Origin of the sequence: Symmachiella macrocystis, from assembly GCF_007860075.1 — a bacterium.
In the GTDB taxonomy this organism is placed as follows: domain Bacteria; phylum Planctomycetota; class Planctomycetia; order Planctomycetales; family Planctomycetaceae; genus Symmachiella; species Symmachiella macrocystis.
The window spans coordinates 230,686-288,356 of the sequence record NZ_SJPP01000004.1; the positions used below are offsets into that span (position 1 = coordinate 230,686).

General features: G+C 55.4%; 29 protein-coding genes (2 of these 29 only partly in view). 13 read left to right on the forward strand and 16 right to left on the reverse strand.

What is annotated here, in order from left to right:
* A protein-coding gene (locus tag CA54_RS28215; protein ID WP_146374365.1) for a family 16 glycoside hydrolase crosses the window boundary here: on the forward strand, positions 1-3,746 show its 3' portion. Its footprint begins 2,944 nt before the window's first position; the window shows 3,746 of its 6,690 coding nt (coding positions 2,945-6,690); its start codon lies off the left edge, out of view; its stop codon occupies positions 3,744-3,746.
* 434 nt (positions 3,747-4,180) lie between these two features.
* The gene (galE, locus tag CA54_RS28220; protein ID WP_146374366.1) at positions 4,181-5,179 is read left to right on the forward strand and encodes a UDP-glucose 4-epimerase GalE; all 999 of its coding nucleotides are present in this window, start codon (positions 4,181-4,183) and stop codon (positions 5,177-5,179) included.
* Positions 5,180-5,215: 36 nt separating this feature from the next.
* Here the strand turns inward: galE and CA54_RS28225 are convergent, their stop codons facing one another.
* Positions 5,216-8,842, reverse strand: coding sequence for a calcium-binding protein (locus tag CA54_RS28225; RefSeq protein WP_146374367.1), 3,627 nt, complete (start codon positions 8,840-8,842; stop codon positions 5,216-5,218).
* A 366-nt stretch (positions 8,843-9,208) separates the two neighbouring features.
* Entirely contained in the window at positions 9,209-10,873 is a 1,665-nt protein-coding gene (locus tag CA54_RS28230; protein ID WP_146374368.1) for an FAD-dependent oxidoreductase, read from the reverse strand.
* Between the two features lie 343 nt (positions 10,874-11,216).
* Between CA54_RS28230 and CA54_RS28235 the strand changes: the two genes are divergently transcribed.
* The 5 genes from CA54_RS28235 to CA54_RS28255 all read left to right on the forward strand — a co-directional run bounded on the left by CA54_RS28235 (position 11,217) and on the right by CA54_RS28255 (position 22,205).
* Positions 11,217-13,679, forward strand: coding sequence for a multiheme c-type cytochrome (locus CA54_RS28235; protein ID WP_146374369.1), 2,463 nt, complete (start codon positions 11,217-11,219; stop codon positions 13,677-13,679).
* Positions 13,680-13,814: 135 nt separating this feature from the next.
* Positions 13,815-15,287, forward strand: coding sequence for a hypothetical protein (locus tag CA54_RS28240; RefSeq protein ID WP_146374370.1), 1,473 nt, complete (start codon positions 13,815-13,817; stop codon positions 15,285-15,287).
* A gap of 179 nt (positions 15,288-15,466) precedes the next feature.
* A complete protein-coding gene (locus tag CA54_RS28245) occupies positions 15,467-16,672 on the forward strand; it encodes a sialidase family protein (RefSeq protein WP_146374371.1) in 1,206 nt (401 codons plus the stop codon).
* Between the two features lie 403 nt (positions 16,673-17,075).
* Positions 17,076-18,353 carry an efflux RND transporter periplasmic adaptor subunit gene (locus CA54_RS28250; protein WP_231963232.1) on the forward strand — a complete coding sequence of 426 codons (1,278 nt, stop codon included), beginning with the start codon at positions 17,076-17,078 and terminating at the stop codon, positions 18,351-18,353.
* 174 nt (positions 18,354-18,527) lie between these two features.
* Positions 18,528-22,205, forward strand: coding sequence for an efflux RND transporter permease subunit (locus tag CA54_RS28255; RefSeq protein ID WP_146374372.1), 3,678 nt, complete (start codon positions 18,528-18,530; stop codon positions 22,203-22,205).
* Between the two features lie 19 nt (positions 22,206-22,224).
* Here the strand turns inward: CA54_RS28255 and CA54_RS28260 are convergent, their stop codons facing one another.
* The 5 genes from CA54_RS28260 to CA54_RS28280 all read right to left on the reverse strand — a co-directional run bounded on the left by CA54_RS28260 (position 22,225) and on the right by CA54_RS28280 (position 26,493).
* Positions 22,225-22,623 carry a hypothetical protein gene (locus CA54_RS28260; protein WP_146374373.1) on the reverse strand — a complete coding sequence of 133 codons (399 nt, stop codon included), beginning with the start codon at positions 22,621-22,623 and terminating at the stop codon, positions 22,225-22,227.
* Between the two features lie 35 nt (positions 22,624-22,658).
* Entirely contained in the window at positions 22,659-22,922 is a 264-nt protein-coding gene (locus CA54_RS28265) for a GlsB/YeaQ/YmgE family stress response membrane protein (protein ID WP_146374374.1), read from the reverse strand.
* A gap of 423 nt (positions 22,923-23,345) precedes the next feature.
* Positions 23,346-24,200: a KPN_02809 family neutral zinc metallopeptidase gene (gene ypfJ / locus CA54_RS28270; protein ID WP_146374375.1), complete on the reverse strand. Its 855-nt coding sequence runs from the start codon at positions 24,198-24,200 to the stop codon at positions 23,346-23,348.
* A 112-nt stretch (positions 24,201-24,312) separates the two neighbouring features.
* A complete protein-coding gene (locus tag CA54_RS28275; protein WP_146374376.1) occupies positions 24,313-25,698 on the reverse strand; it encodes a mechanosensitive ion channel family protein in 1,386 nt (461 codons plus the stop codon).
* A gap of 147 nt (positions 25,699-25,845) precedes the next feature.
* The gene (locus CA54_RS28280) at positions 25,846-26,493 is read right to left on the reverse strand and encodes a hypothetical protein (protein ID WP_146374377.1); all 648 of its coding nucleotides are present in this window, start codon (positions 26,491-26,493) and stop codon (positions 25,846-25,848) included.
* Between the two features lie 348 nt (positions 26,494-26,841).
* On the opposite strand from CA54_RS28280, the gene CA54_RS28285 reads away from it, so the two are divergent.
* The 3 genes from CA54_RS28285 to CA54_RS28295 are packed head-to-tail and all read left to right on the forward strand — an operon-like array spanning position 26,842 to position 36,711.
* On the forward strand, positions 26,842-29,112 hold the full coding sequence (locus tag CA54_RS28285) for a PKD domain-containing protein (RefSeq protein WP_146374378.1): 2,271 nt from the start codon (positions 26,842-26,844) through the stop codon (positions 29,110-29,112).
* Positions 29,113-29,141: 29 nt separating this feature from the next.
* Positions 29,142-34,745, forward strand: coding sequence for a protein kinase domain-containing protein (locus CA54_RS28290; RefSeq protein WP_146374379.1), 5,604 nt, complete (start codon positions 29,142-29,144; stop codon positions 34,743-34,745).
* Complete coding sequence (locus CA54_RS28295; protein ID WP_146374380.1) at positions 34,654-36,711, forward strand: preprotein translocase subunit SecA; 2,058 nt, start codon at positions 34,654-34,656, stop codon at positions 36,709-36,711. The genes CA54_RS28290 and CA54_RS28295 overlap by 92 nt, the downstream gene beginning before the upstream one ends.
* 119 nt (positions 36,712-36,830) lie before the next feature.
* Here CA54_RS28295 and CA54_RS28300 read toward each other — a convergent pair whose 3' ends face one another.
* Complete coding sequence (locus CA54_RS28300) at positions 36,831-38,894, reverse strand: TolC family protein (protein WP_197532924.1); 2,064 nt, start codon at positions 38,892-38,894, stop codon at positions 36,831-36,833.
* 483 nt (positions 38,895-39,377) lie between these two features.
* Between CA54_RS28300 and CA54_RS28305 the strand changes: the two genes are divergently transcribed.
* Genes CA54_RS28305 through CA54_RS28315 form a run of 3 tightly spaced genes read left to right on the forward strand, consistent with a single transcriptional unit; the run spans position 39,378 to position 44,570 of the window.
* Entirely contained in the window at positions 39,378-41,393 is a 2,016-nt protein-coding gene (locus CA54_RS28305) for an HlyD family efflux transporter periplasmic adaptor subunit (RefSeq protein ID WP_146374382.1), read from the forward strand.
* A gap of 13 nt (positions 41,394-41,406) precedes the next feature.
* The gene (locus tag CA54_RS28310) at positions 41,407-42,336 is read left to right on the forward strand and encodes an efflux RND transporter periplasmic adaptor subunit (protein WP_197532925.1); all 930 of its coding nucleotides are present in this window, start codon (positions 41,407-41,409) and stop codon (positions 42,334-42,336) included.
* Between the two features lie 56 nt (positions 42,337-42,392).
* Positions 42,393-44,570, forward strand: coding sequence for a hypothetical protein (locus CA54_RS28315; protein ID WP_146374384.1), 2,178 nt, complete (start codon positions 42,393-42,395; stop codon positions 44,568-44,570).
* A gap of 19 nt (positions 44,571-44,589) precedes the next feature.
* Here CA54_RS28315 and CA54_RS28320 read toward each other — a convergent pair whose 3' ends face one another.
* From CA54_RS28320 to CA54_RS28355, 8 genes are all read right to left on the reverse strand, one after another.
* Positions 44,590-45,234: a hypothetical protein gene (locus CA54_RS28320; RefSeq protein ID WP_146374385.1), complete on the reverse strand. Its 645-nt coding sequence runs from the start codon at positions 45,232-45,234 to the stop codon at positions 44,590-44,592.
* A 256-nt stretch (positions 45,235-45,490) separates the two neighbouring features.
* Entirely contained in the window at positions 45,491-46,936 is a 1,446-nt protein-coding gene (locus CA54_RS28325) for a DUF1501 domain-containing protein (protein ID WP_146374386.1), read from the reverse strand.
* Positions 46,937-46,956: 20 nt separating this feature from the next.
* Complete coding sequence (locus CA54_RS28330) at positions 46,957-50,136, reverse strand: PSD1 and planctomycete cytochrome C domain-containing protein (protein ID WP_146374387.1); 3,180 nt, start codon at positions 50,134-50,136, stop codon at positions 46,957-46,959.
* Between the two features lie 308 nt (positions 50,137-50,444).
* Entirely contained in the window at positions 50,445-51,773 is a 1,329-nt protein-coding gene (locus CA54_RS28335; protein ID WP_146374388.1) for a DUF1501 domain-containing protein, read from the reverse strand.
* A 24-nt stretch (positions 51,774-51,797) separates the two neighbouring features.
* Positions 51,798-53,990 (reverse strand): DUF1549 domain-containing protein, encoded by a 2,193-nt coding sequence (locus tag CA54_RS28340; RefSeq protein ID WP_197532926.1) that lies wholly within the window; start codon positions 53,988-53,990, stop codon positions 51,798-51,800.
* An 82-nt stretch (positions 53,991-54,072) separates the two neighbouring features.
* On the reverse strand, positions 54,073-56,577 hold the full coding sequence (locus CA54_RS28345) for a hypothetical protein (protein WP_146374390.1): 2,505 nt from the start codon (positions 56,575-56,577) through the stop codon (positions 54,073-54,075).
* A gap of 244 nt (positions 56,578-56,821) precedes the next feature.
* Complete coding sequence (locus CA54_RS28350) at positions 56,822-57,556, reverse strand: hypothetical protein (RefSeq protein ID WP_146374391.1); 735 nt, start codon at positions 57,554-57,556, stop codon at positions 56,822-56,824.
* 48 nt (positions 57,557-57,604) lie between these two features.
* Positions 57,605-57,671 carry the end of a type II secretion system F family protein gene (locus CA54_RS28355; protein ID WP_146374392.1) on the reverse strand. The gene runs 887 nt beyond the window's last position, so the window shows 67 of its 954 coding nt (coding positions 888-954); the start codon falls outside the window, past its right edge — the gene reads right to left on this strand; the stop codon is at positions 57,605-57,607.

The following is a 57,671-nucleotide window of genomic DNA, read 5'->3' on the forward strand; positions in this document are numbered from 1 at the left end:
ATATGGAAACCTCCGCCAAGATAATCGAAGAAAGCCACACTTCGACTACAGCCGGCGTTGCGCTATTGGATATTTCACTGCCAATGAATGGCGAGGTCTTGGCCGCCTCGTTGTTGGCACAAGATAATATGTTGTTGCTTCGGGACAGTCATCAAAACATCTTGACGACGGTCTCCATGAATACGACGGACCGTGTCCACACTTATCGCCTCGAACTTGCCGAGGGCACATTCTGGCTATTCGTCGACGGGGAGCTAAAAGAGTTCGCATCAGCGCCGCAATTAGTGCGACCAAATACAGGGATGAACGGGATTTCGCAACCCACCGCAAGATTTGGAGACACCTTCGCAGCAACTTCGAGTTCTCGGGTGGAATATCAACATGTCTTCTATGGCGAATTGGCTGACGAGGGTGGACCGACTGTGCTTCGGGAGATCAATAATTTTGAGAACCCGCGTTATCCGGCAAATATGAACCCGCTGGTCACGGTCTATGACGCCGGTCAAAATGAATTGCCTAGAGCTGCTGGATGGATTTACAACAGCGAAGCAGGCGCGGCCGAAGCGGAGATACGTGAGGGCGTCTTGTTCCACAATTCTTCCAAAGTCACGCGTAGTTTTTGGATTACATCGCTGCGAGCCGACAGCGCGCCGGTCGAAGCTGGGGTTTTCATGGAACGAACCCTCAAGGTCAATGATGAACAACATACCAACCCCCGCCGTGGCATCAACGTGGTGGAAATCAATGAAGTCACTCCCCAATCTGTTGGAGGAGCGACTGTCTATGCTTGGCAGGACCGCGTATTCGTGATGGATCATGACGATCGAAAAATCATCGGTGACATCAAATTCGACACAACGGACGGGTTTCACACGTATCGTCTGGAAGTGCACCGTGATCGGTTTTGGCTGTACATCGACGAACAATTGAAAATTGAGGGGACCGGACTACTCACCAAGACTCCGAAAAACGTAGAAAGCTTGATCCCAACTACGGATAAGTCCGTGCCGCGGTTGGTGGGAAAATTCGGAAACGGCAGCTCAAGTTCGCAATCTGTGACCGAAACCAAATCGATCGTGTTCGGTTCGCTGACCGCTTTAGGCGGCTCGACCGCAATGCGCAAGCCGACTGAATATGGTGCATTAATGACCGGCTATTGGCAACAGATTCCATTCCCCGCGACAGGAGGCAAGTTAACAAAGCCAGGAGGCGTGCCCACGTTTCGCCCCCAAAGCAACGTGCGCCTCGGCAGTCGGCCCTATCGCGATGTGATCATCCGTGCTGAGATCAAGAAAACCAGCGGATGGCATCCCACGATGTCTTTGCGGTCGAACTTAAAAGGGGCCTACACCGCGTACTTAGACAAATTCAAACGCTTTGGCCTGGGCAAAAACGTCTCAGGAGAGCGTTGGAAAGACCTGAAAGTCCAATTCACTGAACAAGACCATCGCGACTATTTTCAATGGACACTCGCAGCCATTGGTGACCGCTTATTGGTCTATGTCGATGGTGAAATAATCATCGATCACCGCGATTCTATTCATGCGGTCGGATTTCCTCAAATCGGGGTGACGAAGTCCATGGCCGACTTTCGAAACCTGCAGATCATGGATCTGACAAACGGGCCTTCCCGTCCACAAGGATCCGTCAAGCAAACGGTCACTGCGCATGTGGCAACGCCCATCGGGCAACCTGCCGATGTGGACGAGTCGCAATTTCAACAGCTGTTCAATGGCAAAAACCTCGATGGATGGGTAGGGGATGAGGCGGGCTTCGAGGTGCAAAACGGGAATCTGGTCTGTCTCCCCAATGAGAAAGGCAACTTGTACACCGCGCAAGAATACGCTGACTTTACATTGAGATTTGAATTCCAACTCACAGCGCAAGCCAACAATGGAATTGGCTTGCGAACGCCCTTGACCGGAGACCCAGCCTATGACGGCCTTGAAGTCCAGATCCTCGACAATTCGGCGAAACGATTCCAACAGATTACGGCCGAAAGTCGCCATGGTTCCCTTTATGGCGTTGCAGCGGCCAAACAGGGGCATTTAAAGCCTGTGGGAGAATGGAATTCACAGGAAATCGTCTGCATCGGCAATCAGCTAAGAGTCAAACTGAATGGGGTCACGATCCTCAATACAAAACTCGACCAAACGGGGACCGTGATCACGCCCGACGGCAAGGCTCATCCGGGCCTTCAGCGACGCAGCGGGCATATCGCACTGATGGGCCAGAAATCGCGAGTCTTATTTCGAAATCTGCGAATTCTAGAAGGCGGGCAATTTGCTTCAACGACGGCCAAGGAACATTCCGCCCCGACAAGCGAGTGGCTCGAATTATTCAATGGCAAAAACCTAGACGGCTGGACGCCTAGCAACACGAAACAGTGGAAGGTTCTAGATGGGGCAATCCAGGGCGATGCGCCGGCGGGCGGGAAGAGTTGGTCCGCTCTCACATCCGATCACGACTACGATGATTACGAGTTCTCATTCCAATACCGTTTGGCCAAGGGAAGCCGGGCACGGGTCCTATTACGTTCCAATCGTGGACTCCCCGGCGATCCCCACGACGAAGGTGCTCAAATTCAATTGATTGACGACAACGCCCAGTTCTATTTCGGCAAAAGAACGCGACGGGTCCCGCCACAACGGAAAAACGGAGCCTTATTGACCATGACTCCGCCGGAACATTCTGCGGGGATGGCGATCTGGAATCGAAACGGCATTCCGGCCGGGAAATGGAACGAGATGACCATCCGAGCCGAAGGGCTGCATGTGACCGTCACGCTCAACGGTAAACGAATCGTCAATAGGCAGATCGACCAGACGTCCAAGTACAAAAAATTCCAGAACAAACCGAAGTCCAACCAATTTGATCTCCTGAACAATACGTCCGGCGCGATCAGATTCTGTGTGCTCGACAACACGATCGAAATCCGCAAACTGCAAATTCGGGAACTCGGCCAAAAGGCAGCAGCCAAATCGAAACCAGTACAACCACAAACACAACCACTGCCAAGAGCCCTGTCCGCACGAGCCGCTGCACAATGGGTTCTCGACAACGGTGGCGAGCTGCACGTTCGTGGCGAAGGGGGTTGGAACCAGAACCTCGATAACTCCACCAAACTTCCACAGCGTCCGTTTCGTGTCACCAACGTAAACTTGTCGAACAATGGAATGTTTCAGCCCAACGACTTATTTCGCCTTGAGAAATTGACGCAGATTGTGCAATTGAATCTCAACGACGTCCAGCTGAAAGATAAAAGTATGCAGGTCTTGGCAAAGATGCCTGATATACAGCGTTTGTACCTGAGCCGGACAGGCCTTGGGGACGGTTGCTTCGAGGGCATCGCTACCCTCACGAAGTTACATCAACTGCACCTCCCGACCACTAACATCACCGATGCCGGATTGGCGAAACTGAGGCACCTCAAAAAACTGCACCTCCTTTGGATTTTGGGGACAAAAACGACTGATGAGGGGCTAGGTTACATCAGCCAACTCACGACGTTAGACGACCTGAATTTTGAAGGTACCAATATCAGCGACAATGGTTTGGTGCATCTGAAAGAATTGACCAAATTAAAGCACCTACGAATCGGTAGGACACGCATCACCGACGACGGCCTGAAACATCTCTACTCTTTAAAAACGCTCCGCACATTGAACTTGAAGGACACCGCTGTCACGGCCAACGGTATTGCCGCACTACAAGCCGCACTCCCCGACTGTACGATCGAGGAGTGATGGTCAGTAGTCGCCAAGCGTAAGGGACAGACATCCCTGCCCTTCATCTGCTACGAGGAATGTGAAGAATGTTAAAAATCTGTTGTCCTGGCTGCGGAGTGAAATTAAAAATTCGCCCGCGAATGCTCAATCGCAAAGGCAAATGCCCGCGATGCGAGCAACGACTGCGCATCGAGCCACAAAATTATGTCGTGCACGCCGTGCTTCGTGCGGTTCCCAAACCCTAATCGATGCTTACCTTTCGCGGCTAGAACTCGCGTCCACAGCGCTATGGCGTTTCACGAACGGGCGCTATTTCCACTTTTCATTCGCCTCGTTCTAAAAAGCCGACGCTGTCTATTCTATTTAGCGTTGTTCGCCGGTGAGTTCCTTGTCATACTTCCCGCAAGTTTTCGTTGGGAACTACCGTTTTTACAACAATGGATAGGCGGGCCATGACAGTTTTGGTGACGGGCGGCGCAGGGTATATTGGATCGCATGCGGTGCGTAAATTGATTCACAATGACCACCGCGTTGTTGTTGTTGACAATCTTTTCCGCGGTCACCGTGCCGCTGTTCATCCCGACGCATCGTTTGTAGAACTCGATTTGGCGGGAACCGACGAGTTGTCCCGGATCATGCGCGAGAATGAAGTGACAGCCGTCTTGCACTTCGCAGCATTGGCCTATGTCGGCGAATCAGTCACGTCTCCGCTGCAATACTATCGCAACAACACCGCCGGGACGTTGAGTCTGTTAGAGGCCATGCAAGCGGCCGACGTGCACCGCTTGATATTCAGTTCGACCTGCGCGACGTACGGCGTGCCGGAACAGTTACCGCTGAACGAATCGACACGGCAGACCCCCATCAATCCCTACGGTTGGTCAAAACTGTTTGTCGAACAGATTCTCAAAGACAAGGCGGCGGCCGACGCTGAGTTTGCGTGCATCGGGTTACGGTATTTTAATGTCGCCGGTTGCGCCGATGATGGCAGCCTCGGCGAAGACCACACCCCCGAAACACACCTGATGCCGCTCTTGCTACAAACGGCGCTGGGGCAGCGCGAATCGATCACAGTCTTTGGGAACGACTATCCCACGCCGGACGGAACCTGCATTCGCGACTATGTGCATGTGGATGACCTCGCCGACGCGCATCTGCTGGCACTCCAGCACCTGCAACCAGGACGCGCCGATTTTCTCAACGTGGGCATCGGCCGCGGACATTCGGTGCGCGAGACGATTGATGCCGTGATCCGTGTCACTGGACGCGAGGTACCGCTCGAGTACGGTGCCCGTCGTCCGGGAGATCCGCCGGAACTGTGGGCCAATGGTGATCGTATTCGTCAAGAATTCGGCTGGGAACCGAAATTCGCCAATCTGGAGGACAATGTGGCCACAGCGTGGGAATGGTTTCGACGCCACCCGGATGGTTACGGGACAGCGACACCTTGATTCGCCGACCAGCCAGTCTCATCGTCGCCCCTTCGATTAGCGGGAGCGGGCCAAAAGAGTGAACAGATCGTCGTCGTCATCCAGCAGACGGAACTGGCCGAAAACAAAATCGTCTCCCGAACCGGAGTCGATAAAGCTGCTGCCGAACGCAATGATGAAATCATTCCCGGCGAAGGTGTAGATGGTATTGAATCCGCCATCGTCGCGGATATTATCATCCTGCGCACCGCCGAGAATCGTGTCGTTGCCAATGCCGGTGCGAACGACGTTGCTGCCGTCTCCCACCTCGATATAGTTGTGGCCCCCCAGGTCGTTGACTTGATCCTGGCCCGAGCCAGTGATGATCACGTCGTTCCCTTTGCGGACATCAATATCGTTGTCTCCATCGCCGGCATCGATCATGTTGTTGCCGCCGAAGTCAATGATCGTATCATCACCACTACCTGATTTGACGTAATCGTCGCCGATATTGGTTTTGATCACGTTGTTGCCGTCGCCCACCGAGACGTAGTTGTCCCCACCGTAGTCGTAAACGCGGTCCCGGCCGTCCCGACCGAGAATCGTGTCGTTGCCGTAGTAGGTATAGGAAACATTATTGCCGCGACCGCCATCGAAGTAGACATCATAGTTTCCATGATCGCCTCGGAACCAATCGTCGCCTCCCATGCCCATGGCATAGATCGTGCCGGGCACCGTATGCACGCCCAGCGAAATCCGGTTGCGGAAGATTTCCACACGATCGGAACCGGCAAGCGTCACCACGCGAAATTCGTCTCGGGCGTTTGTGCCGGAAACGGCGAAGTCATCCCCTTGCTGTTGCACCGTACCGATACGAATGCGGCGCGAATAGGATGTATTCAAGCCGGTCTCGTTGTTCACCGCCGTGGCACTGATTGTGAAGGTCCCGGGTTTGTTGTAGATCTTGCTGATCGACAATCCAGAGATTCCGGTGACCACCCGCGGCTTGCTGCCATCGCCCCAATCGACTGTATAAGTGTATTGGCCGTCCGTTACGGTTCTGCCGTAGAGTTTGAGCGAAACCACTCGCCGCTGCCCGACAACACCATCGTAATCGCCGCGAATCCGCAGCACAGCAGTATCCTCGCCAAACACGCGGACAACGTTGGATCGGGAGGCGCCTTCATCGTCAACCACCTTCAATCGCACGACGATATTGCTTTTCCCGTTTAAGTCGGCAGCAGTGATGTAGGGGCGAACTCCCACGGCATCGTAGGTGCCGTCGTTGCCGTAATCCCAAAGATAGGTCAGCGTGTTAGCGGGTTGATCCACATCGAAGCTACCGCTGCCATCGAGTTGGATCCGATCACGATTGCCCAACACATACGGCCCTCCGGCATCGGCAACAGGGCGAGTGTTGACGAAGGGGATGACGTTGATCACCAAACTCACGGTGGCATCGGGGGTCGTGCCGACAGTTACATCGTCTACGGTGACCGTCACGCTTAAAACTGGATTCGAGTCGCTATCGAGAACAGCGCCGGCCTTCAGAAATAATTCGGTCCCGAGAATCTCAAACAGATTGGCGTCCGCTCCGGTGAGCGCGAGTTCGTTGTCACCCAACGTATCATCGGTGACCACGATGTCCGCCACTTTGGTGCGGAACGTCGTATCGATTCTCTCCGGTAAACTGTCGACCGTGTTATCTAACGTGACCATCGGTGGATCGTTCACGTCGACGATAAAAATGGAAAGCGGCACACTGTCGTCGGGCGTGCTCCCCACCGACGCGTCATCAACATTGACGACGACGTCTAAAATGGGATTGCTGTCGTAATTTAAGATCGTGCCGGCCTTGAGGAACAGTTCATCACCAATAATCTCGAAGAGATTCGCGTCCGCTCCAGTGAGATAAAGAACATTCACTCCCAGCCCATCGTCGCTCACTGCGATGTCAGCGACTTTGAGGCGGAATGTCGTATCGGTATTTTCCAGGAGACTGGTGATCGCATTGCCTAACCCCACGATCGGCGGGTCGTTGACATCAGCGATTTGAATTGCCAAAGCCGCGCTATCGTCCGGTGTGGTACCGACTGCGTCATCATCGACATCAACAATGACGTCCAAAACGGGATTCGAACCGATATCAAGAACCGTGCCGGCCTTCAGGAATAGCTCATCGCCGACGATCTCAAACAGGCCCGCGTCCGCTCCGGACAGCGAAAGCACGTTCGTGCCCAACGCATCATCGGTGACGACAATATCGGCTACTTTGACGCGCGACGTTGTATCGGTGTCCTCTGGTAGGATCGTGACCGTATTGTCCAATGCGACCATGGGCGGGTCGTTGACATCGTCATTGACGGTGATCATCATCGCCGCACTGTCATCAGGCGTGCTGCCCACCGTACCATCGTCGACATTGACCGTGACGTCCAGAACCGGGTTGGAACTGCTGTCGAGAACCGTGCCAGCCTTCAGGAACAACTCATCACCAATGATCTCGAAGAGATCCGCATCCGCTCCGGTGAGCGTCAACTCGTTCACTCCCTCAGCGTCGTCGGTAATGACGATGTCAGCCACTTTCACGCGGGAGGTGGTATCGGTCCCGTCGAACAAATCGGTGACCCTGTTCTCCAACTCGACCATCGGCGTCGCATTGTAGAACATCGAATAACCGACAATCGGATCACCTGTATCGGACGCCCACTCTCCATTAGGATTCTGCGGCGTCCCGTTGGCCAACTCCCCGCTCGCTTCCAAAGAAAACGAGAGATTAAGAATGCTGTCCGCACTAATTATCGGATTGCCATCTGGATCGACCAAGAAGCCCTTGAGTGGGACCTTCATCTCCAATTCGTGCCCGTCCGGCGAACGCATTTGGGTGATGATGCTTTCATAAACCGGCCCTTTGTCTTGAACGAGTATGATCTGATCTTTGACGCCTCCTCCTTCCAGCGGGACTTCTTGATAAACCCATTGCGTATAATGCTCGTAAACGCCGGGCCGTACATCCACAAATCCAGGCGTATAGGGACCAACGACATCTTCAGGGAGTTCACCAGTGATGTCTTCGATGTCTCCAGTGAATTCACCCGATGTCTGGTCCAGAAACGCCTGATACAGCTCTTCTTCGTCAAGTGCGCCGTGACTCAGATAATGCCCCGTATTGAACTCGCCATCGTAAAATTCAATCTCGGCATTCATGTCGTAGCCGGAGGTTGTGGGATAATACCCACCTTCATGCAACGGATATCCCGTATTTACATCGTTGTCGACATCGATGGTCACGATCACATAGTACCGCCCCGCCCGCTCGCCACCCGAAGAATCCTGTGTCCGACCAATTTCCCCCGCAGCACGAAAATAGAAGTAGAGATTCTCAGCATCATGCGTGACGCGGTATTCCAAAAGGTCGACATCGGGATGATCGACCAGCGCGGGAACATCATTTTCACCAGTGTGGTCCGTGTCATGGGGATCGCCGGCTGGGTCAACACCGCCAGCATAGTCCGCCGTATCCCAATCGTCGAAATTGCCATCAATAATGATCGGTGGTGCCGCGGAAAGAACCAGTCGATCTTCGAGATTTTCGATCACCAGAGTCCGACTGAAGGGATTGCCTCGCCCGCTGGATGAAAGTGCGGACGAACGATTCGTTACAGATAAACGTCGTGCAGCTTTATTGTTGGCCCGTTTGGTCATTTACCAATCCCTCTTGGAGACGCCTTAGCGTGTTGCGGATTCCAGTGCTTAGTTCACGTTTCTCATAGATTTGCGCAAACTGCGCACAACAATCAGCAAATTAAATGACGTGGGAACGATTGCAAATCGCCCACGAAAAGCTAGCGCATCTTACCAATGCTACCGGACCGCTAGGGCCGATTCAATCGTTTTGTGCTCGATTGATGTCTTTTCCGACCGCTTAACGCGCTGCAGACACCTGCTCCAAGACGTCTCAAACAGGCTCGTTCGTCCGCATCGGGGCCGCAAACCAATCTAAAGCGTAGCCAACAGCGCGCAATCACGATTTGGGGAAAATGCGCTGCCGACGCATTGCCGTGTCGCCGATTATTTCTCGGCGAATTCTTCTGCCGGATGAAAAAGTCGGAACGTTTTGTAGCCGCCGCTGACATTCACAACATCATATCCGGCTTGCATAAGCACCCGCGTCGCCAAGTACCCCCGCTGCCCCACTTGGCAATAAGTGGCAATCCGTCGATCGGTTGGCAATTCCTCCAGCCGCGATCGCAATTCATCAATCGGTATATTCACCGCATCCGGGAAATGCCCAGCTGCATACTCCTCCGCTGTGCGGACATCCAACAGCAGCGGACGTTCTGCAGGCGACTGCTCCAGGAGCGTTACAACATCAATCTGGGGATGCTCACCGCGCAACAGTCCCGCAGCCACAAATCCCGCCATATTCACCGGGTCTTTGGCGGAACCGTATTGTGGTGCGTAGGCGAGTTCCACTTCTTCGAGGTCATAAACAGTCATGCCCGCTTGAATCGCGATCGCCAACACGTCGATGCGTTTATCCACACCTGCGCCGCCAATGCCCTGCGCACCCAGAATCCGTCCCGATTCGGGATCGAATAGCAACTTGAGCGTCATCTGTTCGGCGCCGGGATAGTATCCGGCGTGGTTCGCCGGATGAACATAGATCATCCGAAACGCAATCCCGCTTCTTTGCAGCGACTTTTCCGATGCACCGGTCATGGCCGCCGTATGATCGAACAGCCCCAGAATAGCCGTCCCCTGTGTTCCGCGGTAACGCACCTCTCTGCCGAAGACATTGTCAGCGGCTATGCGCCCTTGCCGATTCGCCGGGCCGGCCAGCGGGATTTGTGTTGGTTCGCCGGACATATAATCCTTGACCTCAATCGCGTCACCGACAGCGTAGATATCCGGATCACTGGTTTGCAGGGAATCGTTCACTCGAATTCCACCACGCGGCCCCACCTCCAAACCGGCGTCAACGGCCAGCTTGTTTTCCGGTCGTACCCCAATTCCCAAGGCAACCAGCTGCGCCGGCAATGCGCGGCCGGATTTGGTATGGACGACGACTCCCGTCTCCGTCGTTTCAAAACGGTCGGCCGATTCTCCCAGAAGCAGTTTGACTCCCCGGCGCGTGAGCAGTTCGGCGAGCGGCGTCGACATCTCCTTGTCAAACGGCGGCAACACCTGATCCTGCAATTCGACAATTGTGGTGTCGATGCCAAGTTGCAATAGATTCTCGACCAATTCCAGTCCAATAAACCCCGCTCCCACCACGACCGCCTGCTGGACGTTGTTATCAAGCATGGCTTTGATGCGGTCGGTGTCCTGGAGATTGCGCAGCGTGAATACACCGGGCGAGTCGATCCCCGGAATCGGTGGCCGCAACGGCGCAGCTCCCGGCGCCAGGATCAATTTGTCATAGGCTTCGTCGTAAATTCGACCTGATTCCAGATCATGAATACTTACGGTCTTGGCTTGGCGGTCAATCGATTCGACAGAGGAACGGACCCGCACATCCAACCGCATGCGGGCCTCCAAGCGCTCTGGCGTCACGACCAACAGTTTCTGCCGATCAGTAATGGTCCCGCCCAGGTAATAGGGCAGACCGCAGTTGGCAAAGGAGACATCCGGGCCTCGTTCCACAAGCACGATCTCGGAATCCTCCGAAAGCCGTCGAGCACGTGCAGCCGCTGAAGCCCCTCCAGCCACGCCTCCTACGATAACAATCTTCATTGGGATAGGTCCTCAGTCTCAATTATCTCATTCCGTGAAACTTGGGCGCACGCTATTCGTGCTCCGATCAATTCGTGTCGCGGTATTCTTGCTGCCAACACACTCCCGCTGCAATAGTCCGGAAACGCCACATCGTAAAACATTTACTGGTTTAGGTGACTCAAGCATTTGTCTACCTGCAAAGTAATGGGTGAATTCGTTGGGTCGCTGTCGAACCTTGTCTCGTCAGCGTGATTCAGCTAACGTCCGGAGACCATTTCAGCTCAAGGAGTCCTCCGGCTGGCGAGTTATCGCTTTTCAGTCTATTTCCGATCTAGGAAACCAACGACGAATTGCCACAACCATGGATGTTGTACTCCGCCTCTTTCAAAGCACGCTCATAGTCGGCGCGCTTTGGGCATTGCCAGGTTCTGTGACTGCCGCTGATCCGATCACAGAACATTTCCCCGAAGCGGTAAATTCCGGCTGTATGAAATGCCACGCGGGCATTGAGTTGATCCGAGAACCCGACTCGGAAATGATGCAGCAGATTATGCAGCGCGGCACCGAGCAAGGGGACCCCGCCGGCTGTATTATTTGCCACGGCGGCGACCCGACGGAGACAACCGATAAAATCAAAGCGCACGGCGGCGAACAGCCGCAGACATTCTACCCCGCACCCGCAAGCTCTTGGGTCAATCAGAAAACGTGTGGACAATGCCATCCGGATCAGGTCAAGACTCAGTGGACCAGCCTGATGATGACCGAAGCGGGGAAAATCCAAGGCGTCTGTTGGGCGTTCGGTTCCATGACCGGCTACAATCACCTTTGGGCTAATTATGCCGTGAAAAACCCAGCAGATCCCGGCGATCGCCTGGGTACGATAACGTACCGTCAATACATGGAGAGGCTCAAACGTATTGAACCGAACGTCTTCGTCGACGCTCATGAACCGTTGCCTGAAGCTCTGAAAGTCGACGAATTGTATCGTTTGCGAACAGAGCCGACACAAGCAGCGTTCACCTACATTCGTGAGGAATGTCAACGCTGCCACCATGCGGTCAAAGGCAGGCAAACACGGGGGGATTTTCGCGGCATTGGCTGTGCTTCGTGTCACACCCCCTACAGCAACGATGGACACTATGAAGGGGGTGACCCGTCAATCGACAAACAAGCAACCGGACACATGCTCGTACATTCCATTCAAGGCACGCGCGATGCGAAGGTCACCGTGCATGAGAAAACTTATAGCGGCATCCCCGTCGAAACCTGCACCACCTGTCACGCCCGGGGGAAACGGATCGGCGTATCGTTTCAAGGGCTAATGGAGACCCCCTACCATTCTCCATTTGCCAAAGATGGTGGACCGCAGCCTGCGCTGCATACGAAGCACTATATCGCGATGGAGCAAGACGTTCATTACCTAAAAGGTATGACCTGCCAGGATTGCCACACGACGACGGACGTCCATAGCGACGGTTTTTTGGCTGCTGCCAATCTGGCATCGGTGCAAATTGAATGCGCCGATTGCCACGGCACGCCCGACAGATACCCTTGGGATTTACCTCTCGGATTCATGGACGAATTTGCCATGACACCCGCGACCGGAAAACCCCGTGGCGTGACCACTGAACCATTAGAACAGACACGACAGGGAACTGTGCACGAGCCGCTCGACGGGTATTTGATCACCGCACGAGGCAACCCGTATGAAAACGTAGTCCGCGACGGGAACGAAATCATCGTCCACACCGCAGCCGGCAAAGACATACGCATGCAACCACTCAAGAAATTATTTGCGGAAAAGAAGGTCAGCCAGAAGGGTGTTGTGGCCATGCAAGGTGTTGCGGGACACCTAGAACGCATGGAATGCTACACCTGCCATAGCAGTTGGACGCCCCAATGCTATGGCTGCCACATCAAGATCGACTATTCGCAAAAAGACAAATGCCCGGAATGCAAAGACTCGAAGCAAGGATTTGACTGGGTGGCGGCCGGCCGTAAGCACCAAGATGACCCAGCCCACCGGACAGATCGCGGTGAAACGGATTTCGACACGATGATTCCTGGAGAAGTCTCGGAACAACGCTCCTATTTGCGATGGGAGGAACCCATGCTCGGGATAAACGGCGAGGGACGCGTGACACCACTTGCGCCAGGTTGTCAGCCCTCGGTGACGCTCATCGGCGAGGACGGCAAGCCGATTTTGTTAAATCATATTTTCAAGACCGATCCAGGCTTGGAACAAGGAGGCGAAGAAGGACAACTGGCCATCGACATGAGTCCCACTCAGCCGCATACGACGACCAAAGACGTACGGAGTTGCGAATCGTGCCATGCCTCCCGCAAGGCGCTCGGTTTAGGAATCGACTCGGTCCGTGCCTGGGACAAAGAGCATGTTGTCGATCTAGAAACCGTAGACGGGGAAATCCTGCCCAATCAGTTTAAAGTACAGATGGAGCCGATCAAAAACTTAGATCACGATTGGTCAACAATCGTCGATGAAGCAGGCAAGCAAGTCGCCACGGTTGGGCATCATTTCCAGCTCTCGCGGGCATTCAATAAAGAAGAGCAACTGCACATCAGCCGTGAAGGGACCTGCGTCGCCTGCCATAAGGAAATCCCCGAGGAATCCTTGGCAGTTAGCTTCCTGCACCACGTTGCGAAATATTCGGGCCAATTGCCAAAAGAGAATCAGGAACATGGGGTGCTCGTCAACAAGATCGTGCTGATGAGCGCTTGGCTGCAATTCACACTTGCGCTAGGACTGCCGATCGGAATCGGGTTCGTCGCATGGCGTTGGCGTCGGCGAAACAAACTGGCATAATGGTCAATACGTCGTTGTCAGTGGGATTGGACAGATTCTCAGTACATCCAAATGATGGAGCGTATAGAGACATTGAGAATCCAGACCGATATTGCATGCAATCGTTGCACACAGTTACTCCCAGAAATGCAAAAAATGCTCCAAGTGCCCAGCGTGAATAACATATCGCTGCGACTGATATTGGCGAGTCTGTTCGCCTTGGTTGGACAGATTCTGTTCGTCACAATTGAGGCCCATGCGGCGGAGAATCCGCCGTCCGGTTTCCAAGTCCCGGTCGGCCAGCGACAGTTGTTCCTCGACGATCACGGGATCGCTCAGCAAAACAATCTGCGTCGCCAGATGCATCAGCCAGAAAAACGGGGGACGGTAATCCGTAGTCCGCAGCCGACGAAATCCATTCAAACACGCACAGCGCCGGTCTGGGACGAGAAGGCGGGGCTTTACAAGACGTGGGTCATCACCGTCGACGACAATCTGTGGCAAAGCCAGGATGGTCTGAACTGGACGCCCGGCCCCAAGACCAACATGCCGATCATGCTAGCGGTTTACGATCCGCTTGATCCCGATCCCGCGCGGCGTTTCAAAGCGCCGCTATTAAACCGCGGCTTCGCCGTCTCGCCCGACGGAATTACCTGGAAGCAACTTGATCTCAAGGCGATCCCCAGTTCTGACGAAGGGAATTTCAGCTTTGATGCCGAAAACGGCCTGTTCATACATACCGTCAAACGGGGCGGTCAACTCGGCCGTGCGGTGGCTCTGGCCACTAGCAAGGATTTCAAGACTTGGGACGATCACGGTATCGTGTTCCAGACCGATGAACTGGACCAAGAACGCGGCAAGCAACACATCGCGAATCGTTTGGCCGATGCCACTTTGCAGCAACCGCGATACAACGACCCCAGTGTCTATAATGTCGATGTCTACAACATGGGGGTGTTTCGCTACGAGGGTTTGTATATCGGCCTGCCGGCCCTGTATCACGCGGTCGGGTCCGTTCCGAACTATCCAAACACCGACGGATTTCAGTTGATTCAACTCGCTTGCAGCCGCGACCTGAAAAACTGGCAACGGCTGGGAGAGCGGGAAACGTTCATCGGCCCGTCACACATCGACTCCGGTGCTTATGACCTCACACAACTGCTGCCCCCCTCCGCTCCGATTGTTCACGACGATGAATTGTGGTTCTACTACACCGGCCTGAAGTGGCGCAGCACTTTCAATTACATCGGAACCTACCCCAACGGTCGGACTGAACTGATTCCCGGACGCGATCGCGATGGTGGCGGAATCTGTTTGGCTGTACTCCGGCGTGACGGCTTTATCTCGCTCGATGCGGGGGACGCGGAAGGCCAAATCGTGACCCCACCGTTTAAATTGTCCGGCCAAAACCTGATGATCAACGCCGACGCTCGCAATGGTCAAGTGCGAGTTGAAGTCTTGAACCCGCAAGGCGAAATCGTTGCTGCCGCGAAAACCGTCGCCGAGGACTCCCCCCGTAAACAATTGCAATGGAAACAGGGTGACCTGAGTGCACTGAAGGACCAGACCGTGTCGCTCCGCTTCACACTCCGCAATGCCAGCCTTTTCTCCTACTGGCTGACGGATTAGCATCTGGGGCATCCGACAAGCGCAGTCTCAAGCAACGGTTGACGGCAGCTCAGCATAGGATTGCTGATTCATCCTATCCCCCCCCTCCGTATCATACTGTACATTGAGAATCGAAGATTGAATCATCAGCCGTTCATTGCTCGCCTAAACGGTAACGACCTAAGCAAAAAGAGGACACCATGAGAAATATGCTTTCACGCAGTGCTGTCGCTATCGCCTTCGTATGTATATCCATCCTCCCCGCCGCCGCAGCCGAATATTCACCGGTGACCGTTTTTCAAAATGGCCAGGATGGCTACAAGATATTTCGTATCCCGGCCATCATCCAAGCAGCCAACGGCGATCTCTTGGCGTTTTGCGAGGCCCGGGAAGGGGGAGACGCGAGTCGGATTGATTTAGTGTCGAAACGCTCCAACGACGGCGGGGCGACATGGCAAAAACTTCAAGTTGTGCAAAACAACAAAGATTTTCGCGATTTGTACAAGGACGATCCTCGGCCAATCACCGTCGGCAATCCTGCACCGGTTGTCGATTTGCTGGACGAAAAACACCCCGGCCGGATCTGGTTGCCGTTTAACGTCGAAAACGACCTCGTGTTTGTGACCTACAGCGACGATCACGGCCGGAATTGGGCGCCGCGCCACAACATCACCGCGGATGTGAAACCAAAGGAGTGGGGCTGGTATGCGACCGGTCCGGTCCATTCAATCCAACTGCAACATGGCAAACATCGCGGCCGGTTAGTCATCCCTGCGGATCACCGCCTCGGCGACGACGGCGCGGACCGCGGTAGCAATGGCGCGCAGGCCATTCTCAGCGACGATCATGGAAAAACGTGGCGACTGGGGGCGGTCGACACTACCTACGAGGATGGATTGAATTCCAATGAAACCACCGTTGTGGAACTGAACGATGGACGGTTGTATTTCAATACCCGTGATCAAAACGGCAAAGCTCAGGGGACGCGCGGCGGCGCTTATAGCAGCGACGGCGGCGAAACGTTTGATCCTTCAAATGAGACTGCCTACAAATGGTTCGCACCGGAAGTCGCTGTCCTTGATCCTTCTGTCGTTCAATGTGCCTTACTCCGCGGACTTTCGACGAAACTCGGCGACAGCTCGGATTTGATTCTCTTCTCCGGCCCCGATGAAAATGGTCCTTCGGGGAAAGGACGCAGCGATCTACGGATTCGCTATTCGACCGACGAAACCGCCACGTGGCACGATGGGCCGTTGATTCACACCGGCCCAGCTGCCTACAGCGACATGGTGCGGCTGCAGCCGGGTGAATTCGGTGTGCTGTTCGAAGCGGGCGATGCGGGGCAAAAGCGTTATGACCGGATCGTTTTCGTGCGGTTTAATGCCCTTCCATTTTCGCAGGAATAGTTACTGTCCCACATGCAAATCACACTTTGATAACCTCGCATCAACGGTAGCAGCATAAAGGCTTGGGATACCACGCCCGCTCATTCACAGAGCGCTCTAAGTCAGGCCGGATCCCCTTTGATAGCAAGCGTTAACCTCGCCCCCATTGGACTTCCTCGCCGTATGTTGTCAGAACGAGGTATCCAAAGGTTGAGAGGCATGTTACTCTCATTAGCTAGCTAACGAACCAAAGCTCAAATCCACAGCGGGCATCAAGCGAATGGAGTTGAGTGTTTGGGCGGGAGATTGCCCGCAATCACCGCGAAACGAAACGTCCTAAGAGATTGTTTCGCATCACGAAAACAAAAGCGTCGATCTGGTCGGGCGGAGAGTATCGTCGATCAGAGTGTTCTGGGAGTACATAATGAGCTCGTCACATGTGATAAAACTTGCTTTAACCGCCTTGTTGCTTTTGGCCGGTGATCGCATGGCACATGCCCAAAAGCGGCCCCCCGCGCGTGTTGTTGTCCAAAAAGTTGTTGCCAAAGAGATGGCGGCTGGTCAATCCTTTGTCGCCACGGTCCTACCAATCAAACGCGCCATCGTCGGCAGCGCCGTTGATGGACGAGTCGTCAAGATTTTGGCCCGTGACGGCCAACGCGTCACAAAGATGCAACCGCTGGTCCAACTTCTCACCGAAACGATCGAACTGAAATTGGTGGCCGCCGAAGCCGAGTTGGAATTGCGACGACAGGAGCTCTTGGAGTTGGAAAACGGGACGCGGAAACAAGACATCGCGCAGGCGCAAGCCAAAATGCTGGGGGCCAAGGCCAACATGGCCTATACCACCACGCGCCGCAACCGACTGCAAAACCTGCGCGATGCGCGGGCGGCGACACAGGAGTTGATTGAAGAGGCCGAAGCAGCGGCAACGCATGCTGAGCAGGATTATTATGAGTTCAAGTCCGCCTATGAGTTGGCCGTTGAAGGTCCGCGGCCGGAAAAAATTGCGCAAGCCCGCGCCAAAGCCGCCATCCAACAAGCGTCTGTCGACGAGCTCAAATTACGCATCAAAAAGCATACGATGATTTCACGATTTGATGGTTACGTCATCGGTAAAAAAACAGAAGAGGGAGCCTGGGTCTCGTCGGGCGATCCCGTGATGGAATTGGTCGCACTGGATTATGTCGAAGTACAAGCATTTGTGACTGAAAATCACGCCGCATTTGTGAAACCCGACATGACAGTCCGCGTGGAAATCCCTGCATTACCCGACCGACTTTTTACCGGATTTGTCAGTGCCATTATTCCGCAGGCCGATGCGCGGGCCAGAACCGTTCCGATTCGCGTCCGGGTGAAGAACGAAATTAGCGAAGCGGGTCCGCTGTTGAAATGGGGCATGTATGCACGGGTCGAATTGCCAACCGGCCCATTGCAAAAAGCCGTCATGGTCCCCAAAGACGCGTTGGTCCTCGGTGGTCCCAAACCGTTGGTCTATATTGTCGCAGTGGGAAAGGATCAATCCGGCACGGTCAAGGCAGTCCCGGTGGAACTGGGGGTCGCCACACCCAATTTGATTCAAGTCAAAGGACCGATTCAGGTGGGGGAATCAGTTGTAGTCGAAGGGAACGAGCGTCTGCGGCCCGGTCAAAACGTTGTGATTGTCAACAACATCCCGCCAACGGCCGCGGCAAAGAACTAGCCGAGAAGCATTACTGTGCAGTTTCACTTTCTCCGAGAACGGAAAAGTGAAATACAAAACACCCCACCCCGAATGTGCATGAGAATGACCCCACAACGCGAGAATCGGTCACGATCCATCCGCGGGGATGAAATCCAGTCGCACGCTAAACCGCAGCTTTGATGGTACCCAGTCATGCAGCTCATAGAATCGTTCGTTCGCAATCCCGTCAAAGTCAGCGTCGGCGCACTCTTGGTCGCCCTCTTTGGACTGGTTGCCTTAACGCGAATGCCGATGCAACTCACACCGGAAGTGCAGACTCCCACGATCACCATCGAAACGCTCTGGCCGGGAGCCAGTCCGCAAGAAGTCGAACAGGAAATCGTGTTGGAGCAAGAGGAGCAGCTCAAAAGCGTCGAAGGGATCACCAAGATGACCTCCGAAAGCGCGGACTCCAAGGGAACCATCACGCTGGAATTCCAAGTCGGCATCGATATGGGGGAATCGCTGCTCAAGGTCAATAGCCGCTTGCAACAGGTCCGCGAATACCCCGAAGATGCGGACGAACCGGTCATCTCGACTGCGAACTCTTCCGACCGGCCGATTGCCTGGTTTATTCTCAGTTCGCGCGCTCCGTCTATTGAGCAATACGACGCATTCGAGGCCAAGTATCCCCAATTGGTCGAATTGATCGCTCCAGCGCGGCGGGCCAATAATGTCGGTTTGGGAATGCTGCGACTCCGCTTGCTGTCCAAAGACCATCCAGAGCTCAAGGAGTTGTTACCTCCGGAGGATCTAGATGTGACCAAGATGCGGCGTTTTGCTGAGGATGAAATCGAGGCTCGCTTTGAACGCGTCTCAGGTGTATCGCAATCGAATGTGCTTGGCGGACTCGAAGACGAACTGCAGGTCGTCGTCGATCCGGAAAGACTCGCCGCACGGCAATTGACTCTCACCGACGTTCGTAACGTCCTTCAGGCCCAAAACTCCGACACGTCAGCCGGAGACTTCTGGGAAGGCAAACGGCGCTGGGTCGTCCGTGCTCTGGGACAGTTTCGTGATCCAAAGCAAGTCGAAGATCAACCGTTGGCCGTTGTGGACGGCGCGCCGGTTTTTGTACGAGACGTGGCAGAGGTCCGGTTGGGATACAAAAAGCCAGACGGCTTAGTGCGGCGGTTCGGCGAATCTAGCATCGCCATCAACTGCCTGCGTGAAACCGGAGCCAATGTGTTGGATGTGATGGATGGTCTGCGCGCCGCAGTGGCCGAGGTGGATGAGGATATTCTCAAGCCCCGTGGTCTGCAATTGGTGCAAGTCTACGACGAAACGGACTATATCAATTCTTCCATCAATCTCGTGCAACAAAACATCTTCATCGGTGGTGCGCTGACCATGATCGTGTTGATGTTGTTCTTGCATCTGGGGGTCCGCACTTTGTTGGCTGTACCGTTGATTGTGGCCAGCGCCTGGGCAGCCGCCTACATCTCCCCGATTTATTTTGTCGTCTGTGTCGCAGTCATCGTCGCTTCGGGATTTTGGTTTGCCCGTGGTGCATTGGTCGTCGCGTTGGCGATTCCCACGAGTCTGATCGCTTCGTTCCTCGTCATGGGGATCCTCGGACGATCATTAAATGTCATTAGCTTAGCCGGATTGGCATTCGCCGTGGGGATGCTGGTCGATAACGCCGTCGTTGTTTTGGAAAATATCTATCGCCGTCACGATCTGGGCGAAGGTCCGTTTGAGGCCGCCGTCCGTGGGACACAGGAAGTTTTAGGAGCCGTCGCTGCTTCGACCATAACGACAGTCGCCGTGTTCCTCCCGGTGGTCTTTGTTCAAGAAGAAGCAGGCCAGTTATTCCGTGATATCGCACTGGCGATTAGCGCTGCTGTTGCATTGTCGCTGGTCGTCTCGATGACCGTGATCCCCACCGCCGCATCCCGATTGTTTCACTCCGACGAAGAAGACGCGACTCCCCGGAAGCCATCAGTCTTGCACCGCTTGTTCCACCGTTCCGGTGGAAGGAATGGTGCGCAACAAAATCAATCCGCACCGCAACCGACGCCGGCCCCAAGTTCACGTTTGGGGAAATTCGCACAAATCATCGTCGCACCATTGACCATATTGGGCAACTTATTTGTCTCGGCGATCGTCGGGTTCAACCGTTGGATTCAACGCGGACTGTTGCGTCGTCTCGCCGTCGTCATAGCTCTGTTCGGCATGGCGGTCGGAGTCAGTTGGGCACTCTGGCCCAAAATTGAATACCTGCCAACCGGAAACCGCAACTTGGTCTTCGGAATTGTGCTACCGCCGCCGGGCTATAATCTTGACCAGATGACGAAATTGGGACAAATCGTTGAAACGGAACTGCGTCCCTATTGGGACGTCGATATCGACAGCCCCGAGGCCCGAGCGCTGGACTACCCGGTGATTAACGACTTCTTCTTCGTGGCCCGCGGCCGGCAAGTCTTTATGGGTATTCGCGCGTATGACGGGCAACGTGTGGGAGAACTCGTGCCATTGGTGCAACAGGTCGGTTCCCAAATCCCCGGCGCATTCGCCATCGCAAAACAATCGAGTCTGTTCGAACAAGGCTTATCAGCGGGCCGGACGATTGAGATTGAAATCACCGGTCCGGACTTGAAGAAACTCGTGGCATTGGGCGGACAGATTTTGGGGCAAGTCACACAGATCATGCCCGAAGCCCAAGCACGTCCCGTTCCCAGTCTCGACTTGTCTACCCCTGAATTACACATCGACCCCAAACTCGTCCAAGCAGCCGAGATGGAAGTCAGCAGCCGCGACTTAGGATTTGCAGCGAACTCCTTAATCGACGGTGCTTACGCCGGCGACTATTACTTGGATGGGAAGAAAATCGACTTGTCGATCGTCGGCCAAGAAAACTACGCCGACACGACGCATGAAATCGAGGCGTTGCCCGTGGCGACCCCCAGTGGACAGCTTGTCCCGCTGTCGTCGTTGGCTCATGTGACCATGTCCAGCGGGCCGGAACAAGTCAATCACCGCGAACGGGTCCGGGCCATCACCATCGAAGTTTCGCCCCCGCAGGGGACCGCCTTAGAAGATGCGATGATTCAAATCAAAGAGAGTATCGTCGGACCGATCATGCAAAGCGGGCAATTGGATGGAGGCTATCAAATCAACCTTGCAGGGACTGCCGATAAACTCAGCAAAATGCAAGACACCTTTTTCGGCCGGTGGACTGGTTGGAACGTGGACAGTCTCACCAGCGTTTTCACCAGCCAATTTGTACTCGTCGTGCTGATCACGTATCTCCTGATGGCGGCATTGTTCGAATCGTGGTTGTATCCCCTGGTGATTATTCTCACCGTGCCGTTGGGTGCCGTGGGAGGCATCTTGGGGCTCAATTTGCTCAACGTCTATCTGGTTGCCACCGGTCAAATTACGCAACAGTTGGACGTACTGACGATGCTCGGCTTCGTAATTTTGATCGGTACAGTCGTGAATAATCCGATTCTGATCGTGCACCAATCGTTGAATCATATGCGCGAAGATGGCATGCTGCCCCGCGATGCTATTTTAGAGAGCATTCGCACGCGGATCCGGCCGATCTTTATGACGACGCTCACCACCGTGTTGGGCTTGCTGCCGTTGGTGCTGTTTCCCGGAGCGGGAAGCGAACTCTATCGCGGATTGGGAAGCGTGGTATTGGGCGGCTTGATGGTGTCGACCGTCTTTACGTTGGTACTGGTCCCCACGCTGTTCAGTCTCATGCTCGATGCCAGAACACGGTTCGTGCGGTTGTTTGTCGGGGAACGGATTCCAGAGACAATGCCACCGCCCGAACCTCCACAAACACCCGCCCCGCAACGGGAGCTGGTGCACCCAGGCTAAACAGCGGCGTTGGGCGACGTTAATTGCGAAGAATTTCGCTGGCGGACTTGCCAATTCCCGCTGCTACCAAAATCCAACCGCCGATGAGTGTGCCGGCCACCGGCCAAGGTGCGCCCACCACAACGCCAATTATCAATGCCTTTAAGACAGCCTTCCAGAGGGGGTCTTTCGCAAATTGTTTTTGAAAGAACAACGTACCCGCGCCACCCAGCAGGAATCCCAGGACGACGATGATGGGTGTCGCCAATCCACCCGTCAAAGTGTTTGACCCAAACAGCAGCCAGTCCAAGCCGAGGACCCACAGACCGGTCAGCGGCAACAGCAGCCGCCGCGGCTCGTTATCGATTAACCAGCGAAACTGACCACCTGGACGCGATGGCTTCGCTGGTTGTAATTTATCGGCATTTGACTCAGACACGGAGGCAATCCTTCCAGACAGTCTCGCGGAAACCGCTACTTGGAAGCCGCCATTTTGGAAGCAATAAACAGCACCAGTAACGCGCCAATGGTGGACATAATCCATCCCCCTGGATGCATGACAGCCCCGTCACCCCCGCCGAAGATTAGCGTGGAGATAAACCCACCGGCAAATGACCCCACCACGCCGAGGAGGATCGTCATGATCAGCCCCATACTCTGCGTACCCGGCATCAAAAAGCGAGCGATGGCGCCAATAATTAGCCCAAACACACACCAACTGATGATTCCAATAATCATGGCAGACTCCGATTTGTTCGATGTGATCTAAAAGAAATTGCCACGACAGCGACCTGCTGTGGCATGGAAAGGCAACTCGCTGAAAGTATTCATGACGGGACAGTAGGGATAACGCTATACGGTGACGTACTCAACGTCAAGCTTTGCCCCTCAACTGAGGTTCGCTATATCTAAAGTGAGTGAATTCGTGCGACATAGGTGACGATCACCTGTTGATACGCCACGACGAGCAGAGGGCAGTCACTCACAAATTGTGTTTGGCGGATAACAAGTAAGTTTTGGCAGGTAATGAGTGATCATTCAGTGACACAGCTGCACTTCGAATTTGCAGGTGTCGAATTGGCAGGCGTCCGTGATGGGACATCAAAGCCCCCTTCTCTGCCCCGCAACCCAACCCGCTTGCTCCACCAGTCTCACGAGAAATCACAACTGACTATACGGGATCGAAAACGTGTCCCCATCGTTTACGTTGCCCCCTTTGAGGCCGCGCACAAACCAGCGGGCGCGTTGTTCGGACGTGCCGTGTGTGAACGATTCGGGTACGACGTAGCCGCGTGACTGTTTCTGCAAACGGTCATCGCCGATTGCAGTTGCTGCACGCAGGGCTTCTTCAACATCGCCCTCTTCTAAAATCCGCCAGTTCTGTTGCGCATGATGCGCCCAGACACCGGCGTAAAAATCGGCCTGCAATTCGAGTCGCACCGACAATTGGTTTGCTTCCTCTTTGCTGACTTGGCGTTGCCGGTTGTGCACTCGTTCGTTGGTGCCCAATATTTTCTGCACATGATGACCGACTTCATGGGCGACGACGTACGCTTGTGCGAAATCACCCGGTGCGCCCAACTGGCTTTTCATGTCATCGAAGAAACTCAAATCGATGTACACTTGCTCGTCGAGCGGACAATAAAACGGTCCGGTGGCCGCATTTTGGAAGCCGCAGGCTGAACGGACCGAATCGCGAAACAAAATGAGTTTGGGATCCCGGTATTGATTCCCGTTTTCTCGCAACAATTCGCTCCATACTTCCTCAGTGTCGGCCAACACCACTGAGACCATTTGCGCCAATTCGTCTTGAGCCGGATCGATGCGACCCGGGGCGCCTTGTTGCGCCGGCTGATTTTGTTGCATCTGTTGCAATAATGGAGCCGGATCGCCCCCCATCACGATCACAATAATCACGATGACGATGCCAATGATCCCGCCACCGGCGACCGCCGGACCTCGGACTGACCGCCGGTCCTCGACATTGTCACTTCCCCGTCTACCTTTCCAACGCATCGAATCGCACCCTCTTACCAATCTGGAACTTGGATGTTTGAACAAGGCAACAAGCTGCCCGACTTCGGACCGGCTAGATTTTCACCAAGATGAACGGCCACTCAGAAAACGGCTAATCCTTTGTTGCGTCCGCGAGTGGCTGGCCATCCCTGGCGACGTTCTCATGATACACATGCACATCGCGTTGTGGAAATGGAATGGAGATGCCGTTGCGGTCGAATTCCTCTTTGACTTGCCGTGTCACGTCCCAAAATACGGTCCAATAGTCGCCCGCTTTGGTCCAAGGCCGGCAAATGAAATTGACCGACGAATCCCCCAGCTCGTTGAGCTGAATGACGGCCGGTGGATCCTGAAGGACCAATTCGTGGTTGTTGACAATCGACTCCAAAATCCCTCGGGACTTCTCCACATCGTCGTCATAGCCAATTCCAAACATCATATCCACGCGACGCGTGTCGCTGGCCGTTGCATTGGTAATTGTGTCCGTCGCGATTTTGTTGTTGGGGACAATCATCACCTTGTTGTCGAACGTGCGGATTTTTGTAGATATCAGATTCATCGAATCGACGATGCCGGTTATCCCTGCCGCTTCGATCACATCACCCACATCAAAGGGACGATAGCCCAGAATAATCAACCCGCTGGCGAAATTACTCAACGTCCCCTGTAGCGCCAGACCAATCACAAATGCCGCACCGCCGATAGCAGCCAGCAACGGCGAAATGTTGATTTCCAACGCCGAGGCGGCGATCACTAAGCCGATCAACATCACGACTTGCTTGACAAAGCTTCCCAGAAATTTTTTCAACAACTCCGACGAACCCTTAGAACGCGACGATGCCCGCACCACCAGATTGCTAACAATGCTCGCCAATATATAAAATACCCCGAGTATGAGCACAAATTTCAGTATATTCCAAAACCAACGTTGTCCCCCCTGCTCCGACATCGCCCAACCCTGCAACGCCGCCCAAGTGGTACTGGCATCAGTCACGTCAATTTCCAGACCGCCCACCGCCGAGACATATTGTCGATACTCTTCAACATCTCCACCCTTTAACTCCCAGGCATCGAGCACCGCATTGAGCCGATCGATCAAATGCGTCCGCTCCTCCTGCAACGCCGGAAGTTTCTCAACCAATTCCGCCTTAAGGTCTTTTCCGCCGACATCGTCTCCCGCGTCGCCCGGCTCTCCCTCCGAGCCCACTTCGCTCGCCTGGGTCTGCCGTTTCGCGCCAACTTGCAGATTGCTGGATTCTTCCACCTTTTCCTTGAGCAAATCGCGCCAACCTGCAGCTTCCACAGCTAATTCTTCGCGTGTCAACGGTTTAACAAGTAACTGCAACTGATCAACGGTAATGTCCGCATCAGTAACCGTGGTTGGTTTTGGTGGTGCGACGGCTTCCTCCGCGGCTTGGAGTCTGCTCGGCATCCAGGGCGGAACAAGCGCGATGGCCACAGCTACAGCCCCGCAAAACATCCGTTGACAAAACTTCATCCCAGTTATCCTTTCTTCCTGATTCAAGGATTCTCCGCAATAGTGGCTGCCATATCCCCAGCGGATCAGTGGGACCGCTTGACTAGCGGAGGATAAACATTCCTCCGCTAGTCAAGCGCGATAGGCCCGAAAGTACCCCCTACCCGCTTATTGACCAGACATTGATTTCATCTTATCCATGAACGCTGTCAATTTAGGTTGAATGACATCGCTCACACCTGGAATCGCCTCGATCTTCTCGATCAACGCTTTTAATTGAGCAATCCCTGCGGCGATCATGGGCCCTATTGATGTTTGGGCGCTTTCGGGCAATTTGCCGACCATGTCGCTAATCTTCGCGGCTGCGCCATCGAGATCGCCCAACTTCGATACTGCAGCTTCGGCCGATTCCTTGTTCGTGATTCCCTTGAGTGTCTCTTGGGCCGAGCTAAAGAATCCTTTGATCTGCGTTAACACCTCACTTCCGCCGTCAACACCTTCTAAAGCACTCGCCGCCTTATCGGCGGCCGCCGAAAAGCCAGCACTCAATTTATCACCAGCCTCTTTTGCAAGTTCGCCTGCCGATTCCGTGGCATCACCGACTGCCTCGCCGGCATCTTCCGCCGCATCTTTTACCACACCGCCGGTTTCTTCAGCGGCATCGCTCACAGCCTCTCCCGCCTTGTCCAGTGCATCCCCGGCTTCTTGCGAGCAACCGAGATTCACAACCGCGATCAATGAACACACAAGCGTGGAAACGACCCAAAGATTTGCCGGACGTGCAACACCACGCTCACTCACATTTCTCATCAACATCGTTCTCTTCCCCTTGCTGAGTCTGCATGAAACAGACGTAGACGTGAATAGAAACAGCCTTCGTTTGGTTATTCTGCCGATTTCTGCTCCGGCTTCAATCGCATAAACACGTATTTCCCCACGATCCCAGAATTAATCGACCGAACCCAGAGCTGTTTCCACCGTCAGAAACCCGCTAAACCATAGGAGTTTCAGCCAATTTCGGGACAATTCGACCACCTTTCTCTAGACCAACGTAACGACCGATCGCCATAATTGATGTACACCATAGCGCGCGGTCGGTGGGAACTCCCTGTTCAGGAGTCAACCAACAGACTGTTTTTCTCCAAGATGACCGAGCTTTTTCGTATGCTTTTTCGCACCTATTGGCTGACGCGGCTTTCGATGGCTAACCGCCTAACGGCTCTACGTCACCCGCGACTTCTGGACGATTCGACCATCCTACAGCCGCTACGGCTTGAGGAGCGGCGTCTCCTAGACAGCAATCCGGTGATCACCGCCCTCGATGTCACTCCCACTGTTGTCGACCCAGGTGAGACGGTCACTCTCAGCGGAAGATTCCAAGACTCCCCTCCCGGTGAAGTCGATCACCACATCCTGGTCGACTGGGGAGACGGACAAACCAGTGAACTCACAGGCGACTTTAGCGGATCAACTGCTGCGGCCAACCGCGAATTCACCGCAACCCACATTTACCAGGACGCACCGACTGGCGACACTTCGCAAAGTCAATTCACAATTACCGTCACCATTACCGACGAAGATGGCGGGAGTGACTCCGCACAAACCCTCATCAGCGTCAACAACACTATCCCCACATTAGCCGATCTGACGCTCACCTCACCCGTGCTGGAGAACGGTCTCGCCACCGTCACGGGACGGGTCATTGATGCCGGTAGCTTGGATACGCACACCATCCGCGTCAACTGGGGCGACGGCAGCGCAGACTCGCTGATCCAACTCACCGCCAGCGAAACCACCTTCACCGCCACGCACCGTTACCTCGACGACAATCCGACCGGCACACCGCAAGACATCTATCCGGTCACCATCTCGGTCGTGGACAACAACGGCGGCAGCAGCCAACAACAACTTACCGTCACCGTGCAGAACGTGGCCCCGCAGATCACCACGCTGCTCACCAAACCGGATGCGGTCGAAGAAGGTTCGCCTCTGGTGCTGGACGGCACCTTCAGTGATGTCGGCAGTCTCGACACGCACACTGCCACGATCAACTGGGGCGACGGTACGAGCAGCAACGTTGCCGCCGGCGGGGGACTCTTCAGTGGCGAACACACCTACGTCGATTCGGGTGTCTACACCATCGCTGTCACGCTCACCGACGACGATGGTGCTAGTAGTACCTCGCAAATCAACGTCACCATTGGCAACGCCATTCCCACGCTGACCGACCTCACAATCAATTCACCGATATTAGAGAACGGTCTCGCCACCGTCACGGGACGGGTCATTGATGCCGGTAGCTTGGATACGCACACCATCCGCGTCAACTGGGGCGACGGCAGCGCAGACTCGCTGATTCAACTCACCGCCAGCGAAACCACCTTCACCGCCACGCACCGTTACCTCGACGACAATCCGACCGGCACACCGCAAGACATCTATCCGGTCACCATCTCGGTCGTGGACAACAACGGCGGCAGCAGCCAACAACAACTTACCGTCACCGTGCAGAACGTGGCCCCGGTCATAGAAAGTGCAACTTTAACGGCCATTCCGGAGGTCGATGCGGAATTTGTGTTGTCCGGCGAGTTTTCAGATGCCGGTTCGCTAGATAACCATACGCTGACGGTCGACTGGGGAGACGGATCGGCACCTTCTGTGATTTTGTATGCGGGTGGAGCACAAAACTTTATTGCCTCGCATGTGTTTGAGTCCGAAGGATCCTTTGCAGTGACGGCCACGCTGCGGGACGATGATGGTGCGGTTGCCGTTTCCAGGTTTTCGGCCGATGTCAGTCTGGAAACACAACTGATTGTTACCGAATTCCCTCAAGCGACAGTGGCGAATGCGCCCAGTGGTGGATATGTCGCTGGCGTCGTGATTAAGTCGACTCGCGAAAACATTACGACCACGGTCTCCCCGAATCCGACGACATCAATTCCCTTTGAAGGCAATACGAGCGACCGGCCGGTCAAGGCCATGGAAAATCGCGGTTCTCAGGAAGAAGTGGTTGTGATTGAACTGTTATCTCCTGAGGGAAAGAGGATTCGACACCAGAATCTCCCCAAGACCATACTGGTGGATCTGCCCGGATATATTCGGAAATTGCCCGACGGTCATTATCGATTCTACTTCAAGACGCCTGAAGCCCAGCGTTTGATTATGGATGTTCATGTCAGAGGAGGACAAATCATTGATCCGGGAGATTTGTTGAAAACGCAACAACAAAACGTTTCACAAACCCCCACAAATGACGGCGAATTGTCAGCGCAGGCGAGTGCCCTGCGAATTGATGCCGCAGTTCAAGGCGAAGCGGCGAACGCACACACCGATCATCCCAATTGGGAAGCCTCGGTCGATTCGGCGATGTCCAAGTTTCCTGAGAATTCCTCTCAAGGCCCATTGTCGGCACGGCGTTCCATTTCGACTTACTAAGTCAATTGTTTCTGTAAGACTGCCATACCATGTTAAATTGTCCGCACTGCCGAACCTCGTTAAAAACGTCGGACTTGGAGTTAGACGCCTGTCCGCATTGCGGCGCCGTATTAGTACCATCCAATAGCGAGTCTTCGCTGGGGACCAATCAAACCATAGCCGAGAATCCCGACGACGCTGCCGATGCGACGACCGCCGAAACTCCCACGGTCGCCGATATTGAGGCATCTAAGTCAGCAGAAACCGATGAGACTTTCGTCACAAATGTTGTCGATGAAGTGGACGACGACCAAACATACGCCAAAACAATCTCGGATACTGAAGCATCCGATTTGCCGCTTGATTCCGAGAGTGATAAGACGATCGTCGTCGATTCCGGCACTTTCGAAAAACCGTCCGCTGGCGACCAGACTATCGCCGATTCCGGTCACATAGACGCCACGGAACAAACGTTTGTCTCTGACGAGTTTGATGCCGACCGCACCTTCGCCAATGATACAGAGAAGGATTCAGGCTCCGACCAATCCGCTGCGATCGACCGTACTTTTGTCACCGAAGACGTCGACCTTACTGCCAACTTGAATCGTTCGATGGCGGACGACTGGTCAATCGCGATCAAGCACGACGATGCACCCACCACGTCGATCCGTGCCAAGGAACGATTCGAACCCTCGTCCAATTCTTCTTTGGTCATCAAGACCCGCGCAGTTCAGTCCACAAAAGTCCCGACCGAGACCGATGAAGCGGAGTACGAAATACTCGGCATTCTGGGCAAAGGCGGCATGGGGGTCGTTTATGAAGCACGGCAAACGTCGATCGATCGGTCTGTTGCCGTCAAAATGCTGGGAGAAAAAACAAAGTCCGGTGCACAAAACCAGCAAAAGTTTCTCGCCGAAGCGGTCGTCACCGGCGAGTTGGACCATCCCAACGTCGTACCAATCTATGACGTGGGCGTGAACGATCGCGGTTCCTTGTTCTATTCGATGAAGAAAGTCCAAGGGACCCCTTGGAGCAAGGTCATCAAGGACAATTCGCAGGCCGAGAATCTCGACATCTTGCTCCGTGTCGCTGATGCGGTCGCCTTTGCGCATTCGCGCGGAATCGTACACCGCGACCTCAAGCCCGATAATGTCATGCTGGGCGAATTCGGCGAAGTTTTGGTGATGGACTGGGGCCTAGCGCAGCCGACAGAATCCTTCCGCAAGAAAAACACGGTCGCCAATATCAGATCCTTGGGCGGAACTCCTTCGTACATGGCTCCGGAGATGGTGCTCGGCCCGGTGGAGGCCATTGGACCGGCCAGCGATACCTATCTGTTGGGCGCGATTCTCTATGAGATTTTGACCGGCAAACCGCCTCACACTGCCTCCAACGTCTCACAGGCATTGGTTTATGCCGGAAAAAACGTCGTCAAGCCACCCAAGGAAACAAATGAATTAACCGAAATCGCCATGCGGGCGATGGAGACCGATCCGGAAGATCGTTATCCCAGCGTACGGGATTTCCAACATGACATTCGCGAGTACCAATCACACATCGAATCGGTCGCCCTCTCAGGTTTTGCTGACGACTACCTACGAAAATCGCGGGAAACGCACGAGTATGAAGGGTTCTCGCGCGCCTTATTCGCCTTCGAAGAAGCATCGTCGTTGTGGGCCGGAAACACCTCCGCCCAACGCGGCGCTGCAGCGGCCCGGTTGGAATATGCGCAGACAGCCTTAAACAAAGCCGACTTCGATTTGGCCGCGTCGCTGCTCGACGCGGACAATCCGGATCACACCGAACTCCTTCAAAAAGTCATCACCCAACAACAAGAGCGTGCCGCCCACAAACGACGGTTACGCAGGGCCAAACTACTGGTCCGTGGGCTGGTCGCAATGGTTTTGGCCGTGGTGAGCATCGGCTTGGTGCTGGTCATGAAAGCCGAGAAAACCGCCCGTCGAGAACGCGATGTCGCAGAACAACAACGGCAACTCGCGGAATCGGAAACACTCCGAGCCAATGACGCGGCTGAAAAAGAATCCTTGGCAAGATCTGCCGCGGACAAGTCGGCCGAAGAGGAACGGCAGGCTAAACACGATGCCGTGAAAGCACGTGATGAAGCCGTGGCATCGCAAAAACAAGAAGAGGCCGCCAAAATCGCTGCGGTCGATGCTAGGAAAGAAGCGGAGCAAGCCAAACAGGAAGAAACCAAAGCCAAAGATCAGGAAATCGAAGCCCGACATTTGGCCGACAAAGCACGCGTCGCCGCCGTGGCAGCCAAAGAAGCGGAGGAATACGAAGCCTACATCGCGCGCATCGGTTTGGCGGCCGCCAAGATCGATGAAAACGCCTTTGATTCGGCGCGGGTGTTGCTCGAAGATTGCGACCCGAAGTTTCGCCAATGGGAATGGGGCCGGTTGATGTATTTGTGCAGCCAGTCCGAGAAGAGTTTCGATGTAAGGGAACCAGCGAGTTGTTTAGCACTGGCGCCGGACAATCAAACATTCGTCACCGGCGGCCCCAGCGGCGTTGCCTGGATGTGGAATGCGCAAGACGGGAAGCTCCTGCACGAAAGCCGTCACGGGGGCGATGTGATCCACGCGGTCGCGTTTTCTCCCGATGGACGACTGCTTGCCACCGGCGGCGATAACACGAACAGTTTCATCAAGATCTGGGATGCAAAGACAGGCCAACCGATCGAACGGCAATTTGGCCCCCCCGCATCTGAGGACACCTTTGAAACCGGCCATACGCAAACCGTGACCAGCGTCCAGTTTTCACATGACGGACGCCGGTTGCTCACCGCATCGCTGGATGGCACAGCGCGGTTGTGGGATGTCGAGTCTGGGCAGCAGATACAACGGCTTTTCGGTCACAATTGGTGGGTCAGGTCAGCTACTTTTCGTCGCGAACAGGATACCCAAGGCAAAGCAGTCGACGAAAAACGAATTGTCACGACCGGACAGGACGGTACAGCCATCGTCTGGTCGGACGAAACCGGTCAATGGACCGATGACACCCAGATCCGACAAGGCATTCCGTTTCGCGGTCACAAAGGCCCGGTCTTTTGTGCCCGGTTCACTCCCGATGGCAAACACGTTGTCTCGGGAGGATATGACCGCCGCATATTGATTTGGGAACCCGAGGCGATTGTTGAGTTCGATTTCCGCAATCTCGCGGAAGAATTAGCGCCCACCGAAACTACGTTTCAAGAATTGACCGGCCACACGGACACCGTACGGTCAATTCGCTTCTCACAGGACGGATCTCTGATTGTCTCCAGCGGTCGCGATAATACCGTCCGTGTGTGGGACATCGGCTCCAAGAAATTGATCCGAACGTTTCGCGGTCACGGCAGCGCGGTGGCGGCGGCCGATTTTTCCGCTGATGGACGTTGGATCCTCTCCGCCGGCGGCGATGGACAAGCCAAACGTTGGAGTCTGGACGGGGACGACGAAATCCAAACGCTGCAAGGTCGCCGGCTTGCTGGGCACACCAACGCTGTGTTGGGCGCCAGTTTTTCACCTGACGGCCAACAAGTGGTCACCGCCAGCCAGGACCGCTATGCCAAATCATGGTCGGCCGAATCCGGCGACGTTACACGTGCGTTCTTCGAAGGGCATCAGTTTCTTTCCTCCTCGGTCGTATTCATGCCCGATGGACGGCGGCTGATCACCAGCGCCATGGATAATACGGCGCGCGTGTGGAATCTTGCTTCGGGAACGGAAGAATTTTCCCTGTCGGGGACGGGTCGCAAAGCGGCTGTGGCCGCCTCGCCTGATGGTCGTTGGATTGTGACCGGCAGTGACCAATCGACCGTAAAACTATGGGACGCCGGCAACGGGAAACTCGTGCGCGAATTCACCGGTCATGCCCATGAAGTCACCGCTGTTGCCATAACCACAGCCAACGGAGGTTTAGTGCTCTCCGGAGATGAGGCAGGCCGCTGCTGGTTGTGGGACGCCAATACCGGACAGCAAATCCGGAGACTCACCGGAAAACTAGGAGGACATTCCGGACGCATTGTCGCGGCCGCGTTCACCATAGACGGAAGCCGCGCATTAACGGCCAGCAACGACCGTACTGTCGCGCAATGGGATGTGGAGACTGGTGAAGAGTTGGTTGACCGCGTTTTAAAACATCCCGCAGCCGTCACAGCAATGGCCCTCGCGCCGGACGGCGGTTTTGCCTTAACCGGTTGTCTCGACGGCACGGTCCGCTATTGGGAGATTCAAAGCGGAAAGCTGTTGCACTCGTTTGTGGATGTGGGGGGGAGCGGCGCTGTTTCTGATAACTTGCGGTCACTGATGGAAGAACGTGCGTGGTCGGTCGCTGATCTAAGCCGGCAAAGTCATGTTCGTGAAGAATTGATCGACAAACTTCTTTCCGGCAAGGCAACTGTCGAAGAGGCCACGATCTCGCAGTTAGCCAAAGCGTTTGATGTTGCAACGACAAAACTGCATGAATCGGTTCCGGTCTCGGTGAGCCTTTCCCCGGCCGGGATGGCAGCGGCAACCTATGCAGCCGATGGGAAAGTCCGCGTGTGGGAGGTGGCCTCGGGCCGTGAAGTCCTTAATCAGGAGTATCCGTTTTTGATTTGGTCGGCGGCCTTTGATCCGCAGGCCCAAGGCTCACGGCTGGCCGTTGTCGGTGGAAATCAGACGCATTTGCTCGATGCGGCAACCGGACAGGTCGCGATGGCGTTCGGCCCGCACGGAGCGGTCGCCTCGGCGAACTTCTCGCCTGATGGCAATCGCCTGGTGACGGGAAGCTGGGATAGTTCGGCGCGCATCTGGGATGCGACCAGCGGTCGTGTGCTGGCGAAATTGGAAGGGGCACATGCCGGCGCCATCAACAGTTGTGTCTTCTCGCCCGATGCCGACGGCCGATTTGTCCTCACCTCCAGCGACGATGGAACAGCCAAACTCTGGGAGATCGTCACCCAACGGCACAAGACCTCTCCAGACGCCGCTGAAGTCGAAGTCCGTATAGGTCGCGTGGTTCGCACTTATGCGGGACACACCGCGCGCGTGGGATTTGCAACGTTCTCTCCCGACGGACGCTGGGTCCTGACCGCTTCGGATGACAAAACTGCCGCCCTGTATGAAACATCGGCGCCCGCAACCTCCAGCGAAGACGAACAACACATCCAACCAGCCTGCGTCCTACAGGGACATGAATGGGAAGTTCTCTGCATCGCCGCTTCGGCCGACGGGACACGCGTCATCACCGGCAGCGCCGACAATACAGCCCGTGTCTGGGACCTCGAGATCCAAGAGGACGGCCATGTGAAGGCTGCTCCCCGCTTGCTGTTGGACGGGCATACTTCGAGTGTCACCTGCGTCGCATTTTCGCCACTGCGAGACAAAAACAACAACGGCCATTGGGATCCCGGTGAAACCAACGCCGTCCGTGCCATCACCTCCAGTCGGGACAACAGCGTCAAGCTCTGGGATACCACGGTCAATTCCAGCCGAGACCAGGACGACGGCACCGGAGGATTGTTGAATGCGACCGAAATCCTGACCTTGACCGAACACGACCGCACGGTGACATCGGTTGCGTTTTCCAACGATGGTCGCCGCATTCTCTCAGCCAGCCGCGACGGCCGAGCGATTGTTTGGAAATCCGTCGATTGGTCAGGACCGTAAAACAGAATCTGGAGTCACATCTCTCGACATGTGGGGCATCTTGTCACAATTCGGAATGGTCTCGGCACGCGGCGAATTCAACCGCGCCCGCGCCGCATTGCGCCGTGTGGAAATTGAGGAACGTGACCTGGGCGGTTTCACCGACGATCAATTACTGCGCGAAAGCTCCTCACTGCGGTATCGCGCCAAGTGCGGAGACGCCTTAGACGCGTTGTTACCCCGCGCGTTTGCCCTGGTACGCGAAACCGCCGACCGTCAATTGGGCATTCGGCATTACGATGTGCAAATCCTCGCGGGAACATTACTAGCACGTGGATGTCTGGCCGAGATGGCAACCGGCGAAGGCAAGACGTTGGCCGCCGCATTGCCGTTATATTTGCACGCCTTATCCGGCAAGGGCGCGCATCTGGCCACCGCCAATGACTACTTGGCGAATCGCGATGCCGAATGGATGCGGCCGATTTTTTCAGCACTTGGACTATCTGTCGGCGTGATTCAATCCGATATGCTCCCCAACCAGCGGCGAGCGGCATATGCCTGCGATATCACCTATGGAACCGCTAAGGAATTCGGCTTTGACTTTTTGCGAGATCGATTGCAAGGAAGCGAACAGGGAGTCCTCGACACCGGATTTCACAATCACGGCGAACACCGCGCTGCGCAATTCGTACAACGCGAGTTGAACTACGCACTCGTCGACGAGGCCGACAGCCTTCTGATTGACGAAGCTCGCATCCCTTTAATCATCAGCCAATTTGAATCCGCATCATCCGCAACACTAACGGCAGTCTCAAAGTGGGGCGCTGAGATCGTTGGCCGTCTAGAACAGCCCACGGACTTCATCCCGGATCCGCAAACATCGACTTTTCGCCTGACACCCGCCGGTCGAGAATTGATCCGCCGATCTCCCAAACCGCTAAGCTTGTCGGGGATCCAAGTCAGCGATCTCTATCACAGCGTCGAACAGGCGATCTTGGTCCACCAGCGTTTTCGTCCCGAACAACAATATGTAATCCAAGACGGCGAAGTCGTCATTGTCGACGAATTCAACGGACGAATTGCCAACGGACGCCGCTGGCGAAACGGGTTGCATCAAGCGATTGAGGCCCGTGAGGGTTTGGCAATTTCACCCGTCTCATCGTCCGCGGCGCAGCTCACCACGCAGGAGTTATTTCTTCGCTACAACTGTTGGGCCGGCATGTCAGGCACGCTTCTTCCCGCTGCCAGGGAAATCAATAGCGTCTATCACCGACCCACCGTCGCCGTGCCCCTCAACCGTCCCTGTCGGCGGAACCATTGGCCCGATCAAGTCTTTCTAACGGCCGCCGAGAAATGGACAGCGATCGTCGAGGAGATACGCACCGTCAGCCAGCAAGGCCGTCCGGTCTTGGTGGGAACGCGGTCCATCGATAAATCAGCGCACCTCTCCCGGTTACTCGACCAAGTGGGAATCTCGCACCAAGTCCTCAACGCACTGCATGTTCGCAGCGAAGCCGAACGCATTGCCAGTGCGGGACAGCAGGGACAAGTCACCGTCGCCACCAATATGGCCGGTCGCGGCACGGATATTGGTTTGGGACCGGGAGTAGCTGAATTAGGCGGTCTGCACGTGATCGGCACGGAATTGCACGAATCACCACGGATCGATCGACAACTCAGCGGCCGCGCGGCACGCCAAGGGGATCCCGGAAGCTATCGAATGTTTCTTTCACTGGACGATGAAATTCTCGAAGCGGGTTTTGGTAAGGAGCAGTCCGCCAAACTGAGTACCGCTGCGCAGAAACGCCAAGACACACGCGGGTTAGCCAGTCTCTTTCGATCCGCCCAGCACCATGTCGAAAAGCGACACGCGGGGCAGCGACGGCAGTTGATTCAGTCCGCACTGCGCCGGCAAGACCAGCTCGAACAATTGGGGCTCGACCCGTTTTTAGAAGTCGAAGACGACGCGTCCAACGCGCTCTCTTAAACAGGATACGCGTGCTACGTCTAATAGAGACCGCACCCCCGGAAGGGCGAAGCTCCGTCTGAGCCGCATCGGGCGGCACAGCATGGTTTGCAAGATCGTAGGGCAAACCATAGGTTCGATTAATTCACGTCGAATAAACCAACCGCGTCCTCGCTCGCCCCTTCGAACTCTTCATCAAACCAGACTTCCGCTCCGTCGCTATCATCGGGGCTAGGAGGCACGGCGACTGGTTCCGAGAATTCCGGTTCGCAGTCTTCCGGCAAGACCTCCGCGAATCGGCTCACCTGCCCGTAAGGGCCGCGGCTGACCACCGGATCGGAATAGGTCTTTTGCAAATTCTCGAGATTATGAATCCGAGATTGCAATCGTTCTTCCGCATCGCAATAAGCGGCTTGCGGCCAGGGGCCTTCTGACAGATAGATCTGATTGTGCTCCAGCAAAGTCCCTTCGGCATAGAACAGATTTTTCAGTCCCAGCGCGTATTCGACGCGGGCTTTGTAGTGGGCGCTATCTGCTTCAGCAAACCGTCGCTGGGCGTCGAGCACACGATCAAGATCAGTGATGTTTTCCTTCTCGAATTTGTCCTGCAACACTTCAAATTCCCGTTTGGCCGCCAGTCGCCGATTGAATGTCGTTTTCACCGAGGCCTGTGACCGCTTCACCTCGCCCACACTATTACTCAAATCGTGGACCACTTCCCGTTCTTGCTCACGCAAAATAGCTCGGTCACGGGCCAAGGCTAATTCTGCGTTTTTCACGGCGGCATTCGCACGTCGGTGGCCCAACGGGACCGCGAATTCCATTCCCAGTTCCCATTCTTGGTAGTCGCCGCTCCCCAGATTGCCCCAGGCATTATTAAACTGGCCGTTGACGCCGGCATGTTGTCCCATGAGGTCTTTCCCGAATCCGCGGAACCGGTAGGTCCCCAATGCATCTAAACGCGGCAACAGAAATTTGCTTGTGGCTTCTAACTCCAACGTCCGGCGTTTGACTTGCCAACGTTGCCGCCGCAACTCGACGCGGCGTGCCAAGGCTTCGGATTTGATCGTATCCCAATCAAAAATCACTTCCGCCACAGGGGGTTCGTCAATCGGACGCAGCAGTGTCCCATCCGTGAGTGGCAGCCCCATCAACAGCCGCATCCGTCGCTCGGCGACTTGAATACCTTCCAGTCCCCGAAACGTACCACCCCGGCTGCCGTTGTTGTCCCGCGTCCCTTCGACCAACCTGCCGGAGAGCGCGTCCTGCACCGCTTCTTGAAATCGATAGTATTGTTCCTGGGCCTGTGCTTCGTTTTCTTCTTCGCCTCCCACGCGTCCGGCAATATTGAGCGCCTTGACGCGCCGCCACGTTTCTAAAGCGGCGTCACGGGCAGCGATACGTGAATGCAAGTTGCGATAGGAAAAGTAGAGATCCCAATAAGCGTTTTCCACGTTGCTAATGAATTTGATCACACTTTCTTCAAAGTCCGCCAGACTGACGTCTTCATCAATACGTGCCAGCATCACACCGTTAAATCGCGATCCGTAGGGGAGTCGCGGCAACGTTGCCGTGCTGCCGGTGCCGGGAGGAAATTGTGGTCCGGCAATGCGGTTGAATTCCACGCCGGCTCCCAACAACAACGGTTGCCGAACATTGGCTTCAATCCGCGTATCCCATGCGCTGGGAAATCGGTTGCCGGGAGCGTTGTTTGCGTCGTAGCCGGTGATCTGCCGAATGCCCAACTCAGCCCCGGTTACCGACCGTTTGTCCAAACCATATTGCATGAATGCGGCGTCTTGTTGCAGCATTTGTGTGCCAAAAGCAGTGACCGCGTTATTGACGGCTCGGTCGTTCTTCTGATGAAAGCCATTGGCATAAAAATTGGGATCAAAGGCGCTCAACGCCCCCTCCACGCCAAATCGTGGGTCAGTCTCGGTGATGGCCGGATCGAAGGTCGTGGCAACGACTTGCGGAGCATCCAACACCCGTCCGCCCAGATCCCGCAGTACGCGAGAATTCGAGAGCGCCGTCTTGACGGTTTGTTCCAACGTCAGATCAGTAAACTCGGCGATGTCAACATCTTCAACGGTCAAGGGTGCCGGCGTGATGGACGCATCTAAATCCTGCCCCTGATCGACGAGCGGTTCTTCGATTTCAGTCGAGGCGATTTGATAATCACTCAAATCAGGCGAGAATGGCACGTAGGAATTCGTACTACTACAACCCGTGTACGCAACAGCCATGAGAACCATGGCCGCTGACCAGACCGCTCGTAATGCAGATGAACGGGTGTAATACACGGAGGTTATCTCGACTTTGTGGAAATTGAGATCGACAACTTTGCCCCAGCGGCACCGCACTCATTCGACTGCCACCACCTAAAAAAGGCGTTGGCCGATCCTCGGCGTGCGGACCCTAGACATTGATGTGGACGTACCTTTACAAAGTATCGGCAATTCACGCGATCGGCATGACCGGTACTATTGATACAAACCGGAAATTCTATATTTCCCATTCAATTACCCCATTCTTCCATATGAGAGGCGTGTGCAGACAGCCTCTCCCATCGAACAGATCCGCCATCAAGCTGCGCAGACAGCTGTTCCGCAGAGGTTTAGAATGAATCACTGCCCGTATAAAACGGCGAGTCATTGGCCGCCCCAGTTCTATATTTTGAGTCTTCAATGCCTCCTTCCCCACTCAGTGATCCACCGGATTCCGCAGCGATGGCGCTGCGCGAAATCCACGAGTTGATCGCCACGATCGCCCGTACTGGGGAAGGCGGTGTCACCACCGAGGTGTTTTACGACACCCTGCTGGAAAACTGTGTCCAAGCGACCGCTGCAATGGGCGGAGCCGTGTGGTATCAAGATGCCGACTCCGGCTTTTTTAAGACGGTCCGCGAACTCAATTTCCCTCCGACGCTGTTCAATGACTTCCAATCGGAAGAAGCCCATGCGGGTCGTCTAGCCGAGACTTGCCGCACGGGCGAACCCCAAAGTTTCCCCTACTCGACAACAGCACCCGATTCAGGTGATGCCGCGCATTCCCCCGATTATCTCCTGTTGCTGTGTCCGATTCCTGTGGATGAAGATTCGAAATGGATTGTCGAACTAGTCCTGCGACGTGCAATCTCACCTGCCGCACAACAAGGACATCTGCGATTTCTCTCAACCGTCAGCGAGATAGCCGCTGACTATCATCGACACGCCGAATTGCGAACTCTCCGTGATAACGAAGAGCGTTGGCAAGAACTCTACCGCCTCTCGATCGACGTCCACCAAGGCCTCTCCGTCGATGAAACTGCTTACGCCATCACCAACGGCAGTCGGCGATTACTGGAGTGCGACCGTGTGAGCGTACTTCAACGTCGCAGCGGTCGTTGTCGCCTTCTGAGCGTCTCGGGTGTGGATCAGATTGAAACCCGTTCACTTTCGGTACAGCGGCTGGAGTCGCTCGCTGAAGCGGCCGTCGCGACCAGAGAACCGGTGTGGTCCATCGAAAACGGCGACCCGCTGCCTCCGCAAATTGAACGACCGCTTGAGGACTACCTCAACGAAGCGCACATGCGGCAGCTCGCCGTGATTCCGATGTTTCAAGCTCGCGAATCGACCGAGACCGATACGGGTCCTGCGTTTGCAGCACTTGTTGTCGAATGGAAACGGGCACAAGACTTTGACGACGTCGCCCGCAAACGATCACTCCGCGTGGCCCACGTCTGCGAGTCGGCTTTGGCGCGGGCACTGATGATGCGCGCATTGCCATTCTCCGGTTGGTTGCTGCGACGACGTAAAACAAGCCTGGCGACATCGCGGCGTTTGTTCAAAAGACTCGTTTTTGCCGCGGTCTTGATAACCGGCTTGACGTTGCTAGGAATGCTCCCCAGGCCTTTCACCGTTTCCGGATTAGGAGAACTTCAACCGCGAAACGAGCAGCGGATTTTTGCGGTATCCGATGGCGAAGTCGATAAACTGCACGTCCAACACGGAGATGATTGCGCTGTTGGCGATTTGTTGGTCACCATGACAAATTCACAACTCGATTTCGATCTCAAACAAGTCGGCGGAGAATTGCAGACCACACGCACACGACTGACATCGGTCCGCGCCGCCTATTTGGGCATTGACCGATCGCTGACGCAATCCAACCAGCGGTATGAAGAGCTAACGGCCGAAGAACAAGAACTGCAGGAGAAAATCGACAGCCTCAACAAACAGTATGAGATCCTGTTGGCACAAAAAAGGAGATTAGAAATACGCAGTCCGCTCGACGGACGCGTGCTGACCTGGGACGCCGAAGAATTGCTGCAAGCACGACCGGTCCGTCAGGGCCAAGCACTTTTGACTGTTGCCAATCTCAACGGCCCATGGCGCGTCGAATTGCACGTGTCTGAAGAAGACGTTGGCTATCTCATCGCCGCACAGGAAGAACTCGGAACAGAATTGCCGGTAAGCTTTCTTCTCGAGTCAGACACCAGCGTCACTTATTCCGGAAGACTCGAAACCACAAGCCTCTCAACCAGCTTTGACGAATGGGACGCGGCCGGCATGGCGGTTGCAATCGTCATCGACGATGATCAAGCGATCCCGCTACGTCCCGGTGCCCGTGTCCGCGCAAAAATCGCGGGTGGAGAACGTTCACTCGCGTTTGTTTGCCTACACGATTTATATGCCGCTGTGCAGCGATGGTTGTTGTTTTAAGGTGCCAAGTGACATGAGAATCATGGATCTGCGAAATACGATGCGAAGTTTTATAATCCTGATGGCCGGTGTGTTGTTGACGGCACAGTCCGCACCGGCGGAAGAACCGCAGACCATTGTGATCGATTCGGTGCTGGTCACCGTGCTGGAAAAAGCCGACGTACCGGCTCGAGAAGCGGGGCTGCTGGCTACGCTCAACATTCGTGAAGGGGATCTGGTGCGCGCCGGCCAAGTTCTGGGAGGGTTGGATGATAAGGTTTCCCAACTCGAGCGGGACCGCGTGAACGCTGAACTCGATTTGGCCAAGCAGCGCTCCACAAACGATGTGCGGATACGTTTTTCTGAAAAGGCCGAAGCCGTGACGCGTGCGGAATTAAAAAGGGCTCAGGAATCGGTCGACAAATTCAGCAAGGCGATTTCCCAGACCGAAATGGACCGCCTACGGCTTTCCACAGAGAAATCGACATTAGAGGTCGAGCAAGCGCGGCGCGAGCAGCGGGAAGCGGAATTGGATACGCGGGTGAAAGAACAAGAATTGCGCCTCGCCGATGAAGCCGTGCATCGACGTACGATCAACGCCCCGATCTCCGGCATTGTCGTTCAAGTCAGCAAAAGCCCCGGTGAGTGGGTTGAACCGGGAGAAACCGTGCTGCGCATCCTCCGTGTCGATCTGCTCCGCGCCGAAGGATTCGCCGATGCGCGTCTCATGCAACGCCGCCAATCCGGCCAACCGGTCACCTTGACGATTGACCAACCAGGTGAAAAATCGCAAACCTACTCCGGCAAACTGGTATTCGTCAGCCCCGAAGTGAACCGCTTCAACGGACAAGTCCGCGTTTGGGCCGAAATTGAAAACCCCACGCTCACGTTGCGTCCCGGTTTGACTGCCACAATGACCGTGACATCCAAGCCCCACAAAGACAACGAGCCACCGGGGGAATAAACGTCATGATTTCCCTCACCCCCGTTCAACCGCTTCGGTCGGCTACACCTCGAGCAATGTCATTGCGCCTCCGCGATGACTTGATCATTCAACAGGTGGGCACCGACTCCGCCACACGGTGGGTGGTCAAAGATCCCATCGCAATGCGTTACTTTCATTTTCGCCGCGAGGAATTTTTTGTCCTGCAACGGCTGGATGGCACGCACTCCTCGGAAGATATCCGGCAGCAGTTCATGCGGGAATATCCAGCTGAGAATCTGACAGCAATGCGGCTGCAGACCTTCATGGCACATCTGCACGAGAACAGCTTGATCATCACCGATGCCGAAGGCGAAGGACAGCGGATGCTGGTTCGTCGGCGGCGGGCCCGAGCAAATAGTACGCGGGCCGCCATGACCAACCTCTTAGCCATCCGCTTCCCCGGATTCGACCCGACGCGATTGTTGGACTGGTTGTCGCCGCGTTGCCGGTGGATGTTTTCCCGCACGTTTGTCGCCGCTTGCCTCGTGGTGATCGTAGCGGCGGCGCTGTTATTGGCAGTCCAGGCTCGTACGCTCCTCGTGCGTCTGCCTGATTTCCACGCGTTTTTCACCGTGACAAATTTCGTCTACCTCATGGCGGCGGTCGCCGGTGCGAAAGTCCTTCATGAATTGGCCCATGCTTTGACCTGCCGCCATTTTGGAGCACAGTGCCATGAAATGGGATTCATGCTGTTAGTCTTCACCCCTTGCCTGTATTGCAACGTCACCGATTCCTGGATGCTGCGTCATCGCCGCGAACGGATTCTCATTAGCGCCGCGGGCATGTTCGTCGAAGCAGTATTAGCCGGCCTGTGTGTATTCGGCTGGTGGTTTAGCCACCCGGGTCTGTTCAACTCCTTGTGTCTGAATCAAATTGTGGTCTGCTCGGTGGCCACGTTGCTATTCAACGGAAATCCGCTATTGCGTTACGACGGTTACTATATTTTGTCCGATCTCGTGAACGTCCCCAATTTGCAGCAGCGCGCAATAGAGGCGCTCCGTGCAGTGCTGGCGAATTTTTTTCTTGGCGTGAAGTTGCCCCGGGCTGAGTTCGGACAGAGGTCGCATATCGGCTGGCTGGCCGCCTACGCCATCGCCTCCCTGGTTTATAAGCTGTTCATCCTCACCGCGATTTTGTGGTTCTATTACAAATTGCTCGAGCCATACCAACTGCAGGTCTTCCCTCAAATCCTAGGCGGATTAACGATTGCAGCCGCATTCTTGCTTCCCTTATGGCGTTCGATGCGATTCTTCGGCGGGCTAGCAAGCGGCGGACATGTGCACTGGTTTCGGTTCCTATTCCGTTCGAGCGTTGTCGCTGCAATTTTAGGCTTGATTATTTTTGTGCCGCTGCCCAGGACGGTTTCGGCGCCGGCGGTTCTCGAATCCGAAGGCGCACGACGGGTGTATGTCACAGTGCCGGGGGAATTGAAGTCAATGATCGCCGAAGGAACTTTCGTACGGCAAGGGGATGTGTTGGCGGAATTGGAAAGCCCCCAACTGCGGCGTGATGTCGCCGAATCGCAAGGGTTGCTGAATCAGGAGCAACGCCATCTCGACAATTTGCGCAAACGTCGCATCCAAGAACCGGATGTCGAATTGAAAATCCCTGCTGTCATCGAACGGATCAAGGATTTGCAGGACCAATTGCAGCAGCGGCTTACCGATCTGCAATCGCTTTCCATCAACGCCCCACGCAACGGCACGGTCATCGCCGTGCCCAACGACCAAACACGTCCCTCAGAAGGCGAATTGTTGGCCTGGTCGGGGAGTCTGCACGACGCCAAGAACCTGGGATGTTTTCTCGAATCGGGAATTCAACTCTGTCTCATCGGCGACCCCGATCAGGGCGAAGCGATGTTGCTCATCGATCGCAACGATATTCCGTTGGTGCAGCCCGGCCAAAGCGTGAAGTTGTATTTCGGCGCGCTACAGAACCATTTGCTGACTGGCAAGATCGTTGAAGTGGCCGAAGCAGACACCGACGTGCTGCCTCCCATGTTGGCCAAACAGGTGGAGATTCCGGTGCGCGATCAAACCGACAACGGAGCGCGGCCAATGGAGACGGTTTATTTGGCCCGCGTCGAATTTGAGGACCAGCCGCAACGGATCATTTCCGGCAGTTCGGGCGCAGCCCGCGTGCGCGTCGCCCCACGTTCACTTGGCCTCCGCCTAGCCGATTACGTGGCCCGCACATTTCGCATGGAATTCTAAGTTAAATCCCACCGGCGATTCAGCGACAACATTCGTAAGCCTTGCCAGCGGATCGGCAATGCCACTCGAACGGGACGCAACGACCGGGACGATAATGGCCCAAATAATATTCGCAGTCGTGGGGCGGTTCGATCAGCATCTTCAACGGCAATAGACCGATGGAGGCGTAAAAATGCCCGGCCGAGACCCACGGTTGCCAACATCCGAAGGTATTGCCGTAGCGTTCCGCATTGACTTCCTCGAAGTACAGCGGGTTGTAACAAAACGCCGGTGCCTCCCATTGGTAATTCATCAGGCCCCACAACCGCACCTGTTCAATGGGCACTAGGTAATCCCCATTCGCGGCGAAGTATTCACTCGCGCGATCCGGTGCCATCATCAACGCTCGCCCTTGTTCATCGCGCGTTTTGGGGAGAATGTTCACGCTCAATGCGGTGATCGGCACAAATCCCACATCTTCCTGAACGGGCGTTGGCGACAGCACATCCTCAGGGAGTTGCGACACAAATCCAACACCGTCCTCTGCGGGATTGCTTTCCACCGCGGGACGGCTCAGGTCATCAGCGCACGCGCACCGCGTCTGTGTTCCGATCCCAATTGCTACGGCCAATAGGCCGAAAACGGCAGGGAACCACCGCATCTCAAAAAGCTTGGCGCACGACATACCTGGCGACCTCCGTGTCTGGTGGAATGACATGATTCTTTTTCGACGTGCCTCGCTGCCGAGCTACAACCGTTCAACGTCCGTTGCCACCGATCCTCCAGTGAAACTGGGAACAATCGCGCAAACCCGCAAAATCCCTGTAGCTTTCTTGTGAGACAGTCGCAGTTGTCTCACCCGTTGAGATAAGCAACACGGATGCTCGACTGTGCCATCCGGAACGCGATATGCAATCCAGAATTGGAACCCCTGTCATGCCTTAGGAAAGCAACGCGTGAACCGGCTCATGCTCTTCGACACCGGTCAGGCGGAAATTGAGGCCTTGCGAGCGAAACGTCAGGCGCGAGTGATCCAGCCCCAAACAGCGCAGGATCGTGGCTTGAACATCGTGCACATGCACCGGATTCTCCTGGGCATGAAACCCCAGCTCATCGGTGCGTCCGTAGGCGATCCCCGGTTTGATGCCCCCGCCGGCAAACCACATCGTAAAGGCCTGTGGATGATGGTCGCGGCCCATGCTGCGGCCCAGCGCTGCGCTGGCTTCGACCATTGGCGTCCGCCCGAACTCTCCACCCCAAACCACGAGCGTATCATCCAGCATCCCGCGACGTTTCAAATCCACGATCAATGCCGCACAGGCTTGGTCGGTTTTGGCGCACTGGCCACGGACGCCCCCTTCAACATTGCTGTGATGATCCCAACCAGCGTGATAGATCTGCACAAACCGCACGCCCCGCTCCACCAGCCGCCGCGCGAGCAGGCAGTTATTGGCAAAGACCGCCTTGGGTTCTCCCGGTTGCGCGCCGTATAGATCCAACGTCTCCTGACCCTCTTGAGAAAACTCCATCATTTCCGGAGCACGGGACTGCATGCGGTAAGCCATTTCATAGGCGTTGATGCGGGTTTCGATTTCGGGATCGCCGACAGAGTTGAATTGCTGTTCATTCAACGACCGAATCAAATCCAACGATTCGCGCTGCGCGCGGGCATCGTATCCCGCTGGATTGGCGACATGCAAAATCGGATCCCCTTGGCTGCGGAACGGGACCCCTTGATGCACCGACGGCAAAAATCCACTGCTCCACATCGCCGCTCCGCCACTGAGACTACCTCCACTTTTGAGCACGACGAACGACGGTAGATCATTCGCCTCGCTGCCCAATCCATAACTCAGCCATGACCCCATCCCTGGACGTCCCGGAACACCGCTGCCGGTATTCACAAACAACTGCGCGGGTGAATGATTAAACAAATCCGTATGCACCGAACGGACAATGGCGAGTTCATCCACCACCTGGGCTAGGTGCGGCATCACGTCGGCAATCTCAGCCCCGCATTTTCCATGCTTGGAAAATGAAAACCGCGGCCCCAGTACCGCTGCGTCGGGCTGGATGAAGGCGTACCGTTGCCCTTGGATCACCGACGGCGGGATCGGCTTGCCTTCCAGTTCCGCCAATTTTGGCTTGTAGTCGAACAGGTCCAACTGGCTCGGAGCGCCTGCCATAAACAAGAAGATCACCCGCTTGGCCGTGGCTGGGAAATGCGTTGCGCGCGGCGCAAACGGACTCGGCGTTTCCGCCGCCGTCGCTGAGGAGGGGATTAATCCCTCGGCCAAGAGCGACGCCAAAGCGATTTTTCCCACGCCGACTCCGCAATCGCGAAAGAAATGTCGCCGCGTCTGTTGTTGCAGTTGTATTGGATTCATGATGTCGTTCGTTGGTTGCATTATGGTTTTGTAATCACTTCATCCAGGTTCATCAGCGCGCGGGCCGCCATCGCCCAGGCTGCTTGCTGAGGGTTCGCCTCTTCGTTCCCCACGATTTCAACGGCATTCAATTCGCCGTTTTCTAACCGCGCTAGTTGCGCCCGTTGATATTTGACGACTGCATCGATCTCGTCGACTTCGACGGGGCGCGTCAATAACCGTCGCAACAACAGACCCGCCCTCACCTTTGAGGAAGATGCCCGATCCATGATCCGTTTCGCGAGTGCCCGAGACATTTCGAGATACATTTCATCATTCAACAACGTCAGCGCTTGTAGCGGTGTGTTGCTGCGATTGCGACGGGCGATGCAGGTCTCTCCAGTCGGCGCATCAAAGACTGTGAAAGCTGCAAACGGCGCCGTCCGTTTACTAAACGTGTACAGTGCGCGACGGTAACGGTCTTCACCAGTCGAAACCGGCCAACGCGCGCCTCCGTATGCCAATGCGCTCACGCTGTCCGGTTGCGGTGGATAGACGCTACGGCCGTAGAGTTTTGGGGACAATAAACCGCTGACGCGGAGCATGATGTCGCGAACGGTCTCCGCATTCACGCGCTGCCGCGGCCCGCGGGCTAACAATGCATTGTGCGGGTCGCGCTCTAGTAATTCGGGGGTAAACTTGCTCCGCTGACGATACGTCGCGCTCGTCACGATCAGCCGGTGCAGCTTTTTCAGCGACCAACCCTGTTCAACGAATTCCGTCGCCAACCAGTCCAGCAATTCGGGATGCGTCGGGGGATCCCCTTGGGTGCCGAAGTCGCTACTGGTTGGTACCAGTCCCGTTTCGAAAAATGCCTGCCAGGCGCGATTGACCGTCACCCGTCCGATCAACGGATTATCGCGGCTGACCAACCAACGGGCGAGTGACAACCGGTCGGACGGCGCATCTTTTCCGTCGGCTGTGCTAATGAGAAATTCAGGGATCCCCGGCGTGACCGGTTCTTTGGGGCTGAGGAATTCACCACGATGGTGCCGGTGGGTTTCACGAGGATTGTCGAGCGGACGTTCCTGCATCACCAGCGTCGTAGGATAGTCCGGTAATTTTTCGCGCAATTCATCAATCGGTTTGCGGGCTTCCGCCAACTCGGGTGCTCTGAGCGAATAGTGCCGTTTGATTCTCGCGAAATCTTCGTCCGACCATTGATCCACCCCTGCGGTCAAAAGTTTTTCCAAGGCGACCGTCATTTTCTTGGCTGTTATATGCGTCTCCGCTGCACCGGTCGAAAGTCGAAACCGCCCCAGGCTAGCGGCGTAATGCCGCTCGAACAACATCTCAACTTGCAGTTCCCCCGTCTGCGTGATCGGTTGGGCCAGATTCAACACAAGTTGATGCGGCTCCCCTTCCCGCTGTGAGGTTGACCATCCGGTCGCCCCGTCGCCGTCATAAACATTCTCAGCGTTGGCATTCACGCTATCGACATTACTGGCGAAGGCAAGCTTTCCATAACTCTGCGACGCAGCAACGAATTCAAGCGCCGCACCGCCGAACTTGGCGGACAATTCGCTGAGGAAAAAGTCCCCCTTGCGGCCTTCGTAGTAAGCCCGTCCCGGACCTCCGGCGGGCAGTCGATCATCGGGAAGCACTTCCAAGCGAATCGCCGTAACGGGTAGCGCCGCCTCGTCGATTTGAAAAGTGAGGTGAAACACATCCCGTTTGGTAATGTCGCCACTCGAATAAATCGAATGATCATCAAGCCGTTCCAACTTGGGGAGGTTCGACTTGAATTGAACAGGTCGCAATACCGTCCAGTTGACCGCTTCTGATTGTGCCTTCTGCAACCATTCCTCAATCTTGACCTTAAATCGCTGCCGAGATTGCTCCACGTTGGGTTTCGCTTTGGGTTTTTCGACAGTTTTCTCGACAGGTTCTGCGTCGGGTTTCTCGTCGGGTTCTGCGTCGGGTTCCGGTTCAGAATCTGATTCAGGTTTCGCTTCTGCTTCAGCTTCAGCGTCCTCGTCAGGTTTCTCCTCACCGACGGTGGGAAACTGGTTTGGCAAATCCGCTTCCAGAGCCGTAATTTGCGATTCCAATTCCTCGCGGCGTTGTTGAACATCCGGCGTTTTCAGAATCAAATCCGGCTCATCCGCATTGTCCAACAAAGCCATAAAACGGTAGTAGTCGGTGTGCGTGATCGGGTCATACTTGTGTGTGTGGCATTGGGCGCAGCCTGTGGTTAGTCCCAACCACACCGTCCCGGTTGTTGCGACGCGATCCACCATTGCATAAAAACGATACTCCAACGGATCGATGCCCCCCTCTTCGTTAAGCATCGTATTGCGGTGAAACCCCGTCGCGACGATCTGATCTTTTGTCGCCCCGGGCAGCATGTCGCCGGCGAGTTGTTCAATGGTGAATTGATCAAACGGCATGTCGGCATTGAGCGCGCGAATCACCCAATCGCGATACGGCCAAATCGAGCGAACGCGATCCTTTTCATATCCATTCGTATCGGCGTACCGCGCCAAGTCCAGCCAATCCCGCGCCCACCGCTCGCCATAATGCGGAGATTCCAGCAACTGATCCACCAGTTTTTCGTAGGCCGCCGGATCTTCGTTGGTCGCAAACGCATCCGCTTCCTCCGGTGTCGGCGGCAATCCAATCAAGTCCAAATAGACCCGGCGAATCAGCGCATAACGATCCGCTTTGCGAGTCGGACTCAAGCCTTCAGCTTCAAGACGAGCCATTACAAAATTGTCGATCGGATTGCGTGGCCACCTCGCATCCTGAACCGGCGGAACCGGCGGCCGTTTCGGGGGGACAAACGCCCAGTGTTCGTCGTATTCAGCCCCCTGACTGACCCAGCGGCGAAACAACTTTTTCTGTTCGTCGGTCAATGTGTCATTGGACTGCGGCGGCGGCATGCGCAGCTCAGGATCGTTTGATTCAATTCGCGCGATCAATTCGCTTTCATCCGGCTTGCCTGGAGCAATCGCTCCCAACTCCAACGTCGCCTTGCGGTCATCGAATCGCAAGTCAGCCTCACGATGCTCCTCATCCGGACCATGGCAGGCGTAACATTTGGCCGCAAATACCGGTAGAATGTCGCGGTTATAATCGACCGGTCCGTCGGCCGCTTGGACGGCCGGTGTTATTGCCACCCAGGCCATCGCCAAAATGGCCCACATGCTGAATCGTTTCATACCACTTTCGTTTTCTTTGACAAACATTTTCTTCCGCCAACCCATACCATGACACACTGCATTCCCCAGTAACATTCCGTACGATTTTCGTCACCAGAATCGTAGTTTTTTATCGGGATTCCCATGAGAGCGCGTTCCCAGAGAACCGTTCACTTATTGTACGAAGTCCCGGCGGCATTTATCACCCTTTGCGCTATGGCCCCGGTGGACGAATTCTCCCAAGACTTACAAAAATGGGGCGATTCGCCTAGGAATTCTTTGGGCAAACGTAGAGCGAATCAAGCCCCGACACCCCAACCGTTCGCCCGTCACAGCAATTCATGAATCGGCTTGCCCGTGCCAACAATACTCACCGGGCGACCTGCGGCGTCTTCGAAATGGGTGCCGAGCGGGATGCCCATGGTTTTGTAAATCGTGGCCAGCACGTCCAGCGGAATCACCTGCCGCTCCCGCACGCCACCTCCATGTTTTTCACTCGCGCCAACGACCTGTCCCCCCTTCAGACCGCCGCCGCCCAATAAAACGGTAAAGCAGTTGGACCAATGGTCGCGGCCCGCATGCCCGTTCATCAGCGGCGTTCGCCCGAATTCCCCGGCACAATAAATCAGCACATCGTCCAGCATCCCGCGCTCGTCAAGGTCCTCAACCAATGTGCCGAGTGCCCGATCCAAGGGGGGGAGATGTTCTTCGAGGCCCGGTTCGATATTGTCGTGATGATCCCAATAGCCGGTATTGATCGTCACGCAGCAGCTGCCTGCCTCGACCAATCGCCGTGCGAGCAACGCGCTTTGGCCGTACTGATGCCGGCCATAACGTTCCCGCAACTCCGGCGATTCGGCAGCCAGATCAAACGCTTGCCGGACGCGGTCTCCGGAAACCATATCCAGTGCCTGCGCCTTGAATGTATCGAGTCCCTCTAGCACCCCCGACCCATCAATGTCGCGCCGCAATGTATCGAATGTTGATAACAGTTTTTTTCGCGATTCAATACTTTTCAATTCCAAGCCATCCGGCAAGGCGAGATTCGGAACCTTAAAGTCCTTCGCATTGGGATTGGCACCAACCTCGAACGGATTATATGCTTTGCCGAGATAGACAGCGCCCTGATAGCCAAACGCCTCCGATTTCGGCACCGTGACATAGGTCGGCAGTTGCGGCGTCCGCGCGGGGCAGGTACGGGCGATCACTGAACCGAACGAGGGATGCTGTGCCGCATTTCGCGCAAGCGTCGGCCCAAAATAACCGGTTTGCATCCAATGCGCTGAGGGAGCATGAATTCCGTTCTCATGATGCACCGACCGGATTAAAGAGAGTCGGTCCATCACCTTGGCATGATGCGGGAATCGTTCGCAGACTGAAATCCCCTCGGCTGAGGTCGCGATTGGTTCGTACATCCCCCGATACTCCGCCGGCGCATCGGGTTTCATGTCATACGTATCCTGCTGACTCATTCCGCCATGGGTCCAGAAGACGATCAATGACTTTGCATTGGACTTTTCTCCCTGATCAGCCGCGCACGCTTGCGCACGAAACAGATCCGACAGCCCCAATCCCAACAGGGGCGCGCCGATTTGCAGAAATGTACGACGGGGAATTCCGTCGCAACATCGATAGGATGAACCAGAGACTTTCAGCATAGCGTCGATCTCATATTTGAGACGTTAATGATTGAACATAAACTCGCCCGTTGCCAACAGCGACCACAACAGCGTTCGATACGCTTCCGCACGATCCTCCGAGGTCTCTAGAAAATCCACCGCGGCAACTAACTCTTCAGCGCGCGGTGGACGGGCAAAGGAGCGGAGAAAGATCTCCTGGACGTTGTCGCGATGAGATGCGTCGCTCGTAGCCAATTGAGCGGCATAACCTGTTTCGTCCGTTAGCTTTCGTTGAATTTCGGTTGAATTCACAATTTCCAAGGCTTGTGCCAACGCCGGTTCGTCGGAACGCTCACATTCACACGCCGAAGTCCGCCCCGGACGACCGAAGACGTCCAAGAAATTCAGCGGCACGTTTTCGTCCGGTAAATCGATGGCCCGTGTTCCGAGTGGGAACTTGCCGGGCGTTCCCACAAAAACCGTCGGTACGTCGAGCACCTGACTCATCCCATCTAGTAAGACTTCCGCAGTCAAACGTTTGGGATAAAACCGCGCAAAGTTTTGTTTGTCCCCGCGATTCCCCGACAGCGGCGTCGAACTATGCCGGTACGCTTGGGAGGCTGTGATCGTGCGGATCAATTGTTTGACGTCGTATCCACTTTCAACAAACCCGGCCGCCAATGCATCGAGGAGTTCAGGATTGCTGGGCGGATTGGTACTGCGGGCATCGTCGATCGGATGAATAATCCCTCGCCCCAGAAAATGCCCCCACATGCGATTGGCCATGGTGCGAGCAAAAAACGGGTTGTTCGCCGAAGTCATCCAGGCAGTAAAACCGCGCCGAGGATCGTCGAACCGGGAATTCGCGAAGACCGGCCCCCCCAAGGCGCGGGGCTCGATCACAGCATCGGTTCGCGGATGCCGCACCGTTCCTTCGCGCTTCACATAAATAATTTCGTTGGTCGGAACTTCCGAGTCAGCAAAGCCCTGCTTGCGACCGATCCGCGCAAAGACCGCGGCCAAACCGTAATAGTCTGTTTGGCTCCACTGCTCGGCGGGATGATGGTGGCATTGCGCACATTGGATGCGGACCCCCAAAAACGCTTGAGCGATCGACTCGACATATTCCTGCGGCGTGCGGATCGAGCGGTACCAAATCGTGGGAGGATTCTCCTGTTGGCTGCCGGTCGCCGTGAGAATTTCCGCCACAAACCGGTCATACGGCTTGTTGGCAGCGATCGAGTCACGAATCCAAGCCGAGAATAGCGCCGTCCCCGCCCGTTGCTTACTCGTGGCATATCCGCCGCCACGATTTTTCAAGATCGCGGCCCATTTCTGCGCAAAATACCCGGCGTACTCCGGGCGATCCAACAACCGATCGATCAGCAGCGCCTGTTTGTCCGGCCGTTCGTCAGCGAGATAGGCTTGAACTTCCGCAGCCGTCGGCAACGTGCCGCAAATATCAACTGTCGCCCGGCGAATCAACTCCGCATCGGTCGCCGGTGGGGAAGGCTCGATGCCTAAACGTTCCCATTGCCGCCATAGTTGCTGATCGATCCTCGACAGTTCCCCTTCGGGACGAGTGGGCGCCGCTCCACTAGTCGACGCATAATCAAACGGAATCGTCCCCTCGAAGGCGGCAATTTTGTCGCCGAAGCGAACCATCACCGCAAACAACCCGCCGCCCGATTGCGTCGTAATCAGTCCATTCGCGTCAACATCAGCAATTTCCGCATCGTTGGACTCAAAAACCGCCCGGCGTGTCACATCGCGCTGAGTGCCATCGGAGAAATGCGCTATGACCGTCAATTGTTGCTGCGTCTCAGGTGCTAGCACTTCGCGGTCGGGTGAGATCGTCAACTTTTCCAACACGGGACTATTCTCGCGCGGCCCGATACCGCCCATGGCGATCCAGCGATACAAGACGCGGTACTCGTCTGAGTCCGCCGTCAGTCGCCGCCCCCCACCGTGCGGAATCTGACTGGTCGCTTTGCGCAACAAGAGACTTCGCTCCGGTGCCGCCGGTAGTATGCGACGACTTCTCCCCTCTTGGACTAAGGCTGCATGATCACTTTCGGGATGAAATCCGAAAAGCGAAATCTTCAACCCTCCCTGCCCCGTCGACTTCCCATGACAACCGCCGCTATTGCAATTCAATTTTGTCAGCAACGGAATCACGTCGTTTCGAAAATCGGGCGCTGCCACTTCAGCGGCATCCAAAGCGGACGCAAGCCATGCGACCGCAATCAGCGACATGGACAAACATCGATAGTTGGAAAAAACAATCCTCATGGTCCCGCCGTAATCTTTCAGGTGGTTCCCATTTGACTCGCCAACGTTACTCCACGACTTCCAATTCCAAGAAGCAGCTACCGTGATAGATCGGTTGATCTTCCACCGTGCCGATGCCGTACAACCGCAAGAATGGTTGTTGGCCTAATTTTGCATCGTCGTTGGCGATGATTTGTATCGTACCCGAATCGGTCTGTCCCACAAACGTCACCCCCCGCCCGCGAATCCCGGCGACCTTGACCGGTGCGGCTAGTTCCGTATGAATCTTGCTAATAAACCCGTTGATCCTTTGAGCCGTATAGTTGATTTGAATGACTTCGCCGCGACGAATTGTCTTGGGGGCGTAGGGGTCGATTTTGACAACAAATGCCGGGCGCTGCACTTCAAAGGAAACCACGTTGCTGATCACGGCAACCGATTTGGGTTTGCCCTCGTTGAGCGAATCAGGCGCAGTGGTTTCCGCACGGATGGCGAGCGAGTATTGGCCCAAATTCAGCGTCGGTGGAAGGTAGAAGCTGATGTATCCTTTATTTTGCCCCGGCGGAATGACGACTGTCTGATTCCCAATCATTGGCGGCAGTCCGGTACCGATGAGTTTCACTTCTGCCTGATGATCCGCTTCCGCCCGTTCAACATGCACCGCTACGTCCACGATCCCGCCGGGAGCATGCCGGACTTTCAATTCCCCATACAGTTCATGCAACCGCGGTTCATGTCCCTCGGCGATAATCCTTAAGGGAGCGGGCGGCCCGGAAATTGCCACCGGACGATCGGCGGTAAGTCGGCCCCAACCATTGGGACGTCCCGTGCGCACCATCGTTCCCGTTTTGACCGGACGCGCATCGACCGTTGGAGCCTCCGCAACCAAATCGAGAGACGCAACTCCCGGCGCCGCTCCGCGCGTTGCCGTGATTACCAACGGTGCGGAATCGACTCCTGGCCCCAACCAAATGGGCGGACATTCCAAACCGGGCGGAAGATTGCGAGCCGACACGCGAATCGATCCGCTCATGCCGCGCTGGCGAAAGGCTAACACGTCGAGCAGCGTCCGGCCCCCCGGCTGGACATTCATTGACTCCGGACGCTCAGCGCGAGGAATAGCGACGACATGAAAACCGGGTTCTTGCCGGCAGATGGTCAGCGCGTAAACTCGGCGTGGATCGGAATCCAATCCGCCGATCAGATTTCGCACCAAGATCAAGTACCGTCCATCAGCCGGAACCACCCACGAGCCAGCAGGATCCAAGTGCGCCGACGGAAATCGAACGCCGCCGAGATTTCTCACGTCATCACTGAATCGCGCAAACTCCGTTTCGCCATCGGCGGAGAGAATACTCAGATCCAAATCGACTGGCGAACCGAGGCGTTCTCCGAAACCTTCCAACCAAAGTATCTCGCCCCGCTGCGCCTCAAACGCAAAAACATCTCGTTCGTCCCCCGCTAACAATTGTCCGCTGATCGCACACGGAATCGGAACTGACAGGCGCGAATCGTTGTCATCTTTCGCATCGCATTCCTGGATCACCGGAAGATCGGTCGCAGCCAGCAACACGGGAACATGACTGCCGGCAAGGTGATAGGCGAACGGACCGAGCGTCGCTTGCGCTGAACGCAGGCGCAATGACCGTGCCGATGTTTCCGTATCACCGGGAATATTCACTTCCACATCTCGACGATCCCATTCGCCGCGTGTTTTTGCCACGAAACTCACCTGCGAACCGTCACCAGCCACATTCTCGCGGGAAGTCGGTGAATTCAAATTCCAGCCGTATAGCGTAACGGTTGTCGGTTTGTCCCGTTCGACAATCGCCGGCACCGCGAACGCGACGCGCGGATGGTTGCCGATCTCCAAACGATAAACAGCATCGTCACTCCCCGTATAAACGAGGTCAAACACCCGCACGATATAGTCGCCATCCTTCGGCACGACGAAATCAATCAGCGGATCGATACCGAAATAACCCCGATTGACCCGCAGTCGCCGCCCCCGACTGTCGTACACCTCCAAGACAGCCCGCAGTGGCGAATCAATGCGTTCCGCCCAGCATTCAATAACAATCCGCTCACCCCGTTGGGCGGTGAATTGAAAATGATCCTGATCGCCTCTTGCAGCAATGCGGCCATTCACCGTTTGAACCGCAGCCACCCGTTGCGCCGCTGACAGGGCGTCATTCGGCTCTGCTTCCATCTGTTCCGCATACGTACCGCAACTGAACGTCCGCGGCGAACTCAGGCCGTTTTGTCCCACCGTGCGCAGATCGTACTGCCCCGGCAATACAGTCTCGGGAATGGTGACTCGAAATTTGTTCCCAGCGATCTGCTGAAAGCCGATGCCAGGGTGGCTGCATTGCAGGATTGTCAGGCCGTCTAAACCCGTTCCGGCAACGTCCACCTCAAATTGCGTCCCCGCCTGACCGCCAGCGGGAAAAACGTGATTCAGCACAACTGCCGGCCCGTCCGCTTGCGCCGCTGCCCCGCCCGAGGACCAGAGAATCAGCCCTATCGCACAAACGATGAACGACTCCACTTGGGGATATCGAAAAATTGACAAATCACGAAATCCAAAGAAACGGCCTGGGAAGGTGACGAATTCAATCGATTACGGTTTTCACTTGTGCGTTCAGAATGGCCTGAATTGACGCCACTGGACCGAACGACACAGAACATACACATCAACGGCAATCGATGTATTAGAGTAACTGGTGCCAGCGAAATTGTCACCCCGGAAACTTCAATTCCCTACAACAAGCCGCATAGACAAGCGCGTCTCCGCATCCAACAACTAGTGCAGATTACTACTGCACGCGGGGCAATCGCTCAGTAATAAAACTCAGCATTTGCTCGTCCACGTCCGACAATCCGCCGTTCGCAGACTGCTTTTTCGTCCACAGCAGGTCTTTGGCCTCTCCGTAACTCTCTCGAGCTGATGCATTATCCTTGCGCAGTTCAGCAATGCGCGCCCGTTGGACACCATCCAAAACTCGTCGGGCCGTCGGATCATTCTCTCCATGCTCCCAAGTGTAATCTTCAACGACCTCTTCGAATTGAACAGTCGTGCTCTTTGCCGAACTCTGTTTGGCTCCGAAGGTCAACAGAAACAGAATTCCAACCGCACATGCCCCCAGGATGATCAGCGAGGTCGTATTCTTATTACCGTTTTTTTCAGCCGGTTCGTCCGTCGATTGCTCCTCGTCGTCGTCGTAGCGTTCCGTCGACGGCGCCTGTTTCAGCGCCTCTTCAGCCGACTGCAGCATCAGCGCCGCCTCACCGCCGATCTCCAATTCCTGCCCCAGGTCCCAGGGATTCGATGCCCCTTCGGGGACTATCTGCCCGGCGATTCGGATTGGTGCTGTGCAACGATTGAAGACATAATACCGGCCGCCGCGATGTTGAACCGTCAACGCATGCGGCGCGATTCCCGGGAGCGGCAACTCGCAACCCGCATCGCTCCCCACACGAATCACATCGTCATTGACCCAAAATTCGGTGAGGGCGGCATCCGACGTTTTAGCAAATATTTTGGCTGTCATCTGAAGACTCCGGCAGTGAAATTTTATTGGTGAATAATAATCGAGTGATTAGAAGGGCGAATTTTCAATGGCATCGATGACGAACGGGGCCACCACAATCAACAGGCAAGCCAAC

Coding starts and splice junctions, on each gene's coding strand:
- galE (WP_146374366.1), top strand. CDS start 4,181: ATGACAGTTTTGGTGACGGGCGGCGCAGGGTATATTGGATCGCATGCG.
- CA54_RS28225 (WP_146374367.1), bottom strand. CDS start 8,842: ATGACCAAACGGGCCAACAATAAAGCTGCACGACGTTTATCTGTAACG.
- CA54_RS28230 (WP_146374368.1), bottom strand. CDS start 10,873: ATGAAGATTGTTATCGTAGGAGGCGTGGCTGGAGGGGCTTCAGCGGCT.
- CA54_RS28235 (WP_146374369.1), top strand. CDS start 11,217: ATGGATGTTGTACTCCGCCTCTTTCAAAGCACGCTCATAGTCGGCGCG.
- CA54_RS28240 (WP_146374370.1), top strand. CDS start 13,815: ATGCTCCAAGTGCCCAGCGTGAATAACATATCGCTGCGACTGATATTG.
- CA54_RS28245 (WP_146374371.1), top strand. CDS start 15,467: ATGAGAAATATGCTTTCACGCAGTGCTGTCGCTATCGCCTTCGTATGT.
- CA54_RS28250 (WP_231963232.1), top strand. CDS start 17,076: ATGAGCTCGTCACATGTGATAAAACTTGCTTTAACCGCCTTGTTGCTT.
- CA54_RS28255 (WP_146374372.1), top strand. CDS start 18,528: ATGCAGCTCATAGAATCGTTCGTTCGCAATCCCGTCAAAGTCAGCGTC.
- CA54_RS28265 (WP_146374374.1), bottom strand. CDS start 22,922: ATGATTATTGGAATCATCAGTTGGTGTGTGTTTGGGCTAATTATTGGC.
- ypfJ (WP_146374375.1), bottom strand. CDS start 24,200: ATGCGTTGGAAAGGTAGACGGGGAAGTGACAATGTCGAGGACCGGCGG.
- CA54_RS28275 (WP_146374376.1), bottom strand. CDS start 25,698: ATGAAGTTTTGTCAACGGATGTTTTGCGGGGCTGTAGCTGTGGCCATC.
- CA54_RS28280 (WP_146374377.1), bottom strand. CDS start 26,493: ATGTTGATGAGAAATGTGAGTGAGCGTGGTGTTGCACGTCCGGCAAAT.
- CA54_RS28285 (WP_146374378.1), top strand. CDS start 26,842: ATGCTTTTTCGCACCTATTGGCTGACGCGGCTTTCGATGGCTAACCGC.
- CA54_RS28290 (WP_146374379.1), top strand. CDS start 29,142: ATGTTAAATTGTCCGCACTGCCGAACCTCGTTAAAAACGTCGGACTTG.
- CA54_RS28305 (WP_146374382.1), top strand. CDS start 39,378: ATGCCTCCTTCCCCACTCAGTGATCCACCGGATTCCGCAGCGATGGCG.
- CA54_RS28310 (WP_197532925.1), top strand. CDS start 41,407: ATGAGAATCATGGATCTGCGAAATACGATGCGAAGTTTTATAATCCTG.
- CA54_RS28315 (WP_146374384.1), top strand. CDS start 42,393: ATGTCATTGCGCCTCCGCGATGACTTGATCATTCAACAGGTGGGCACC.
- CA54_RS28320 (WP_146374385.1), bottom strand. CDS start 45,234: ATGTCGTGCGCCAAGCTTTTTGAGATGCGGTGGTTCCCTGCCGTTTTC.
- CA54_RS28325 (WP_146374386.1), bottom strand. CDS start 46,936: ATGAATCCAATACAACTGCAACAACAGACGCGGCGACATTTCTTTCGC.
- CA54_RS28330 (WP_146374387.1), bottom strand. CDS start 50,136: ATGAAACGATTCAGCATGTGGGCCATTTTGGCGATGGCCTGGGTGGCA.
- CA54_RS28335 (WP_146374388.1), bottom strand. CDS start 51,773: ATGCTGAAAGTCTCTGGTTCATCCTATCGATGTTGCGACGGAATTCCC.
- CA54_RS28340 (WP_197532926.1), bottom strand. CDS start 53,990: ATGTCGCTGATTGCGGTCGCATGGCTTGCGTCCGCTTTGGATGCCGCT.
- CA54_RS28350 (WP_146374391.1), bottom strand. CDS start 57,556: ATGACAGCCAAAATATTTGCTAAAACGTCGGATGCCGCCCTCACCGAA.